Origin of the sequence: Kitasatospora sp. NPDC057595 (assembly GCF_042800875.1) — a bacterium.
GTDB lineage: Bacteria > Actinomycetota > Actinomycetes > Streptomycetales > Streptomycetaceae > Kitasatospora.
Genome location: NZ_JBHVGL010000019.1, coordinates 88005 through 145675 on the forward strand (window position 1 = coordinate 88005; position 57671 = coordinate 145675).

General features: G+C 72.6%; 45 protein-coding genes (1 of these 45 only partly in view). 19 read left to right on the forward strand and 26 right to left on the reverse strand.

The window, feature by feature from the left end; all coding sequences use genetic code 11:
* Both ACFU9E_RS26130 and mce read right to left on the reverse strand, forming a co-directional pair.
* Nucleotides 1-2555: hypothetical protein (locus tag ACFU9E_RS26130; protein WP_380715385.1), on the reverse strand; the 2555-nt coding region annotated here is incomplete at its 3' end.
* Nucleotides 2556-3106: 551 nt separating this feature from the next.
* Nucleotides 3107-3541 (reverse strand): methylmalonyl-CoA epimerase, encoded by a 435-nt coding sequence (mce, locus tag ACFU9E_RS26135; protein WP_355371384.1) that lies wholly within the window; start codon nt 3539-3541, stop codon nt 3107-3109.
* A 256-nt stretch (nt 3542-3797) separates the two neighbouring features.
* Here mce and ACFU9E_RS26140 point away from each other — a divergent pair, with 256 nt between their 5' ends.
* Together ACFU9E_RS26140 and meaB are read left to right on the forward strand one after the other, a co-directional pair.
* The gene (locus ACFU9E_RS26140; protein ID WP_380688879.1) at nt 3798-4991 is read left to right on the forward strand and encodes an acetyl-CoA C-acetyltransferase; all 1194 of its coding nucleotides are present in this window, start codon (nt 3798-3800) and stop codon (nt 4989-4991) included.
* Between the two features lie 81 nt (nt 4992-5072).
* Nucleotides 5073-6029 carry a methylmalonyl Co-A mutase-associated GTPase MeaB gene (gene meaB, locus ACFU9E_RS26145; protein ID WP_380715387.1) on the forward strand — a complete coding sequence of 319 codons (957 nt, stop codon included), beginning with the start codon at nt 5073-5075 and terminating at the stop codon, nt 6027-6029.
* Nucleotides 6030-6109: 80 nt separating this feature from the next.
* Here meaB and ACFU9E_RS26150 read toward each other — a convergent pair whose 3' ends face one another.
* From ACFU9E_RS26150 to ACFU9E_RS26165, 4 genes are all read right to left on the reverse strand, one after another.
* On the reverse strand, nt 6110-6634 hold the full coding sequence (locus ACFU9E_RS26150; protein ID WP_380689434.1) for a MarR family winged helix-turn-helix transcriptional regulator: 525 nt from the start codon (nt 6632-6634) through the stop codon (nt 6110-6112).
* A gap of 121 nt (nt 6635-6755) precedes the next feature.
* The gene (locus ACFU9E_RS26155; protein ID WP_380689443.1) at nt 6756-7562 is read right to left on the reverse strand and encodes an AIM24 family protein; all 807 of its coding nucleotides are present in this window, start codon (nt 7560-7562) and stop codon (nt 6756-6758) included.
* 275 nt (nt 7563-7837) lie between these two features.
* Complete coding sequence (locus ACFU9E_RS26160) at nt 7838-8488, reverse strand: AIM24 family protein (RefSeq protein ID WP_380689437.1); 651 nt, start codon at nt 8486-8488, stop codon at nt 7838-7840.
* On the reverse strand, nt 8488-9126 hold the full coding sequence (locus tag ACFU9E_RS26165; RefSeq protein WP_355372792.1) for an AIM24 family protein: 639 nt from the start codon (nt 9124-9126) through the stop codon (nt 8488-8490). Before ACFU9E_RS26165 ends, ACFU9E_RS26160 begins: the two co-directional genes overlap by 1 nt.
* A gap of 141 nt (nt 9127-9267) precedes the next feature.
* Here ACFU9E_RS26165 and ACFU9E_RS26170 point away from each other — a divergent pair, with 141 nt between their 5' ends.
* Nucleotides 9268-9642, forward strand: a complete 375-nt coding sequence (locus tag ACFU9E_RS26170) for a DUF3817 domain-containing protein (RefSeq protein ID WP_380689440.1) — start codon at nt 9268-9270, stop codon at nt 9640-9642.
* A gap of 94 nt (nt 9643-9736) precedes the next feature.
* On the opposite strand, the gene ACFU9E_RS26175 is transcribed toward ACFU9E_RS26170, so the two are convergent.
* Both ACFU9E_RS26175 and ACFU9E_RS26180 read right to left on the reverse strand, forming a co-directional pair.
* The gene (locus ACFU9E_RS26175; protein WP_380687308.1) at nt 9737-11338 is read right to left on the reverse strand and encodes a M4 family metallopeptidase; all 1602 of its coding nucleotides are present in this window, start codon (nt 11336-11338) and stop codon (nt 9737-9739) included.
* Between the two features lie 407 nt (nt 11339-11745).
* On the reverse strand, nt 11746-13383 hold the full coding sequence (locus ACFU9E_RS26180; RefSeq protein ID WP_380687310.1) for a M4 family metallopeptidase: 1638 nt from the start codon (nt 13381-13383) through the stop codon (nt 11746-11748).
* Nucleotides 13384-13873: 490 nt separating this feature from the next.
* Here ACFU9E_RS26180 and ACFU9E_RS26185 point away from each other — a divergent pair, with 490 nt between their 5' ends.
* The 3 genes from ACFU9E_RS26185 to ACFU9E_RS26195 all read left to right on the forward strand — a co-directional run bounded on the left by ACFU9E_RS26185 (nt 13874) and on the right by ACFU9E_RS26195 (nt 16717).
* The gene (locus ACFU9E_RS26185) at nt 13874-14413 is read left to right on the forward strand and encodes a MarR family winged helix-turn-helix transcriptional regulator (protein WP_380687312.1); all 540 of its coding nucleotides are present in this window, start codon (nt 13874-13876) and stop codon (nt 14411-14413) included.
* Nucleotides 14414-14462: 49 nt separating this feature from the next.
* Nucleotides 14463-14831 (forward strand): DUF3817 domain-containing protein, encoded by a 369-nt coding sequence (locus ACFU9E_RS26190; protein ID WP_355372778.1) that lies wholly within the window; start codon nt 14463-14465, stop codon nt 14829-14831.
* 200 nt (nt 14832-15031) lie between these two features.
* The gene (locus ACFU9E_RS26195) at nt 15032-16717 is read left to right on the forward strand and encodes a methylmalonyl-CoA mutase (RefSeq protein WP_380687314.1); all 1686 of its coding nucleotides are present in this window, start codon (nt 15032-15034) and stop codon (nt 16715-16717) included.
* A 75-nt stretch (nt 16718-16792) separates the two neighbouring features.
* On the opposite strand, the gene ACFU9E_RS26200 is transcribed toward ACFU9E_RS26195, so the two are convergent.
* Complete coding sequence (locus ACFU9E_RS26200; protein WP_380689584.1) at nt 16793-17446, reverse strand: TetR/AcrR family transcriptional regulator; 654 nt, start codon at nt 17444-17446, stop codon at nt 16793-16795.
* Nucleotides 17447-17811: 365 nt separating this feature from the next.
* Here ACFU9E_RS26200 and ACFU9E_RS26205 point away from each other — a divergent pair, with 365 nt between their 5' ends.
* The 4 genes from ACFU9E_RS26205 (at nt 17812) to ACFU9E_RS26220 (ending at nt 22174) form a co-directional block, all read left to right on the forward strand.
* Complete coding sequence (locus tag ACFU9E_RS26205; protein WP_380689582.1) at nt 17812-18810, forward strand: tetratricopeptide repeat protein; 999 nt, start codon at nt 17812-17814, stop codon at nt 18808-18810.
* 602 nt (nt 18811-19412) lie between these two features.
* Nucleotides 19413-20075: a DUF6230 family protein gene (locus tag ACFU9E_RS26210; protein WP_380689580.1), complete on the forward strand. Its 663-nt coding sequence runs from the start codon at nt 19413-19415 to the stop codon at nt 20073-20075.
* Between the two features lie 129 nt (nt 20076-20204).
* Nucleotides 20205-20771: a DUF6114 domain-containing protein gene (locus ACFU9E_RS26215; protein ID WP_380683438.1), complete on the forward strand. Its 567-nt coding sequence runs from the start codon at nt 20205-20207 to the stop codon at nt 20769-20771.
* Complete coding sequence (locus ACFU9E_RS26220) at nt 20768-22174, forward strand: hypothetical protein (RefSeq protein ID WP_380683439.1); 1407 nt, start codon at nt 20768-20770, stop codon at nt 22172-22174. The genes ACFU9E_RS26215 and ACFU9E_RS26220 overlap by 4 nt, the downstream gene beginning before the upstream one ends.
* 73 nt (nt 22175-22247) lie before the next feature.
* Here ACFU9E_RS26220 and pyk read toward each other — a convergent pair whose 3' ends face one another.
* The 8 genes from pyk to ACFU9E_RS26260 all read right to left on the reverse strand — a co-directional run bounded on the left by pyk (nt 22248) and on the right by ACFU9E_RS26260 (nt 35863).
* Nucleotides 22248-23675, reverse strand: coding sequence for a pyruvate kinase (gene pyk / locus ACFU9E_RS26225; protein ID WP_380683440.1), 1428 nt, complete (start codon nt 23673-23675; stop codon nt 22248-22250).
* A gap of 93 nt (nt 23676-23768) precedes the next feature.
* A complete protein-coding gene (locus ACFU9E_RS26230) occupies nt 23769-25001 on the reverse strand; it encodes an acetate kinase (RefSeq protein WP_380683441.1) in 1233 nt (410 codons plus the stop codon).
* The gene (gene pta / locus ACFU9E_RS26235; protein WP_380683442.1) at nt 24998-27145 is read right to left on the reverse strand and encodes a phosphate acetyltransferase; all 2148 of its coding nucleotides are present in this window, start codon (nt 27143-27145) and stop codon (nt 24998-25000) included. The genes ACFU9E_RS26230 and pta overlap by 4 nt, the downstream gene beginning before the upstream one ends.
* Nucleotides 27146-27270: 125 nt before the next feature.
* On the reverse strand, nt 27271-27945 hold the full coding sequence (locus ACFU9E_RS26240) for a hypothetical protein (protein ID WP_380683443.1): 675 nt from the start codon (nt 27943-27945) through the stop codon (nt 27271-27273).
* A gap of 49 nt (nt 27946-27994) precedes the next feature.
* On the reverse strand, nt 27995-30412 hold the full coding sequence (glgB, locus tag ACFU9E_RS26245) for a 1,4-alpha-glucan branching protein GlgB (RefSeq protein ID WP_380683444.1): 2418 nt from the start codon (nt 30410-30412) through the stop codon (nt 27995-27997).
* 42 nt (nt 30413-30454) lie between these two features.
* Complete coding sequence (locus ACFU9E_RS26250; protein ID WP_380683445.1) at nt 30455-31945, reverse strand: phosphotransferase; 1491 nt, start codon at nt 31943-31945, stop codon at nt 30455-30457.
* Nucleotides 31946-32186: 241 nt separating this feature from the next.
* Complete coding sequence (gene treS, locus ACFU9E_RS26255) at nt 32187-33911, reverse strand: maltose alpha-D-glucosyltransferase (protein WP_380683446.1); 1725 nt, start codon at nt 33909-33911, stop codon at nt 32187-32189.
* Nucleotides 33908-35863, reverse strand: a complete 1956-nt coding sequence (locus tag ACFU9E_RS26260; RefSeq protein WP_380683448.1) for an alpha-1,4-glucan--maltose-1-phosphate maltosyltransferase — start codon at nt 35861-35863, stop codon at nt 33908-33910. Before ACFU9E_RS26260 ends, treS begins: the two co-directional genes overlap by 4 nt.
* A gap of 1044 nt (nt 35864-36907) precedes the next feature.
* On the opposite strand from ACFU9E_RS26260, the gene glgP reads away from it, so the two are divergent.
* Entirely contained in the window at nt 36908-39571 is a 2664-nt protein-coding gene (gene glgP, locus ACFU9E_RS26265; protein ID WP_380715391.1) for an alpha-glucan family phosphorylase, read from the forward strand.
* 48 nt (nt 39572-39619) lie between these two features.
* Here glgP and ACFU9E_RS26270 read toward each other — a convergent pair whose 3' ends face one another.
* The 4 genes from ACFU9E_RS26270 to glgX all read right to left on the reverse strand — a co-directional run bounded on the left by ACFU9E_RS26270 (nt 39620) and on the right by glgX (nt 46524).
* On the reverse strand, nt 39620-40372 hold the full coding sequence (locus ACFU9E_RS26270) for a class I SAM-dependent methyltransferase (protein ID WP_380683938.1): 753 nt from the start codon (nt 40370-40372) through the stop codon (nt 39620-39622).
* Nucleotides 40373-40480: 108 nt separating this feature from the next.
* Nucleotides 40481-42346, reverse strand: coding sequence for an ABC transporter ATP-binding protein (locus ACFU9E_RS26275; RefSeq protein ID WP_380683937.1), 1866 nt, complete (start codon nt 42344-42346; stop codon nt 40481-40483).
* Nucleotides 42343-44235 carry an ABC transporter ATP-binding protein gene (locus ACFU9E_RS26280; protein WP_380683936.1) on the reverse strand — a complete coding sequence of 631 codons (1893 nt, stop codon included), beginning with the start codon at nt 44233-44235 and terminating at the stop codon, nt 42343-42345. The genes ACFU9E_RS26275 and ACFU9E_RS26280 overlap by 4 nt, the downstream gene beginning before the upstream one ends.
* An 84-nt stretch (nt 44236-44319) precedes the next feature.
* On the reverse strand, nt 44320-46524 hold the full coding sequence (gene glgX / locus ACFU9E_RS26285; protein WP_380683935.1) for a glycogen debranching protein GlgX: 2205 nt from the start codon (nt 46522-46524) through the stop codon (nt 44320-44322).
* Between the two features lie 265 nt (nt 46525-46789).
* Here glgX and ACFU9E_RS26290 point away from each other — a divergent pair, with 265 nt between their 5' ends.
* The 4 genes from ACFU9E_RS26290 (at nt 46790) to ACFU9E_RS26305 (ending at nt 51607) form a co-directional block, all read left to right on the forward strand.
* A complete protein-coding gene (locus ACFU9E_RS26290) occupies nt 46790-48034 on the forward strand; it encodes an Ig-like domain-containing protein (RefSeq protein ID WP_380683934.1) in 1245 nt (414 codons plus the stop codon).
* Between the two features lie 245 nt (nt 48035-48279).
* Nucleotides 48280-49479 carry an Ig-like domain-containing protein gene (locus ACFU9E_RS26295; protein ID WP_380683939.1) on the forward strand — a complete coding sequence of 400 codons (1200 nt, stop codon included), beginning with the start codon at nt 48280-48282 and terminating at the stop codon, nt 49477-49479.
* A gap of 175 nt (nt 49480-49654) precedes the next feature.
* Nucleotides 49655-50914: an Ig-like domain-containing protein gene (locus ACFU9E_RS26300; protein WP_380683933.1), complete on the forward strand. Its 1260-nt coding sequence runs from the start codon at nt 49655-49657 to the stop codon at nt 50912-50914.
* A 192-nt stretch (nt 50915-51106) separates the two neighbouring features.
* Nucleotides 51107-51607 (forward strand): ATP-binding protein, encoded by a 501-nt coding sequence (locus ACFU9E_RS26305; RefSeq protein WP_380683932.1) that lies wholly within the window; start codon nt 51107-51109, stop codon nt 51605-51607.
* A 349-nt stretch (nt 51608-51956) separates the two neighbouring features.
* Here the strand turns inward: ACFU9E_RS26305 and ACFU9E_RS26310 are convergent, their stop codons facing one another.
* The gene (locus ACFU9E_RS26310) at nt 51957-52343 is read right to left on the reverse strand and encodes a hypothetical protein (protein ID WP_380683931.1); all 387 of its coding nucleotides are present in this window, start codon (nt 52341-52343) and stop codon (nt 51957-51959) included.
* Between the two features lie 91 nt (nt 52344-52434).
* Here ACFU9E_RS26310 and ACFU9E_RS26315 point away from each other — a divergent pair, with 91 nt between their 5' ends.
* Both ACFU9E_RS26315 and ACFU9E_RS26320 read left to right on the forward strand, forming a co-directional pair.
* Nucleotides 52435-52710: an ArsR/SmtB family transcription factor gene (locus tag ACFU9E_RS26315; protein WP_380683930.1), complete on the forward strand. Its 276-nt coding sequence runs from the start codon at nt 52435-52437 to the stop codon at nt 52708-52710.
* A 75-nt stretch (nt 52711-52785) separates the two neighbouring features.
* A complete protein-coding gene (locus ACFU9E_RS26320; protein ID WP_380683929.1) occupies nt 52786-53247 on the forward strand; it encodes a VOC family protein in 462 nt (153 codons plus the stop codon).
* A gap of 28 nt (nt 53248-53275) precedes the next feature.
* Here ACFU9E_RS26320 and ACFU9E_RS26325 read toward each other — a convergent pair whose 3' ends face one another.
* Complete coding sequence (locus tag ACFU9E_RS26325; protein ID WP_380683928.1) at nt 53276-53854, reverse strand: CAP family protein; 579 nt, start codon at nt 53852-53854, stop codon at nt 53276-53278.
* Nucleotides 53855-54039: 185 nt separating this feature from the next.
* Between ACFU9E_RS26325 and ACFU9E_RS26330 the strand changes: the two genes are divergently transcribed.
* Both ACFU9E_RS26330 and ACFU9E_RS26335 read left to right on the forward strand, forming a co-directional pair.
* On the forward strand, nt 54040-54291 hold the full coding sequence (locus tag ACFU9E_RS26330; RefSeq protein WP_380683927.1) for a type II toxin-antitoxin system Phd/YefM family antitoxin: 252 nt from the start codon (nt 54040-54042) through the stop codon (nt 54289-54291).
* A complete protein-coding gene (locus tag ACFU9E_RS26335) occupies nt 54276-54677 on the forward strand; it encodes a PIN domain-containing protein (protein ID WP_380683926.1) in 402 nt (133 codons plus the stop codon). The genes ACFU9E_RS26330 and ACFU9E_RS26335 overlap by 16 nt, the downstream gene beginning before the upstream one ends.
* Before the next feature lie 61 nt (nt 54678-54738).
* On the opposite strand, the gene ACFU9E_RS26340 is transcribed toward ACFU9E_RS26335, so the two are convergent.
* The 3 genes from ACFU9E_RS26340 to gcvH form a co-directional block, all read right to left on the reverse strand.
* Nucleotides 54739-56106: an L-serine ammonia-lyase gene (locus tag ACFU9E_RS26340; RefSeq protein ID WP_380685246.1), complete on the reverse strand. Its 1368-nt coding sequence runs from the start codon at nt 56104-56106 to the stop codon at nt 54739-54741.
* A 198-nt stretch (nt 56107-56304) separates the two neighbouring features.
* Nucleotides 56305-57573 (reverse strand): serine hydroxymethyltransferase, encoded by a 1269-nt coding sequence (glyA, locus tag ACFU9E_RS26345; protein ID WP_380685243.1) that lies wholly within the window; start codon nt 57571-57573, stop codon nt 56305-56307.
* An 83-nt stretch (nt 57574-57656) separates the two neighbouring features.
* Nucleotides 57657-57671, reverse strand: partial view of a glycine cleavage system protein GcvH gene (gene gcvH / locus ACFU9E_RS26350; RefSeq protein WP_380685241.1) — the final stretch only. Its footprint extends 369 nt past the window's final position; 15 of the gene's 384 nt are visible here — the last part of the coding sequence; the start codon falls outside the window, past its right edge; it ends in the stop codon at nt 57657-57659.

Genomic DNA, 57671 nt, shown 5'->3' on the forward strand with positions numbered 1-57671 from the left:
GTGGCGGCGGTTTCGGCGTCGGTGCGGACGCGTTCGGCGTGGGCCTCGGCGGCTTCGCGGACGGCGGTGGCCTCGGCGGCGGTGCGCTCGGTCAGCTCGGCCGCGGCGGTTTCGGCTTCGGCGCGGCGCTGTTCGGCGGCGGTTTCGGCGGCTTCGAGGGCGCGCTCGGCCTCGGCCTTCAGGCGCGCGGTTTCGGCGGTGGTGCGTTCGGTGAGTTCGGTGGCGGCGGTTTCGGCGTCGGTGCGGACGCGTTCGGCGTGGGCCTCGGCGGCTTCGCGGACGGCGGTGGCCTCGGCGGCGGTGCGCTCGGTCAGTTCCGCCGCGGCGGTTTCGGCCTGCTCGCGCGCGGCCGTGGCGGCGGACAGCTGCTCGGCGGTCTCCTCGCGCTCCCGGAGCAGCCCGGCGGAGGCCTCCGCGCGCTCGCGCCGGCTCTCCTCGCGCAGCGCCTCGGCGGCGGCCTCGGACTCGGCCCGGGCCCGGGCGGCCTCGGTGTCGGCGTCGGTGCGCACCCGCTCGGCGTCGGCCACCGCGGCGTCGCGCACGGCGTTCGCCTCGGCCTGCGCGTCGGCCCGCACCGCTTCGGCGGCGGCCGTCGCCTCGGCGCGCACCCGCTGGTCGAACTCGGTTGCCCCGCGGCGCAGTTCGGCGGTCTCGCGCTCGGCGGCGGACCGGTTCTCGGCGGCCGCGGCCTTGGCGGCGGTGAGCGCGTCCCGGCCCTGCTGCTCGGCCGTGGCGGTGGTCTTCGCGGCCTCGGCGCGGGCCCGCTCCAGGGTCTGCTCGGCCCGGCCCTGGGTCTCGGCGGCCTGCTCCTTGGCCTGCTCGCGCAGCCGCTCGATCTCGGCAGCGGCGCCCGCGCGCAGGTCGTCCGCGTCGGCCTTGGCCTTGGTGAGCAGCTCCTCGGCGCTCTTCGCCGACTCCTCGATCTGCAGCACCGCCTGCCGGCGGGCCTCGCCGCGCACCCGGTCGGCCTCGGCGGCGGCCTGCGAGCGCAGCTCCTCCGCCTCGGCGCGCAGCCGGGCGGCCTCGTCCTGCATCTCCTGGATCCGCTCACGCACGGCGGCGGCGTCGTCCAGGGCGGCGTTCTGGGCGGCCTCGACGGCGGCCTGCGCCTGCTCGCGCAGCCGCTCCGCCTCGGCGGCGGCCTCGGCGCGGATCCGCTCGGCCTCGGCGGTGGCGCCGGTGCGGGCGGCCTCGGCGTCGCGGCCGGCCCGGTCGAGCATCTCCTCGGCGGACTTCGCGGCCTTGGCCAGCTGGGCGGCGGCCTCCGTGGCCCCGGCCGCCCGGCCGGCCTCCTCGGCCTCGCCGCGCAGCTGCTGGGCGGCGGCCTCGGCCTGCGCCCGCAGCTCGGCGACGTCCCGGTCGGCCTGAGCGCGCAGCTCGGCGATCGCGGCCTCGGCCTCGGCGCGTAGCTGTCCGGCCACCGACTCGGCGGTGGCGCGCAGCCGCTCGCTCTCCTCGGCGGCGGCGGCCTTGGCGGCGTCCGCCTCGGCCTGCTGGGTGGCGGCCTCGGCGCGGATCGCGTCGGCCTCCTTGGTGGCCTGGGCGACCATCCGGGCCACCTCGGCGCGGGCGGTCTGCGAGCGCTGCTCGTTGGCGGCCTCGCCGTCGGCGACCTTCCGCTCGGCGGCGGCCTCGGCGTCGGCCTGCAGCTGTTCGGCGGCGGCCTCCGCCTGCGAGCGCAGCTCGGCGGCCTCCTGCCGGGCCCGCTCGGCCTCGGCGACGGCCTCGGCGCGCAGCCGTGCTATCTCCGCCTGGGCGTGACCGAGCTCCTGCTGGGCGCGGGCCTGCTCGGCGGCCGCGGCCTCCTTGAGCCGGCCGATCTCGGCGCGGGCGGCGGCCAGCTGCTGCTCGGCGGCGGCATGCGCGGCGGCGAGCTGCTGCTGGGCCTCGCCACGGGCGGCGTCCACGTCCGCGGCGGCCTGGGCGCCGGCCTGCTGGGCCTGCTCGGAGGCGGCCCGCAGCAGGCGCTCGGCGTCGCTCTGGGCGCGCTGGAGGGCGGCCGAGGCGGCGGCCTGGGCCTCGCCGCGGGCGGCGTCGACGTCGGCGGCGGTCTGGGCGCGGGCGTGGTCGGAGAGCGCGGCGGCCTCGGCGCGGGCGGCGGCCATCATCCGCTCGGACTCGGCGCGGGCCTCCTGGAGCAGGCGCTGGGCCTCCTGCTCGGTGCCGGCCCGGGTCTGCTCGGCCCAGCTGACGTTCTCGTTGACGTGCTGTTCGGCGCTGCGCCGCAGCTCGGCGAGCTCCTCCTCCAGCTGGCGGCGGCGGGCGGCCAGCTCGGCCTCCAGCCGGGCGGTGCGCTCGGCGGCCTCGGCCATGATCCGCTGGGTGGCGGCCTGGGAGTCGCGCAGCTGGCGCTCGGCGTCGGCACGCAGCTGCTGGGCCTGCATCTCGGCGGTGCGGAGCATCTGCTCGGCCTGGCCGGACACGGCGTCGAAGGCACGCGGCTGGGCGAGCATGCGGCGGGACTCGTGCAGCTTGGCCCGGAGCACCTCCACCTGGTAGGCGAGGTCCTCGGCATGCTCGACTGACTTGTCCCGCTCCTTCCGAGTCCGATCCATCTCGGCCTCGAACTGGGAGAGGTGATCGTCAACCTCGTAGCGGTCGTAGCCCCGCACTCCGCGGTCCCATCCATCTCCTGGTCGCGTCCTCGACCCGGCCGGTCCGTGCTCCCGTTGTCCGGGCACCGGTCCGACTGGTCCTTGCATCCGCGGCGGTCCGGACGCCCCTGCCTTGCCGGGGACGCCCGCCGCGGTCGTCGGAGTCCGGGGCGGGAGCGCGGTCGATCCGCGTTCCCCCGTCCGGGTGGACTCCTGGGCGAACTCTTGCCTTGTGGAGAATGGTGACAGATCCGTCTTGCGACTGTTCAGCCGTGCCCGCGTAATGGACTCCCCTGCGACGGGCCTCCCACCGGGGCGGACGGGCCTGTCTTCGGCCGTGCTCGTCGTCCCCGTCCCCCGGAGTCTTCGCGCACCTGGGCATTGTAGTGGGAGCGTCTTGCGGGGGAATGGTCGCGTGGGGGTTTTCCGGGTTGCCCGGTGAGGTTACTGACGGGTCATGAGGGTGGCGGGGCGGCGGACGGCCGGGTGCCGCCCCGCGACGGCGGCGGCCCTCAGTGCGCGTCGGGCCCGGCGGCGGTGACCAGCTCGGTCAGCACCCCGCCGCAGTCCTTGGGGTGCAGGAAGGTGATCCGCGAGCCCATCGAGCCGGTGCGCGGCTGGTCGTAGAGGACCCGCACGCCCTTGGCCCGGATCTCCTCGGAGTCGGTGTCGACGTCGGCGGTGCCGAAGGCGATGTGGTGGACGCCCTCGCCGTTCTTCGCCAGCCACTTGCCGACCGGGGAGTCCTCGCGGATCGGCTCCAGCAGCTGGAGGTACGACGCGCCGCCGTCTCCGGTGTCGTTGATCTTGAGCATGGCCTCCCGGACGCCCTGCTCCTCGTTGACCTCGCTGTGGAACACCTCGAAGCCGTAGGTGGCGCGGTAGAACTCGACGGTCTTGTCGAGATCGCGGCAGGCGATGCCGATGTGGTCGATGCGGGTGAGCACGGGGGCCTCCGGTCCGGGACGGGTGCGACGGGACGGCAACAGTGCAGCGCATGCCGGACGGCGGCGCCAGCGATCGGGGTGCGAGTCTGCTCACACGGGCCGGGCGGCAGGGTTCACCCGGATCGACGCGGCACGGTGTTGACTGGATGGTGCCAGTGCGCTCGATCACATCTTGGGTCCGGTGACGGGCGGGTACCAGGTCAGTACATTGAGCGGAATCCTCCACCTGGCCACGACGTGCGAAGGGGCTCGTCCCATGACCAACACCACCTCAGTGATCGTCGCCGGGGCGCGCACCCCGATGGGCCGGCTGCTCGGCTCCCTCAAGGGCTTCTCCGGTGCCGAGCTCGGCGGCTTCGCGATCAAGGCGGCGCTGGAGCGGGCCGGCGTCACCGGCGACCAGGTCCAGTACGTGATCATGGGCCAGGTCCTGCAGGCCGGCGCCGGCCAGATCCCCGCCCGCCAGGCCGCCGTCAAGGCCGGGATCCCGATGAACGTCCCGGCGCTCACCATCAACAAGGTCTGTCTCTCCGGCCTGGACGCCATCGCGCTGGCCGACCAGCTGATCCGGGCCGGCGAGTTCGACATCGTGGTGGCCGGCGGCCAGGAGTCCATGACCAACGCCCCGCACCTGCTGCCGAAGTCCCGCGAGGGCTACAAGTACGGCGCGATCGAGCTGCTCGACGCGATGGCGCACGACGGCCTGACCGACGCCTACGAGAACATCCCGATGGGCGAGTCCACCGAGAAGCACAACACCCGCCTCGGTATCCCGCGCGAGGTCCAGGACGAGATCGGCGCCGCCTCGCACCAGCGGGCCGCCAAGGCCCAGGCCGACGGTGTCTTCGAGGCCGAGATCGTCCCGGTGGAGATCCCGCAGCGCAAGGGCGAGCCGGTCCTGTTCAGCCAGGACGAGGGCATCCGCGCCGACACCACCACGGAGGGCCTGGCCAAGCTGCGCCCGGCCTTCACCAAGGACGGCACCATCACCGCCGGCACCTCCTCGCCGATCTCGGACGGCGCCGCCGCGGTGGTCGTGATGAGCAAGGCCAAGGCCGAGGAGCTGGGCCTCAGCTGGATCGCCGAGATCGGCGCGCACGGCAACGTCGCCGGCCCGGACAACTCGCTGCAGTCGCAGCCGTCCAACGCGATCAAGCACGCGGTCGCCAAGGAGGGCATCACGGTCGAGGACCTCGACCTGATCGAGATCAACGAGGCCTTCGCCGCCGTCGCCTTCCAGTCCACCAAGGACCTCGGCGTCTCGTCGGAGATCGTCAACGTCAACGGCGGCGCGATCGCGCTCGGCCACCCGATCGGCATGTCCGGCGCCCGCGTGGTGCTGCACCTGGCGCTGGAGCTGCAGCGCCGCGGCGGCGGCGTCGGCGCGGCCGCGCTGTGCGGCGGCGGCGGCCAGGGCGACGCGCTGATCGTCCGGGTGCCCAAGGCCTGACCGGAGTACCGACCGATTCACGACGGGGCTGCGGACCACCACAAGTGGTCCGCGGCCCTTCGGCGCAAGGAGCAGCTACCGATGATCGATGTGCCGACCCTGGTCGAGCAGGCCCGGCAGGGCCGTCCGCGGGCGGTCGCCCGCCTGATCTCGCTGGTCGAGAACGCCGCGCCCGAGCTGCGCGAGGTGATGGCCGCGCTGGCGCCGTACACCGGGCACGCCTACACGGTGGGCCTGACCGGCTCGCCGGGCGTGGGCAAGTCCACCTCCACCTCGGCGCTGGTCTCCGCCTACCGGCGGCTGGGCAAGCGGGTCGGCGTGCTGGCGGTCGACCCGTCCTCGCCGTTCTCCGGCGGCGCGCTGCTCGGCGACCGGGTCCGGATGCAGGACCACGCCACCGACCCGGAGGTGTTCATCCGCTCAATGGCCACCCGCGGCCACCTCGGCGGACTCTCCTGGGCGGCCCCGCAGGCGCTGCGGGTGCTGGACGCCGCCGGCTGCGACGTCATCCTGGTGGAGACGGTCGGCGTCGGCCAGTCCGAGGTGGAGATCGCCGCGCAGGCCGACACCACGGTGGTGCTGCTCGCCCCCGGCATGGGCGACGGCATCCAGGCCGCCAAGGCGGGGATCCTGGAGATCGGCGACGTGTTCGTGGTCAACAAGGCCGACCGGGACGGCGCCGACGCCACCGCCCGGGAACTCAACCACATGCTGGGCCTGGGCGAGGCCCGGGACGCGGGGGACTGGCGCCCGCCGATCGTGAAGACGGTCGCGGCCCGCGGCGAGGGCGTCGACGAGGTGGTCGAGGCGCTGGAGAAGCACCGCGCCTGGCTGGACGAGCACGGCGAGCTGGCCGCGCGCCGCCGCCGCCGGGCCGCAGACGAGATCGAGGCGATCGCGCTGGCCGCGCTGCGCGCCCGGATCGGCGACCTGCACGGCGACCGGCAGCTGGCCGGTCTGGCGGAGCGGGTGGTGACCGGCGAGCTGGACCCGTACGGCGCGGCCGACCGGCTGGTGGCGGGCCTGACGGCGTCCTGACGCCCGCCCCGGCCCGGCCCCGCGCGCGGACCGGCGGCCGGCGGCCCCGCGGACGGGCTGCCGGCCGCCGGTCCGTCCGCTCAGCCGCGGCCGCGCAGGCCCCGCAGGTGCTCGGCGACGGGCGCCAGCGCCTCGTACATCGCGTCGAGCTGCTCGGCGGAGAAACGGTCGATGAAGTGCGCCCGGACGCTGCGCACATGGCACGGCGCGACCCGCTGCATGGTCTCCCAGCCCTGCTCGGTGAGGTGGGCGTAGAGGCCGCGGCGGTCGCCGGGACACTCCTGGCGCAGCACCAGGCCGGCGTTCTCCATGCGGGTGATCTGGTGCGAGAGCCGGCTCTTCGACTGGAGGGTTGCGGTGGCCAGGTCGGTCATCCGCATCCGCCGCTCGGGGGCCTCGGAGAGCACCACCAGGATCTCGTAGTCGTTGATCGCGAGGTTGTGCGGCTGGAGTTCACGGCTGAGCTGGTAGTCCAGCAGCTTGGCGACCTCCAGGTGGGCGCGCCACAACCGCTGCTCCCGGGCGGTGAGCCACGGGGTCTCCTCCTCGGGCCCCTCGGCCGGTGGGGCTGAGATGTCGGCGGGGTCGATCGTGTGCGTCTCCATGGACCCCACGATACCGCATTTAGTTCAATGTTGTACGACTTTCCCGGCATTCCCGCCGGGCGGCCGACGCGATCCGGCCACGGCGCGCGCGGGGTGCCTGCCGCGCGCCGTGGCCGTGCGGTCAGAGCCCGAAGCGCCGTCCGAGGTTGCCCAGGTTACCGAGTCCGGGCACGTTCATGTTGGGCAACTGACTGTTGCCCGAGCCGTGCTGGCCCGGCACCCCGCCCATCGGCACCCCGGCCTCGGCGTGCACCTCGCCGACCGAGCGCTCGGCCATCAGTACCTCGCTCGACTGGAGCAGCACCTGGCCGGCGCCGATGAACTCGAACTGGTGCTCCTCGCCGGAGGCCCCGCCCAGCCCGGTGAGCCGGCGCAGGCCGCCGATCAGCCCGTGCATGTAGTCGTGGTCGTAGTGGTGGCACGGCGCCGGGCAGTCCGCCCAGCCGACCAGCGCCTGCGGGTCCACCCGGATCGGCGGCTCGACGAAGTGCACCGGCCCGTTCGAGGCGGCGACGAACTTGCCGGTGCCGATCAGGGTCAGGAACCCGGGGATGATCGACTGCTTGAGCTTCAGGGTGGGCTCGTAGGCCAGCAGGTTCCCCGAGCGGACCGTCAGGTTCCCGTCCTCCAGGTCGTAGGAGTTCAGGTCGAAGGCCCGGTCGGCCAGCAGCAGCTTGCCGCGGCCCTCGGCGACCACCCAGTCCGCCGCGTGCATGGGGGAGTTGAAGTGCCCGAGCAGCCGGTCGGCCGCGCCGGAGCCGACGCCCTTGAAGGAGATGTCGCCGTAGTAGGCGATCATCTTGCCCTTCTGGAGGAAGTACGCGCCGTTGAGGTCGACCGAGAAGGCGTACGGGTTGACGTTGTCGTTGGACGGCAGGCTGTGCGCGTCGTGCACCACCGGGCCGGAGCCGTTCTGCGCCGTGGGCAGCGGGGCCTGCGCGCCGCCGTACTGCTCCTGGGCGTACTGCTGCGGCGGCTGGGCGGGCGGCGGGGGCGGCGGGTAGCCGCCCTGCTGGGGGTAGCCGTGCTGGGGGTAGCCCTGCTGGGGGTACGGCTGGCCGGGCGGCGGGGGGTAGGGCTGCCCCTGCGGCGGATACGGCTGGTTCTGTGGCGGGTAGCCGGGCGGCGGTGCGGCGGGGTAGCCGGGCTGGGTCGGCTGGCCGTACGGGTCCTGGCCGTACGGGGGCTGCGGAGGGTAGGACATCAGAGCTTCTCCTCGCTCGCCTGCACGTACACCGTGCCGTTCCCGGACAGCTCCAGCTGGAACGCCTCGCCGGAGCCGCGGCCGATCATGTCGCGCCACCCGAGCGCGGTGGACAGCTTGTTCTGGACCTGGCCGCGGTGCGCGACATAGGCCTGCGGGTCGACGTGCACCGGCTGGTGCGGGGTGATCGGCAGCTCGAAGACGCCGCCGTGCGCCATCACCGCGACCGAGCCCTTGCCGTCGAGCTTGGTGGTGAACAGGCCCTGGCCGGTCACCTGGCCGCGGACCATGCCCATCACGCCGCCCTGCGAGCCCATGAACATGGTGGACTGCTGCAGCGAGCCCTCGAAGGCCAGCAGCCGGTCCGCCTCGACGTACAGGGTGTCGCCGGTCAGGTCGATCACGTGCACGTGGTGGCCGCCGTGGCCGAACATGACGCTGCCCTGGCCCTCGACGGTCATCAGCGGGGTGTCCTCGTTGGCCACCCGGCGGCCGATCATCGACATCACGCCGCCCTGGCCGCCGGTGATGTTCGGCGTGAACCTCACCTCGCCGGTGTACGCGAGCATCGCGCCGCGCTGGCTGAACAGCCGCTGGCCCGGGACGACCCGGGCCTCGATCATCTTGCTGTTGATCTTCGTGAACGCCATCAGACGTCGCCCCCGATGGTCAGCTTCTCGGAGGGCTGCACGTAGACCAGCCCCTCGCCGGTGAACTCCACCTGGACGGCCTCGCCGCCGCCCTCGCCGATGAAGGTGCTCCAGCCGGCGCCGGACTTGATGGAGCGGTTGAGGTTTCCGGTGTGGGCGACGTACGCCCCCGGGTCGACCCGAAGCGGTGTGCCCTGGGAGACCCGCAGGATGATCGCCGGCCCCTTGGAGGTGACGGCGGCCCAGCCGTGGCCCTCGACCTTGGTGGTGAACAGGCCGTTGCCGGCGGACAGGCCGTTCAGACCGGTGAAGGTGGTGCCGGTCTTCAGGGTGCCCTCGGTGCAGAGCAGGTTGTCGGACTCGACGTACAGCGTCTCGCCGTTCAGCCGCACGAGGTTGATCTCGGTGGCCTGGTCGGCGAAGTAGCAGGTGCCCTGTCCCTTCACCTCCATGACCGTCATCTGCTCACCGGTGAGCCGACGGGTCACCATGCCGCGCAGGCCGTCACCGCCCCCGCTGAGCTTCTTGAAGTTCATCTGGCCGGTGTACGCGACCATCGAGCCGTTCTTGGCCTTCACGGAATCGCCGGTCATGTCGACGGCGAGCGTCTTTGACCCCTGGAGTCGAAACTGTGCCACGGCCGCAATCTAGCGGTCGGCGGGCGCGGCGGGGGAGGGGGCGGCGGTGTTCTGGTACGCGTCTGCGACAAAGCGGCCGGTCGGACTCCGGTACCACCCCCGCCGATTGGTTCGGACAGGTGATCGGTGATAATGGACCGGATGCTTGTGAGCCGGTTCACAAGCGATCTCCAGAGTCCCCCGCGTATCGAGGTACCCATCGTGAACAGCAGCGCCGTCCACCGCCTGCGCCTGGTCTCCGGCCCCGAAGGGGTCTCCTTCCTGCTCCTGCTGCTCTGCTCGGTGCTCAAGCGCACCACCGACTTCAACGCCGTCCCGGTGATGGGCATGATCCACGGGATCCTGTTCATCCTGTACGTCGTCTTCTGGATCATGGCCTGGCAGACGCAGAAGTGGGACGTCAAGCGCGGCGCCCTGCTGTTCATCCTCTCGGTGCTGCCCGGCGGCGGCTTCGTGGCCGAGCGGATGCTCGCCAAGGAGGAGCGCGGCAAGGTCGCGGTGCCGGCCGCGGCCTGACTCCTCCCCGCGACGCGCCGGCAGGCTGCCGGGGCCCCCTCTCCCAGTGGGCCCCGGCAGCCTGCCGTCTTTTCCGGGGGTGGTCCGTGCGCCGCTAGTTGACGTTCACCGCGCTCCACGCCGCAGCCACCGCGTTGACCTCCGGGGCGCCGTAGAGGTCCCTGGCGGCGTTCAGGGTGGCTGCGCGGGCCGCCTTGTAGTTGGTGCTGGAGGTGAAGTAGACGGTCAGCGCGCGGTACCAGATGGCGGCGGCCTTGGCACGGCCGATGCCGGCGACGGTGGAGCCGTTGGAGGTCGGGCTGTTGTAGCTGACGCCGTTGATCACCTTGGCGCCGCTGCCCTCGGACAGCAGGTAGAAGAAGTGGTTGGCCACGCCCGAGGAGTAGTGGACGTCCAGGCCGCCGATCCCGGCGTACCAGGCGTCGGGGGACGTGCCGTCCCGGGAGGGCTTGTCCTGGTAGCGCAGCGGCGTGCCGTTGCCGAAGATGTCGACCTTCTCGCCGATCAGGTAGTCCGGCACGTCCCCCGGCAGGTTGGCGTACCACTCGACCAGGGTGCCGAAGATGTCCGAGGTGGCCTCGTTGAGGCCGCCGGACTCGTTGAGGTACGTGAGGTTGGCGGTGGCCGAGGTGACGCCGTGGCTCATCTCGTGGCCGGCCACGTCGAGGGAGGTCAGCGGGTGGGTGTTGCTCTGGCCGTCGCCGTAGGTCATGCAGAAGCAGGAGTCGTCCCAGAACGCGTTGACGTAGGCGTTGCCGTAGTGCACCCGGTTGCTGGCGCCGACGCCGTTGTTCTTGATGCCGTTGCGGCCGAAGGTGTTCTTGTAGAAGTCCCAGGTCGCGCCGGTGCCGAACTGCGCGTCGACCGCGGCGGACTGGGTGTCGGAGGGGGTGCCGTTGCCCCAGACGTTGTCCGCGTCGGTGTACAGCGCGTTGCCGTTCTTGGCGTTGCCGGTCCACTGGTTGCCGCGGGACGGGTCCTTGAGCTGGTAGGTGGCGCCGCTCTGGGTGGTGTTGAGGGTGACGGTGCCGACGTGCACGCCCTTGCCGGTGCCGTTGACGGTCTGCACCTCCTCGTGGGTGGAGAGGACCTGGCCGGTGGCGGCGTCGGTGACCAGCTGCTGGCGGCTCGGGGTGCCGTCGGCTCGCTCGCCGTGGACCGCCGTCCGGTAGGCCAGCCGCGGGCTGCCGTCGCCGGCCCAGACCACCAGGGCCGGGGTGCCGGCACCGTCGACCCGGGTGACCGGGGAGGCGTCCTTGTCGGTCGGGGCGATGCCGACGGTGGCCCGGACCGAGTCGACGGCCTGGGTGGAGGCGGTGCCGGCGGAGATCGCCGGGGTCAGGCTCGCCAGTGCGAGGCGGCCGTCGAAGGCCCGGTCCACCGAGGCGATCGTGCCGTTGGCCTTCTGGTGGACGACCAGGTCGCCGCCGAGCACCGGCAGGCCGGCGTAGGTGCGGTCGTAGCGCAGGTGGCGCGTGCCGTTGGCGTCGACCACCACGTCCTTGACGACCAGCTTCTCCTGGCCGCCGAGGGTGAGCGCCCTGGCCACCGGGGCGGCCTGCTGCCCGGCCAGCGCGATGAGCGAGTCGCGCTGCTGGACGGGGGCGGCGTGGGCGGGGGCGGCGGCGACCTGGATGGCGCCGGCCAGCAGGACGGAGGCGGAGAGTACGGCGCCGGCTGTCAGCTTTCGCTTCACGTACGGGTTCCTTCCACGAAACCGCGGGTGCGCGGTCACGCCACGTACCGGGGCGCCGGGGTCGGCGCCAGGGGGCGGTAGGGCGCGGACGTGCTGGTCCCGTGCGGCCTGACGCACCGTCGATGGGTGGGGGCGACGGGCGTCCGGACGGGGCTTTGGTCAGAAGCATGACAATAAAGGGCATGGAAGGACAGGTCGCCGCCGGGGATTGGCCAGGTTTCGCCAAGACCCGCACGGATGGGTTCGGGTACGACAGTTGACCGGTTCGTCCCGGTCGGTCCGCTGGCGGGTTCCCGCCAGCGGCGCGTCTTGCCGCCCCCGTCCGGCGTTGCTACGCGGGCGAAGGGAACGGAGACGTCCGGGGCCTCCCCTCCCAGCGGGGCCCCGGACGTCTGCCTCGGCGGGCGTCAGTTGACGTTGACCCCGCTCCACGCGGCCGCCACCGCGTTGTACTCGGTGCTGCCGGCGCCGTAGAGGTCGGCCGCCGCGCTCAGGCTGCCGGTGCGGGCCGCCTTGTAGTTGGTGGTGGAGGTGAAGTAGACGGTCAGCGCGCGGTACCAGATCGCCGCCGCCTTGTCCCGGCCGATGCCGGTGACGGTGGAGCCGTTGGACGTCGGGCTGTCGTAGGCGACCCCGTTGACGGTCTTGGCGCCGCTGCCCTCGGACAGCAGGTAGAAGAAGTGGTTGGCCACGCCCGAGGAGTAGTGGACGTCCAGGCCGCCCACCGAGGAGGACCAGGAGTCGGCCGAGGCGCCGTCCTTGGAGGGCTTGTCCATGTAGCGCAGCGGGGTGCCGTCGCCGTTGATGTCGATCTCCTCGCCGATCAGGTAGTCCGGCTTGTCGGCGGGGAGGTTGGCGTACCACTCGACCATGGTGCCGAAGATGTCCGAGGTGGCCTCGTTGAGGCCGCCGGACTCGCCCGAGTAGTTCAGGCCGGCGGTGGCCGAGGTGACGCCGTGGGTCATCTCGTGGCCCGCGACGTCCAGCGCGGTCAGCGGGTTGGTGTTGTTGGTGCCGTCGCCGTACGTCATGCAGAAGCAGGAGTCGTTCCAGAACGCGTTGACGTAGTTCCGGCCGTAGTGGACCCGGCTGGTGGCGCCGACGCCGTTGTTCTTGATGCCGTTGCGGCCGAAGGTGTTCTTGTAGAAGTCCCAGGTGGCCGCCGCGCCGAACTGGGCGTCCACCGCGGCCGACTGGCGGTTGGCGGCGGTGCCGTCGCCCCACACGTTGTCGGTGTCGGTGAGGAGGGTGCCGGAACCGGAGGTCTTGCCCTTGAGGTCGCTGGTGGACTGGCCACCGCGCGAGGCGTCCTTGAGCGAGTAGGTCGAGCCGCTCTGGGTGGTGGTCAGCGGGACGGTGCCGACGAAGACGCCGGTGCCGGTGCCGGTGGCGGTCTGCACCTGCTCGTGGCTGGAGAGGACCTGGCCGGTGGCGGCGTCGGTGACCAGCAACTGACTGCTGGGGGTGCCGTCGGCGCGGACACCCTCGACGGTGGTCCGGTAGGCCAGCCGCGGGTTGCCGTCGGCGGCCCAGACGACCAGCTGGGCGGCGCCGGCCCGGTGCACCCGGGTGACCGGGGACTCGTCCTTGTCGGCGGCGATGCCGACGGTGGACTGCACCGCGCCGGTGGCCTGGTCGGCGGCCCGGTCGGCGGGGATCCCCGGGGTCAGGCTGGGCACCGCGATCTGCGCGGTGACGGCCTTGTCGACCGCCTTGACGGCGCCGTCGGCGGCCTGGTGCACGACCAGGTCGCCGCCGAGCACCGGCAGGCCGGCGTAGGTGCGCTCGAAGCGGAGGTGGCGGGTGCCGTTGGCGTCCACCACGGCGTCCTTGGCGACCAGCTTCTCCTGGCCGCCCAGCCCGAGGGCCTTGGTCAGCGGATCGGCCTGACCGTTCGCCAGCGCGATCAGGTCGGCGCGCTGCTGCGCGGCCTGCGCCTGGACCGAGGGCGTGGGGGTGGCCTGGGCGGTCGTGCTCACCTGGATGACGCCGGTGACGAGGGCGGTGGCGGAGAGTACGGCGCCGGCTGCGAGCTTTCGCTTCACGTACAGGTCCTTCCGGGAAACCGCGTGTGCGCGGTCGCGCCGCGCTCCGGGGTGCCGGGCTTGGCACCTGAGGGGCGGAACGGGCGCTGACGTGCTGCTCCGTGCGGTCCACGGTGGTCACCGGTGAGTGGGGCGGTGGCCACCGAACGGGGCTGGCGGAAAGCATGACAATCCAACAAGTGAAATGACAGGTCTCGTTCATGGATTGGCCAGGTCTCGCCAACGCGACGGAAGGTGAACGGCGTGACGAACGGGACGAATCGCCCCGCCGTTCGGCGGGTTACCGCCCGAACCGACGCCTGGTGGCGGGGCGGACGCCGCCGCGGGGGCCAACCGGCCCGCCGTCGGGGATGGTTGGTGCCCGTTCATACCCCCGCAACGTGCTGGTACGTACCTGACAGGTCGACTGGCGGGTTCCCGCCACGTGTCGCGCTTGTCCACCATCAGGACGCCTGGTAGCCCGCCCCGCGCCCGCCGGTACGGTAAGGAGGTGGCCAAGCCCCTCGCACTCGACTTCGACCCGATCGCCCGCGCCGACGAGCTGTGGACCCGCCGCTGGGGGACCGTCCCCGCGATGGCGGCGATCACCTCGGTCATGCGGGCGCACCAGATCCTGCTCTCCCGCGTGGACGCGGTGCTCAAGCCGTACGGGCTGACCTTCGCCCGCTACGAGGCGCTCGTGCTGCTCACCTTCAGCCGGACCGGCGAGCTGTCGCTCTCCAAGATCGGCGAGCGTCTGATGGTGCACCCGACCAGCGTCACCAACACCGTCGACCGCCTGGAGCGGGCCGGCCTGGTCGCCCGCCACCCCAACCCGCTGGACGGCCGCGGGGTGCTCGCCGCGATCACCGGCCGGGGCCGCGAGGTCGTCGAGGGCGCCACCCGGGAGCTCATGGCGATGGAGTTCGGCCTGGAGGAGTACGACGCCGACCAGTGCCGGGAGGTCTTCGAGCTGCTCCGCCCGCTGCGGGTGGCGGCGGGCGACTTCGCCGAGCCGTCCGGCGAGGGGGCTGCGCGGCCGGGGGCGTGAGGGCGGCTACCCTCGTGTGAGCGGTGCGCGGATCCGGACGTACCCCCCGATGCTGCCGAGCGAGGCGATGAAGACGATGAAGGCGACCCCCCTGCTGGGCTGGTACCGCGCCCTGGCCATTGCGACCGGTGTGGCACTGCTGGTGTTCTGCGGCTTCATGGTCGCGAAGTACGGCTTCCACGCGGCCGAGGACGTGACCACCTACGTCGCGATGCTGCACGGCTACCTCTACATCGGGTACTTCGTGGTGACCTTCCTGCTCGGCCAGAAGCTCAAGTGGCCGCTGGGCCGGATGGTCTTCACCCTGGCCGCCGGCTGCATCCCGTTCGCCTCCTTCGTCGCCGAGCGCAAGGTGGTCGCCGAGGCCGCCGCCAAGCTGCCCGCCGGTGACGCCGCCCGCCAGCCCGCCGGCGTCTGAGCGGAGCTCCCGGGGCACATCACGAGGGCGCCCTTCCCCGTCCGGGGGAGGGCGCCCTTTCGTATGCCCGCGCATATGTGCGCGCGGTCGGAGGCGGATGTCCGTCGACAAGTACTAGGACGTCCGAGTAAATTGGTAGGACGTCCTAACAGCTGTGCCGCCCGCTGGCGTGGCGGCCGTACGGAGCGGAGTTCGGGGTCATGGACGCCGAGGAGATCGAGCGCGGGCGGCAGCGCTGGCAGCAGCGGTACGACAGCGCCCGCAAGCGGGACGCGGACTTCACCACCCTCTCCGGGGACGAGGTCGAGCCGGTCTACGGCCCGGCCCCCGGACAGGCCCACGAGGGCTTCGAGCGGATCGGCTGGCCCGGCGAGTACCCCTACACCCGGGGCCTGCACCCGACCGGCTACCGCGGCCGGACCTGGACCATCCGCCAGTTCGCCGGCTTCGGCAACGCCGAGCAGACCAACGAGCGCTACCGGATGATCCTGGAGGCGGGCGGCGGCGGCCTCTCGGTCGCCTTCGACATGCCCACCCTGATGGGCTACGACTCGGACGACGCACGCTCGCTCGGCGAGGTGGGCCACTGCGGCGTCGCGATCGACTCGGCCGCCGACATGGAGGTGCTGTTCCGCGGCATCCCGCTCGGCGAGGTCACCACCTCGATGACGATCAGCGGCCCGGCCGTGCCGATCTTCTGCATGTACCTGGTCGCCGCCGAGCGGCAGGGTGTCGACCCGGCGGTGCTCAACGGCACCCTCCAGACCGACATCTTCAAGGAGTACATCGCCCAGAAGGAGTGGCTCTTCGCCCCCGAGCCGCACCTGCGCCTGATCGGCGACCTCATGGAGTACTGCGCCAACGGGATCCCGGCGTACAAGCCGCTCTCGGTCTCCGGCTACCACATCCGCGAGGCCGGGGCGACGGCCGCGCAGGAGCTGGCGTACACCCTGGCCGACGGCTTCGCCTACGTCGAGCTGGGCCTGTCCCGCGGCCTGGACGTGGACGTCTTCGCACCCGGCCTGTCCTTCTTCTTCGACGCGCACCTCGACTTCTTCGAGGAGATCGCCAAGTTCCGCGCCGCCCGCCGGATCTGGGCCCGCTGGATGCGCGAGCGGTTCGGCGCGAAGACCGAGAAGGCCCAGTGGCTGCGGTTCCACACCCAGACCGCCGGTGTCTCGCTCACCGCCCAGCAGCCGTACAACAACGTGGTCCGCACCGCCGTCGAGGCGCTCTCGGCGGTGCTCGGCGGCACCAACTCGCTGCACACCAACGCCCTGGACGAGACCCTGGCGCTGCCCTCCGAGCAGGCCGCCGAGATCGCCCTGCGCACCCAGCAGGTGCTGATGGAGGAGACCGGCGTCACCAACGTGGCCGACCCGCTGGGCGGCTCCTGGTACGTCGAGGCGCTGACCGACCGGATCGAGCAGCAGGCCGAGGAGATCTTCCGCAAGATCCTGGACAAGGGCCGCGAGGACCACGCGATCGGCCCGATCACCTCCGGCATCCTGCGCGGGATCGAGGACGGCTGGTTCACCGGCGAGATCGCCGAGGCCGCCTTCCAGTACCAGCAGGGCGTGGAGAAGGGCGAGAAGCGGGTCGTCGGCGTCAACTGCCACCCGCGCAGCGTCACCCCCGAGCTGGAGATCCTGCGGGTCAGCCACGAGGTGGAGCGCGAGCAGGTCCGGGGTCTCGGCGCGCGCAAGGCGGGCCGGGACGAGGCCGCGGTCCGGGCCGGGCTGGACGCGATGCTGGCCGCCGCGCGGTCCGGCGCGTCGATGATCCCGCCGATGCTGGACGCGGTGCGCGCCGAGGCGACCCTGGGCGAGATCTGCAACGCGCTGCGCGAGGAGTGGGGGATCTACCGGGAGGCCGCCCGGTTCTGAGCCGGTCCGCACGGGCGTGAAGGCCGCCCGGCGCCCCTTCGCGGGGTGCCGGGCGGCCTTCGTCGCGCCCCGGCCTCAGCCGGACCGCGGGATCGGGAAGGGGCCGAGCAGCAGACCGGTGAAGCGCCGGGTCCACTCGGGGGTGATCGGCTCGCCGCTGACCAGCACCCGGTGCTCGACGGTCCCGGCGATGGTGTCGAAGATGATGTCGACCTCCTCGCGGGTGGTCGCCTCGTCGCAGTCCGGCGCCAGCTCGCCGCGGGCCTGGGCGGCCGCGCGGCCCTGCCGGACCAGCCGCTTCTGGGGGTCGACGATCGACTCCCGGATCCGCCGGCGCAGCTGCCGGTCGCGGGTGCCCTCGGCGAACAGGGCGAGCAGCGCCGCCTGGCTCTCCGGGCGGGCCAGTAGGTCCGCGAACTGGGCCACCACGGCCTCGATGTCGGCCTGCAGGCTGCCCAGGTCGGGCATCACCAGCTCGTCGAAGAGACTGGCGACGGCATCCACCACCAGCTCGTTCTTGGACGGCCAGCGGCGGTACAGGGTGGTCTTGGCGACCCCGGCGCGGGTCGCGACATGGCCCATGGTGAGCCCGCCCCAGCCGAGTTCGGCCAGCGCCTCGCGGGTGGCGTCCAGGATGGCGCGGTCGGCGGCGGCGCTGCGCGGGCGGCCCTTGGCCCGGGTGGTGGCGGTCTCCGGGGTCTCCGGGACGAATGGCTGGGGGGCCGGCACCGGGCCTCCTCTGCGATTTACCGGTAAGTAACTTGGGTGGGGCAGGTAACGGTAGCGACTTCTTCGTGTCCAGGTCAGCCGGGCTGTGCGGGAAAGTGGCCCAGCTCACGTCCGGCAGGGCTCGGCAGGGGTTGCGGCGGGTGCCCCGGCTCCAGTTACGCTACGACTCGTAGCGAAAGCGACGACCAGGCGCTGTGTCCCCGTGGGACGGGAGCGGCGCGGGCGCGGATGGGGATCCGCGCCGAACGGTTCAGGCTATCGGGCAGTGGCTCCGCCACCCCGGGAATCGGCACCGCGCAGCCCGCGCGGGGCGTTTTCCGGGAGGTTGGTGCCCACCAGCGGCGCGGGCGGGGGAGGATGGTGCCATGCAGCCACGGAATTCTCGTCTCAACAGTGCCGCCCTGCGTGGTGCGGTCGACCTCGCCGCGGTGAAGGCAGCCGGCGAGGCTGCCCAGAAGGCCGAGCAGGCCAGGGCCGAGCGGGCCCGCCAGGCGGCCGCCGGAGATGCGGCCGGGGGCGACCCGGCCGGGGTCGGGTACCCGCTCGTCGTCGACGTCACCGAGGACACCTTCGAGGTGGAGGTCGTCCAGCGGTCCACCGAGGTGCCGGTGGTCGTCGACTTCTGGGCCGAGTGGTGCGGGCCCTGCAAGCAGCTCAGCCCGATCCTGGAGCGCCTGGCCGAGGAGTACGCCGGCCGGATCGTGCTCGCCAAGATCGACGTCGACGCCAACCAGCTGATCGCCCAGCAGTTCGGCATCCAGGGCATCCCGGCCGTGATGGCCGTGGTGGCCGGCCAGCTGGTCCCGCTGTTCCAGGGCGCCGAGAACGAGGCCAACGTCCGCAAGGTGCTGGACCAGCTGATCCTGGTCGCCGAGCAGCGCTTCGGCATCGTCGGCACCGGTGGCGGCGCGCCCGTCGAGGGCGCGGAGGCCGCCGCCCCGCGCCGCCCGGAGGACCCGGCGCTGTCCGCGGCCCACGACGCGCTCGACCAGGGGGACCTGGGCGGCGCGATCCAGGCCTACCGGAACGTGCTGGCCGACCAGCCGGGCAACGCCGAGGCCAAGGTCGGCCTGGCCCAGGCCGAACTGCTGCAGCGGATCGAGGGACTGGACCTGCAGGCCGTCCGGACCGCCGCCGCGGCGGACCCCAAGGACATCGAGGCCCAGCTGCGGGCGGCCGACCTGGACCTGGTCGGCGGGCACGTCGAGGACGCCTTCGGCCGGCTGGTGTCGACGGTCGGCAGGACCTTCGGCGAGGACCGGGACGCGGCCCGGCTGCGGCTGCTGGAGCTGTTCGAGGTGATCGGCCCGGAGGACCCGAGGGTCACCGCGGCGCGCCAGGCGCTGGCCCGGGTGCTGTTCTGACGGGGTGTCGGGTGACACGCCGGATGACCTGCGGTGCCGCCTGGTGATTTGGCGACAATACGGTCATCGTCTCTGAGGTTTACCAAATCTTGACAACACCCATGGACGGTCACGACATGTGATCGTCCATGGGTGTTTCGCTGCCGTTTCCTAGGGGTTTCGCCCTCACGAATCCTCCATTTCGTCACGCTGCGTGTCCAGGGTGCCGATTTCATGATCATTCGTGCGCGTGTGGGATTACCCGTCAGTAATGCAACCTCTTGTGCTTCGCCGGGGATTCGAGCAGCATCGGCACGCCCGGTCCCCACACTTCGACCCCCGCCGGCAGCCGGTCGGCGGACCCGGAGGAGGGGATCCCCACCGGGCGGCCGGCGGTCCTGCCGCCGGCGCGAGGGCAGGGGGGTATCCGCTCCCACGGCGGTTCCTGTCCTTCGTACGGCCGCGCTGCCCGCGCGGTCGCCGGTTGTCGCTCGGGGGGACCGCCCGTGTCGCCACGGCGCTCTCCGCTACCGAGGACGTAGCTCTCTCCCATCCCAGGCCCCCATCGGTGCGGCATCCGCCACCGGGGAGCCGGAGATGTACGTCCCAGAAGGAGGACTCGCATGTCCAAGACCTACGGCAAGACCCGCTGGAAGCGCTTCGCCCTGGTGATGGTGCCGAGCCTCGCGGCCACCGCCGCGGTCGGCGTCGGACTGGCGAACAGCGCGCTCGCCGCCTCGTTCAGCATCTCGGGCCAGCAGTTCAAGGTCTCCGCGAAGGAGCTGCACGGCACCAACTTCGCGCAGTTCGGCTCGATCGACGTCCAGACCGACAAGACGACCCACCCGGTCGCGGTCTCGGCCTTCGACACCGCCCGGATCAAGGGGATGTGCCAGTCGCTGGTCACCGACCCGAACGTGATCCCGCTGCCCTTCAAGCTCCCGAAGGTCACCCTCCGCCTGGAGGCCGGTGACAGCGAGGACGAAGCGCGTCAGGTCCAGGCCGGGAACCTGCTGATCGACCTCGACTCCCTGGAGGCCGACGCCGAGTTCGGCCACATCAACATCGGCCAGGACGCCTCCACCCTCACCGGCGAGGCCACCAAGAACTGGAAGTCCGCGCTCGGCTCCGGCCTGCCCAGCGGCAAGACCGGGTTCGCCCAGGCCGCGGAGACCGCCGACCTGTACGGCGTGAAGCAGACCGCGTGGGCCACCTCGGCGGGCACCTTCAAGCTCAAGGGCCTGAAGCTCAACCTCTACACCGACGGCGACCACGAGTGCTTCTGAGCCGGTTCCTCGGCTGACCGGCTGACCGCCTGACGGCGGGTCGGGGGCGGGGGACGGCGGCCGCACGGGCCGCCGTCCCCGGGCTCCCCCTTTCCGTTTCACCTCGTCACACCATCGAGGAGCTGCTCCGTGTCCAGCACCCTTGCCGAGCCGCGGCCCGCCGAACGCGAGAACCCCCTGAGGTGGGTCCGTCGGGCGTTCCGTGACTTCCGCCGTTCCCGGCCGTTCTACGGCGGGCTGCTGGCCGTCCTCGCCGGCGTCCCGATCATGTACTTCCCGTACGCCAACCTGTCGTTGAACGGCATGACGCTCGCCATGGCCACCACGGCCGGCGCGGGCTCGCTGATCATCGGGGTGCTGCTGGTCGTGCTCGGGCTGACCGCCTGGTTCCAGCCGGTCGTCCGGGTGTTCGCGGGCATCGCCACCACCCTGCTCACTCTGGTCTCGATCCCGGTCTCCAACCTGGGCGGCTTCGGGATGTCGATCCTGCCGGGTCTGATCGGCGGCGGTCTGATGATCGCCTGGGCGCCGTTCCAGGCCACCGACCAGGCCGGGGCCGAGGCCGCGGTCGCCGCCGCGCCCGACGGGGGGACGGCCACCGCCACCGCGGCCGAGGAGCCCGGCGAGGCGCCCCCGGCCGCCGCCGGGGGCACCGTCCCGGCGCAGCAGGCCGCGGCGCCCGAGGAGGCCCGGTGAGCGAGCCGCGCGAGGAGCTCCCGCAGGCCCCGGCGCAGCGCTCGCCGCGGCACGCGGCGCCCCGCACACCGGTCCGGGCACGGCTGCGCGGCCGGGCGCTGGCGATGGCCGCGGTGCCGACCGCGCTGCTGATGGCCGCCGCCTACACGCCGAACCCGGCGATCGCCGAGTCCACCGCCGGCAAGCCGTGCGCCACCGCCCCGGACAGCGTGCCGCAGCCGCCCGCGGTGGCCGAGACGCCGGTGCCCAGGGGCGAGCTGCCGCCGCCGATCCCCGGCCCGTCCGTGCCGCTGCCCGAGGCCCCGGCCACCGGGACGCCCGCGCCGACGGGTGCCCCGACCGCCGCCCCGACGGCCGTGCCCGAGCCGACGGCCGGCGCGACGGCGACCGCGACCCCGACCGCCGGGGCGAGCGCGACCCCCGACGGCGGCGTCGTCCGGGCCGGCCTCATCGACGATCTCGTCGGCGGCGTCACCCGCCTGGTCACCCCGGGCGGCTCGCCGAGCCCCACCGCCACCGCGAGCCCGTCCGCCGGGGTGCGTGCCGCAGCCCCGGCCGCCCCCGCGCCGGCCACCGAGCCCCCCGCCGCCGGCACCCCGGCCACCGAGCCGACGGCCGTGCCGACCGGCGGTGCGGCGCCCACGCCCTCCGCCACCCCGGGAACGCCCACGCCGACCGCACCGGCCGCGTCGACGACGCCGACCGCTCCGGCCGCGTCGACGACGCCCTCCGCCACCGCGTCCAGCAGGGCGAAGCCGTCCGCCGGCGCCACCGCCTCCGGCTCCGCGGCCTCCGCCGCGAAGCCGACCGCGTCCGGCAGCCCCTCGGCCACCCCGTCCAAGGACCCGAACTGCCTGGTCGACACCAAGGCGCTCGCCCCGAACGGCAAGCCGGCCGACAACCCGATCCTGGTCCCGGACCAGAACTGGACCCTGCAGACCACCCGGCTCGCCCTGAACCACGCCGTGCTGCTCGGCGTGGTCGACGTCCGGACCCCCACCGGCACCAAGCGGGTGCTGAAGTTCGAGGTGGAGAGCGTCGACATCGAGAACCTGCACATGTCGACGCTGCAGGGCAACGGCAAGACCTTCCACGTGAAGGGCGCGCCCGGCTCGGTCTCGACCATGCGCAAGGGCCCGGTCGTCATGTACGTGGAACGGCTCTCCGGCCACCTGTCCAAGGTGCTCGGCCTGCCGGTCCCGATCGACCTGGGCGAGCTCACCCTCACCCCCGACGGCCCGCTGCCGCAGTGGCTGTACGACCTGATCGGCCAGCTCCAGCTGCCGTTGTGGATCGAGCTGACCGGGGTGACCGCGATCCAGTCGGGTCAGTTCGGCGGCACCCTGAAGATCCCCGGCATGCGGCTGTCCAACGACGACCAGCCCTACCCCGGGAACGCCTGAGCCCGCCCCCCGACGCCCGTGGGGCGGCCCCTCCCTCCGGAGGGACCGCCCCACGGGCGTGTTCCGCGCTGCCTCAGGCCTTGCGGGTGCCCAGGTGGTGCACCTGGACCATGTTGGTGTTGCCGGGGATGCCGGGCGGGGAGCCGGCGGTGACGATCACGGTGTCGCCCTCGCCCAGCTCGCCGATCCGCAGCAGCTCGCGGTCGACCTGCGCGACCATCTCGTCGGTGGTCTCCACCTGCTCGGTCACGTGCGCCTCGACGCCCCAGCTCAGCGAGAGCTGGTTGCGGGTGGCGTGGTCCGGGGTGAAGGCGATCACCGGGATCGGCGAGCGGTAGCGGGAGAGCCTGCGCGCGGTGTCACCGGACTTGGTGAACGCGACCAGCGCCTTGCCGTTCAGGAAGTCGCCCAGCTCGCACGCGGCGCGGGCGATGGAACCGCCCTGGGTGCGCGGCTTGCGGCCCGGGTTGAGCGGCTGGAGGCCCTGGGAGACCAGCTCCTCCTCGGCCTTCTCGCAGATCCGGCTCATGGTGCGGACGGTCTCGACCGGGTACTTGCCGACGCTGGACTCGGCAGACAGCATGACCGCGTCGGTGCCGTCCAGGATGGCGTTGGCGACGTCGGAGACCTCGGCGCGGGTCGGACGCGAGGCGTGGATCATCGACTCCATCATCTGGGTGGCGACGATGACCGGCTTGGCGTTGCGGCGGGCCAGGGTGATCAGCTGCTTCTGGACCAGCGGCACCCGCTCCAGCGGGTACTCGACGGCCAGGTCGCCGCGGGCCACCATGATCGCGTCGAAGGCGAGGACGATCTCCTCCATCGCCTCGACGGCCTGCGGCTTCTCGATCTTGGCGATGACCGGCACCCGGATGCCGACCTCGTCCATGACCGCGTGGACGTCCTTGATGTCCGCGGCGTTGCGGACGAAGGACAGGGCGACCATGTCGACGCCCAGACGCAGGGCGAAGCGCAGGTCCTCCTTGTCCTTCTCGGACAGGGCGGGCACGTTGACGGCCGCGCCGGGGAGGTTGATTCCCTTGTTGTTCGAGAGCACGCCGCCCTCGACGACCACGGTCTTCACCCGCGGGCCGTCGACGCTGACGACCTCCAGGGCGATGACGCCGTCGTTGATCAGGACCGGGTCACCGGGCTTGACGTCGCCCGGCAGGCCCTTGTAGGTGGTTCCGCAGATGTGCTGGTCACCGGGGACGTCCTCGGTGGTGATGGTGAACTCGTCGCCGTTGTCGACGGTCACCGGGCCGTTGGCGAAGGTCGCCAGACGGATCTTGGGACCCTGGAGGTCGGCCAGAACGCCGATGGTCCGGCCGGTGTCCTCGGAGACCTGGCGGACCTTGCGGTACCGCTCCTCGTGCTCCGCGTGGGAGCCGTGGCTCATGTTCAGTCGGGCGACGTTCATGCCCGCTTCGACGATGGCCTTGAGCTGTTCGTAGGAGTCCGTCGCGGGACCCAGGGTGCAGACAATTTTCGCTCGGCGCATATCGATCAGTCTATCCGTTCGTGTTATTGGTGCATTCGGCCCGAATGGAGAGGAAACGACGCCCGGGAGTCCGCGGAGCGAGACGACGGGGGGTCAGTTTTCGGACGACCGGTGCACCAGGGCGAAGGCCTGCCGGGCGATCTCCAGCTCCTCGTCGGTGGGGACGACGGCGACGGCCACCCGTGCGCTGCCGCCGGAGGGCAGCAGCGCCGGGGAGATGATCCTCGGCTCGCGCGAGCGTACCGAGTTGAGCTCCGGGTCGACGGCGATGCCGAGCTCCTCCAGCCCGGCCGTGGCGGCCGCCCGCACCGGGGCCGCGTTCTCCCCGACACCGGCGGTGAAGGCGATCGCGTCCACCCGGCCGAGCACCGCGTAGTACCCGCCGATGTACTTGCGCAGCCGGTGGATGTACGCGTCGAAGGCCAGCTTCGCGTCGGCGTCGCCCTCGTCGGCGCGGCGCATGATCTCGCGCATGTCGTTGTCGCCGCACAGGCCCAGCAGGCCGCTGCGGCGGTTGAGCAGGTTGTCGATGCCGTCGATCGACAGCCCGCCCACCCGGTGCAGGTGGAAGACCACGCCCGCGTCGATGTCACCCGAACGAGTGCCCATCACCAGGCCCTCCAGCGGGGTCAGGCCCATCGAGGTGTCCACGCAGCGCCCGCCGCTCACCGCCGACGCGGAGGCGCCGTTGCCCAGGTGCAGCACGATCACGTTGACCTCGGCCGGGTCCTTGCCGAGCAGCCGCGCGGTGGCCCGCGAGACGTACTGGTGCGAGGTGCCGTGGAAGCCGTAGCGGCGGACCCGGTGCTCGTCGGCCACCGCCTTGTCGATCGCGTACCGGGCGGCGTGCTCGGGCATCGAGGCGTGGAAGGCGGTGTCGAAGACGGCCACCTGCGGCAGGTCCGGCCGCAGCGCGCGGGCCACCTCGATGCCGGTGATGTTGGCCGGATTGTGCAGCGGCGCCACCGGGATCAGCCGGCGGATCTCCTTGAGCACATCGTCGGTGACCACGGTCGGCTCGGTGAAGCGCAGGCCGCCGTGCACCACCCGGTGGCCGATCGCGGCCAGCTCGGGGGAGTCCAGCCCGAGGCCGTCGGCGGACAGCTCCTCGGAGACCGCCTTGAGCGCCGCGCCGTGGTCGGGGAAGGCCTGGACGGTCTCCCGCTCCGCGCCGCCGCGCGGGGTGTGCACCAGCCGGCCGCCGGCCTCGCCGATCCGCTCGACCAGCCCGGAGGCCAGCCGGTCGCCGTCCAGCATGTCGATCAGCTGGTACTTCACCGACGAGGAGCCGGCGTTCAGCACCAGGACCCGAGTGCCGCCACTCATGCCGTGCCCCCTTCACCGCGCGGCTGGGACCCGCGCTCCTGCGACTGGATGGCGGTGATCGCCACCGTGTTGACGATGTCCTGCACCAGCGCGCCGCGCGACAGGTCGTTGACCGGCTTGCGCAGCCCCTGGAGCACCGGCCCGACGGCAACCGCCCCGGCCGAGCGCTGGACCGCCTTGTAGGTGTTGTTGCCGGTGTTGAGGTCCGGGAAGATCAGCACGGTCGCCCGGCCGGCCACCGGCGAGCCCGGCAGCTTGGTCGCCGCGACGTGCGCGTCCACCGCGGCGTCGTACTGGATCGGCCCCTCGACCAGGATGTCCGGGCGCAGCTCGCGCACCAGCTCGGTGGCCTTGCGGACCTTGTCGACGTCGGCGCCGGAGCCGGAGGTGCCGGTCGAGTAGGAGAGCATCGCGACCCGCGGCTCGACGCCGAACTTGGCGGCGGTGGCGGCCGACTGGATGGCGATGTCGGCCAGCTGCTGGGCGTCCGGGTCGGGGTTGACCGCGCAGTCGCCGTACACCAGCACCTTGTCCGCCAGGCACATGAAGAAGACGCTGGAGACGATGGACGCGCCCGGCGAGGTCTTGATCACCTCGAAGGCGGGCCGGATGGTGGCGGCGGTGGAGTGCACCGCGCCGGAGACCATGCCGTCGGCGATGCCCTCCTGGACCATCAGGGTGCCGAAGTAGGAGACGTCGGTGACCACGTCCAGGGCCAGCTCGACGGTCATGCCCTTGTGCGCGCGCAGCTTCGCGTACAGCTCGGCGAACTGGCGGCGCAGCGGGCTGGTGGCCGGGTCGACGATCCGCACCTGGGCGCGGTCGGCGGCCGGGATCTCGGCCGGCAGGTCGATGCCCAGCGAGGCAGCCTTGCGGCGGACGGCGTCGGCGTCGCCGAGCAGGGTGAGGTCGCAGATGTTGCGGCGCAGCAGGATCTCGGCGGCGCGCAGCACCCGCTCCTCGGTGCCCTCCGGCAGCACGACGTGCCGGCGGGTCGCCCTGGCCTGCTCCAGCAGCTCGTGCTCGAACATCATCGGGGTCACCCGCTCGGACCGGCCGACCTCGATCAGCTTGGTCAACTCGTCGGTGTCCACGTGCAGTTCGAACAGGCCGAGGGCGATCTCGGCCTTCCGCGGGCTGGCCGTCGAGAGCTTGCCCTCCAGGTGGGTCAGCGCGGCGGCGGTGAGCCAGCTGCCCTCCGGGACGACCGCGACCGGGGTTCCGGGGGCGAGCCGGGCGGCCAGCGCCATCACGTTCGGGCCGGGGCGCAGGCCGAGGGTGAGCAGCACACCCGCGATCGGCGGGGCGCCGGCGGCGTGCGCGGCCAGCGCGCCGATCACCAGGTCGGCGCGGTCGCCGGGGGCCACCACCAGCGCGCCCTCGGTCAGCGCGTCCAGGAAGGTCGGCAGCATGGCGCCGCCGAAGACGAAGCCGCGGACGTCCCGGGCCAGGCCGGCCGCGTCGCCGAGCAGCACCTCGGCGCCGGTGGCGTCGACCAGCTGGGCGACGGTCGGCGCGGCCAGCCCCGGCTCCTCGGGGATGACGTAGGCGGGGATCGGCAGCTTCTCGGTGAGCTTGCGCTGGACCGGCTGCTCGGCGGCCGGGGCGACCCGGTTGGCGATCATCGCCAGGGTCTCGCAGCCGAGGTCGGTGTAGGCGCGGTGGGCGTTGCGGACCTCGGCGATCACCGTGTCGGCGTCCTCGCCGTGCCCGCCGATCACCGGCAGCACGGCGGCGCCGAACTCGTTGGCCAGCCGGGCGTTGAAGGCCAGCTCGTCGGGGATGTTGGTGTCCGCGAAGTCGGTGCCCAGCACCAGGACCGCCTGGCAGCGCCGCTCCAGCGCGTGGAAGCGGTCGACCAGGACCGAGACCAGCTCGTCCTGGCCGTGCGCGGCCTGCAGCGCGGCGGCCTCCTCGTAGGTGAGGCCGTAGAGCTCGGCGGCCGGCAGGTCCAGCCGGTACCGGGCGCGCAGCAGCTCGACCACGTGGTCCGAGCCGGCCTCGCCCGGTGCATGGGCGTGCACCAGGGGGCGGAACACCCCGACCCGGTCCACCCGGCGGGTGAGCAGCTCCATGACACCGAGTTCCACCGCCTGGCGGCCGTCCCCGCGGTCGATCCCGGTCACGTACACGCTGCGCGCCACGTGGCTCTCTCCGTCCCGTCGTCTCAGGAAGTGGTCATATCGACCATACCTTCGCACCGTGAACGCCCGTCCGCGAGCAGAACGGGACGGCTCGCGGCAAGGGGCCGAAGGTCACCGGACACGCCCTACGGCGTGCGGTCGGGGCCGACCAGCCGGACGGTCACGCCGTCCGGCTGCTCGATGAGGAACAGCTGAGTGATCCGCTTGTCCAGCAGCCAGCCGTGCCGGTGGACCAGGCAGCCGCCCGGGCCCGGGGTCCAGCCGTCGGCGGCCAGCCGGACGCGCAGCCGGCGGGCGGCCTCGGCGCCGGGCAGGCCGTCGGCGCTCACGATCGCGAGGTCGCGGCGGCAGGCGTGCAGTCCGCAGCTGCGGTCGGGGCCGCTGTCCTGCCGGACGGAGAGGCCGGGCGGCAGCGACAGCTCGGAGCGCTCCGGGGAGAAGGGTTCGTGGACGGCGAGCTGGTAGAGCAGGCCGAGGACGAGGCCGACCAGGGAGTGGGCGGCGATCACGATGGTGGCCCCGGCGGCGGGCTGTCCGGACCCCCGGGTGGGCCGGGGTCCGCACAGCCGCCGTTCGGCCAGCGTGCCGAGCAGGACCACCAGCCCGGCGGCGAGCGGGTAGCCGGACTGGGACTCGGCGATCGCCCGGCTGTGGAACCACCCCCGCTCCAGGCCGACCGGGACCACCGCGAGGGCGGCCAGGACGGCGGCGACCGCCACCCCGACCGCCCGGGTGCGGGCCAGTGCGGCCCAACAGGCCAGTGGCAGCAGAACGTAGCCCCAGCCCAGCACCAATCCCACAGAAGGCCCCCCGCCCGCTGTCGACGTCTCAGCCGGGGAGCCTAGAACGTCATGCCGGGCGGAGCCAGATGGTCGCGAGCGGCGGCAGGACCAGCTCGGCGCTGCGCGGCTGCCCGTTCCACGCGGACGCATCCGCCTTCACCGGAAGGGAGTTGGCGGTTCCGCTGCCACCGTACTCGGTGGCGTCGGTGTTGAGGACCTCTTCCCACAACTGGTCGCGCCCGGCCAGCTCCGGCAGGCCCACCCGGTGGGCGTGCCGCACGACCGGGGAGAAGTTGCAGACGGCGACCAGCGGGGTTCCGTCGGCGGCGTGGCGGACGAAGGAGAGCAGGTTGTCCTCGGCGGCGCCGCCGTCGAGCCAGCGGAAGCCGGCCGGGGTGGTGTCCTGCTCCCACAGCGCCGGGGTGTCGAGGTAGCACCGGTTGAGGTCGCCGACCAGCCGGCGAACGCCCCGGTGCTCCTCGTGGGCCGGCCACTGGTCGTCGAGCACCCACCACTGCGGGCCCTGCTCGTGGTGCCACTCCGCGCCCTGGGCGAACTCCTGCCCCATGAAGAGCAGTTGCTTGCCCGGGTGGGCCCACATGAAGCCGAGGTAGGCGCGGTGGTTGGCGCGCTGCTGCCACCAGTCGCCGGGCATCTTGGCGACCAGCGCCTGCTTGCCGTGCACCACCTCGTCGTGCGAGATCGGCAGGATGTAGTTCTCCGAGTAGGCGTACACCATCGAGAAGGTGATCTCGTTGTGGTGGAACCTGCGGTGCACCGGGTCCTTGCTCATGTAGACCAGGGAGTCGTGCATCCAGCCCATGTTCCACTTGAGGCCGAAGCCGAGGCCGCCCTGGTCGGTGGGCCGGGTGACGCCGTCCCAGGCGGTGGACTCCTCGGCGACGGTGATCACGCCGGGGCAGCGCCGGTAGACGGTGGCGTTCATCTCCTGCAGGAAGACGGCCGCGTCGAGGTTCTCCCGCCCGCCGAACCGGTTGGGGGTCCAGGCGCCGCTGTCGCGCGAGTAGTCGAGGTAGAGCATGGAGGCGACGGCGTCCACCCGCAGGCCGTCGACGTGGAACTCCTCGCACCAGTAGACCGCGTTGGCGACCAGGAAGTTGCGCACCTCGACCCGGCCGTAGTCGAACTCCAGGGTGCCCCAGTCCGGGTGCTCGGCGCGCTGCGGGTCGGCCGGCTCGTACAGCGGCTCGCCGTCGAAGCGGGCGAGCGCGAAGTCGTCCTTGGGGAAGTGCGCGGGCACCCAGTCGACGATGACGCCGATGCCGTGCTGGTGCAGGGTGTCCACCAGGAAGCGGAAGTCGTCGGGGCTGCCGAGCCGGGCGGTGGGGGCGTAGTAGCCGGACACCTGGTAGCCCCAGGAGCCGCCGAACGGGTGCTCCATGACCGGCATGAACTCCACGTGGGTGAAGTTCAACTCCTTCAAGTACATCGGGAGTTCGGCGGCGATGGCGCGGTAGGTGGTGAGGTCGGGGCGCCAGGACGGCAGGTGCAGCTCGTACACCGACATCGGGGCGCGGTGGTGCGCCGTGCGCGCCCGGCGGGCCATCCACTCGCCGTCCTGCCAGCGGTGGGTGGACGCGGTGACGACCGAGGCGGTGCCGGGCGGGACCTGCGCGGCGCGGGCGAGCGGGTCGGCCTTGTCCAGGACCCAGCCCTGCCGGGTGTGGATCTCGTACTTGTACTGGGTGCCCTCGCCGAGGCCGGGGACGAACAGCTCCCAGACGCCGGAGGAGCCGAGCGAGCGCATCGGGTGACCGGTGCCGTCCCAGTGGTTGAAGTCGCCGATCAGCCGGACGCCGACGGCGTTCGGCGCCCAGACCGCGAACGCGGTGCCGGGCACGCCGGCCACGGTGCGCGGGTGCGAGCCGAGGGCCCGCCAGAGCTGCTCGTGCCGGCCCTCGGAGATGAGGTGCAGATCGAGTTCGCCGAGGGTGGGCGGGGTGCGGTAGCCGTCGTGCTGGCGGATCGGCTCACCGCCGGGGTAGCTCACCAGCAGCCGGTAGTCGGGCGCCTGCGGGGCGGCGAGCAGGCCGGTGAACAGTCCGCCCTGCTGGTGGGTGAGTTCGACGGGGCCCTGGCCGGTCTCCACCACGACCCGCTCGGCGAACGGGCGGAGCACCCGGATCGCGGTGCCGCCGTGCACGGGGTGGGCGCCGAGCAGGGCGTGCGGGTCGTGGTGCTGGCCGCCGACCAGCCGGTCCACCTCGCCGGGCGGCAGCGGCGCCTCGGGCAGCCGCAGCGCTCCGGCGGGCGCCGGCTCCGGGGCGGGGGCCGGTCCCGGGACGGGCGCCGGTTCGGCGGCGGGCAGCGGCTCGGCGGGCAGTGGCTCGGAGCGCAGGGGTTCGGCGGGGACCGGCTCGGCCCGCCGGACGGTCGCGGGCTCACGCTTCGGGGAGTCCGTGCCGGCCAGGAAGGTGGCCGGCACGGAGCGGGTGGTGCGGCCTGGCGGGTCGAGCGGCGTCACGGCGGGGACCTCTCTTGGAGCGGGGCGGAGGAACGAGGGACGTCAGACGGTGAGCGCCAGCCGGTTGATCGCGGCCAGCGGGATCGGCAGCCAGCTCGGCCGGTGCCGGGCCTCGTACACCACCTCGTACACCGCCTTGTCGATCTCCAGGGCGCGCATCAGCTCCGGCGAGGCGGCCGGGTCGGTGCCGCCGCCCGCGGTGTAGCCGGCGCAGAAGGCGGTGCGGTTGCGCTGCGCCCAGGCGGCGGCCAGGTGCGCCAGCTCCGGGTCGGGCGGTCCGCCGGCCAGCAGGTGGGCGGCGGCGTAGTCGAAGGAGCGGAGCATCGCGGCGACGTCCCGCAGCGCGGTCTGCGGCTCGCGCCGTTCGGCGACCGACTTGGCCGGCTCGCCCTCGAAGTCCAGCAGCACCCAGCCGTGCGGGGTGCGCATCGCCTGGCCGAGGTGCAGGTCGCCGTGGATCCGCTGGACCGGCAGGCCGTCCGGGTGGGCGTCGGCCAGCTGCTGGAAGGCCGAGCGCAGCGCGCCCCGGTAGCGCATCAGCCCCGGGACGGCGGCGACCGCGCTGTCCAGCCGGTCGGCCATCGCGGTGGCCAGCTGCCGGGTCTGGGTGCGGTCCAGCCGGGCGACCGGCATCGAGCGGGCGAGCACCCGGTGCACCTCGGCGGTGGCCCGGCCGAGCCGGTGCGCCTCGATCGCGAAGTTGCCCGGCGACGGGTCGCCCTTCAGCCGGCCGACCTGGTCGAGGGCGAGCTCCCAGCCGTCCTCGGCCTCGGGGAGGTAGCGCTGGAGCAGCCCGAGGGTGGCCGGCTCGGCGCGCTCCAGGCGGCTCTCGAACCAGGCGGCGACCCGGGGGATGCGGGTCGAGCCGGCCCGGGAGAGCGCGAGCGACAGTTCGAGGTCGGGGTTGGTGCCGGGGTGGACGCGGCGGAACAGCTTGAGGATGTACGAGGTGCCGTAGATGACCGAGCTGTTGGACTGCTCGGCGGTGGAGGCGCGGCCGGGCAGGTTGGTGGGGAGTCCGGAGCCGGGGGTGCGGCGGAAGGACAGCGAGCCGAACCGGTCGCCGGTGGCCAGGTGCTCGAGCAGCCGCCCGGTGAGCTCGGGGTCGTGCACCGCGTCGTAGAGCGCCGCGCCGTCGTACGGGCCCTGGGTGAGCCGGCCGAGGACCGCGGCGGGCTCGATGCCGGCCGGGCCCTGCGAGCGGATGCCGAGCAGCAGTTGGTAGAGGTCGCCGTGCGGCGCGCCGGCGGTGGCGGCGTGTTCGACCCGGAGGAGCAGGTGCAGCAGGGCGGGGTCGCCGACCTGGAGGGGGGTGCCGACCAGGGGGACCAGGCCGGTGATCGGCCGGCCCTTCCCGGCGTACCAGCGCTGGGTGGGGAGCCACTCGGCGATCAGCGGCAGCGCCGCCTGGACGAGTTCGCTGACCCCCAGGGCGGTCCTCCGGACCCCGGTGCCCCGCGGGGCGGCCGCCGTGGCGGGCCCGGCGGGGGCGTCACGGTGCAGGGGGGCTTGCGAACGGGAGGTTTCGGACATGACTCCCTTTCCCCGGAGGAGCTGGGCGGATCGCCCGACGGGTCTGGCCGGGTCCGTCAGTCTTCCGGATTGCGGCGGCGCGGCGGCGGCGGCACGCGAGCGGTTGGCCCGGGTGTCACGCCTTCGTGTGGGTGGCCGTTGGGCTGTTCTCCGTACGCGGTGGTGCAGAGACGACCGGGGGCGCGGGGTGCGAACTCGCGCCCCCGGAGGCTTCGGTGGGGCCTGCGGCGGTGCCGGATCGTTACTTCGATCGCCCGGTTCCGCTCAGCCTGGGGGGCCGGCGGAGCTGGAACCAGTAGAAGCCGTGGCCGGCGAGGGTGAGCAGGTACGGCCACTCGCCGATCGAGGGGAAGCGCACCCCGCCGATCAGCTCGACGGGATACCGTCCGCCGTACCGCCTCAGGTCCAGTTCGGTCGGCTGCGCGAACCGGGAGAAGTTGTTCACGCACATGACCAGGTCCCCCTCGTGCTCGCGCACGAAGGCCAGCACCGCGGGGTTGCTGGAGGGCAGTTCGGTGTAGCTGCCGAGGCCGAACGCCGGGTTGAGCTTGCGGATCTCGATCATGCGACGCGTCCAGTGCAGCAGCGAACTCGAACTGCTCTGCTGCGCCTCGACGTTGGTCACCTGATAGCCGTACACCGGATCCATGATGGGCGGCAGACTGAGCCTGCCCGGGTCGGCGTGGGAGAAACCCGCGTTGCGGTCCGGGGTCCACTGCATCGGGGTCCGGACGCCGTCCCGGTCGCCCAGCCAGATGTTGTCCCCCATGCCGATCTCGTCGCCGTAGTAGAGCACCGGGGAGCCCGGCAGCGAGAGCAGCAGGGCGGTGAAGAGCTCGATCTGGTTGCGGTCGTTCTCCAGCAGCGGGGCGAGCCGCCGGCGGATGCCCACGTTGGCGCGCATCCGTGGGTCCTTGGCGTACTCGGCGTACATGTAGTCGCGCTCCTCGTCGGTGACCATCTCCAGGGTCAGCTCGTCGTGGTTGCGCAGGAAGATCCCCCACTGGCAGCCGTGCGGGATGTTGGGCGTCTTGGCGAGGATCTCCGAGACGGGGTAGCGGGACTCCCGGCGGACCGCCATGAAGATCCGCGGCATCACCGGGAAGTGGAACGCCATGTGGCACTCGTCGCCGCCGGAGGCGAAGTCGCCGAAGTAGTCGACGACGTCCTCCGGCCACTGGTTGGCCTCGGCGAGCAGCACGGTGTCCGGGTAGTTGGCGTCGATCTCCTTGCGGACCCGCTGGAGGAACTCGTGCGTCTCCGGCAGGTTCTCGCAGTTGGTGCCCTCCCGGGCGAACAGGTACGGCACCGCGTCCAGCCGGAACCCGTCGATGCCGAGGTCCAGCCAGAACCGCAGGCCCGCGATCATCTCGTCCTGGACCCGCGGGTTGTCGTAGTTGAGGTCCGGCTGGTGGGAGAAGAACCGGTGCCAGAAGTACTGCTTGCGCACCGGGTCGTACGTCCAGTTGGAGGTCTCGGTGTCGACGAAGATGATCCGGGCGTCGGGGTACTGCTTGTCGTCGTCGGCCCACATGTAGAAGTCGCCGTACGGGCCGTCCGGGTCCTCCCGCGAGGCCTGGAACCACGGGTGCTGGTCGCTGGTGTGGTTCATCACGAAGTCGATGACCACCCGCATGCCGCGGGCGTGCGCCGCGTCCACGAACTCCATGAAGTCGGCGAGGTCGCCGAACTCCGGCAGCACCGACTTGTAGTCGGACACGTCGTACCCGCCGTCCCGCAGCGGCGAGGCGAAGAACGGCGGCAGCCAGAGGCAGTCGACGCCGAGCCACTGCAGGTAGTCGAGCTTGGACGTGAGCCCCTTGAGGTCCCCGACCCCGTCGCCGTTGCTGTCCTGGAAGGACCGCACCAGCACCTCGTAGAAGACCGCACGCTTGAACCACTCCGGGTCCAGGTTCTTCTTCGAGGTCTCGGGGAAGGTGTCGGGGACGGGCTCGTTCACTGTCACGCTGGGTTCCTCCGAACCGTGAGGAGGTGGGCCGGCTCGGCTGAGGGGTCGAGCCGGACGTAGTTGTGCCGGCCCCACGTGTAGGCGGCACCGGTGAGCTCGTCGTGGACCGCGAAGGGCCCGTCCCCGTCCAGGGTGACGGTGGCCTCCTGGGCGTGGTGGGGATCCAGGTTGACCACGGTGATGAGGTGGTCGGTGAGGCCGTCGGGTGTCAGGGCGGTCTTGGAGTAGGCGAGCACCTGGTCGTTGTCGGTGGGGTGGAAGCGCAGCGAACGCAGCTGCTGGAGGGCCGGGTGACGGCGGCGCAGCCGGTTCAGGACGGTGAGCAGCGGGGCGAGGGTGTCGGTGCGGCTCCAGTCCCGGGGGCGCAGTTCGTACTTCTCCGAGTGCAGGTACTCCTCGGATCCGGGGTGGGCCGGCTCGTTCTCGTGGAGCTCGAAGCCGGCGTACACGCCGTAGCTGGGGGAGAGGGTGGCGGCCAGCACGGCGCGGATCGCGAAGGCGGCCGGGCCGCCGTGCTGGAGGAAGGCGTGCAGGATGTCCGGGGTGTTGGCGAAGAGGTTGGGCCGCATGTGGGCGGCCGCCTCGCCGGTCAGCTCGGTGAGGTACTCGGTGAGTTCCGCCTTGCTGTTGCGCCAAGTGAAGTACGTGTACGACTGGTGGAATCCGATCTTCCCCAGGGTGTGCATCATCGCGGGGCGGGTGAAGGCCTCGGCGAGGAAGAGGACGTCCGGGTCGGTGCGGGCGATGTCGGCGAGCACCCGCTCCCAGAAGACCACCGGTTTGGTGTGCGGGTTGTCGACCCGGAAGATCCGGACGCCGTGCGCCATCCAGAACCGGAGGATCCGGACGGTCTCCTTGACGATTCCGTCCATGTCCTGGTCGAAGTTGATCGGATAAATATCCTGGTATTTTTTCGGCGGATTTTCGGCGTAGGCGATGGTGCCGTCCGCGCGGTGGCTGAACCATTCCGGGTGCTTGTTCACCCACGGGTGGTCGGGCGAGCACTGGAGCGCGAAGTCCAGCGCCACCTCCAGGTGCAGCGCGGTGGCCTCCGCGACGAAGTGGTCGAAGTCCTCGATGGTGCCGAGATCCGGGTGGACGGCGTCGTGGCCCCCCTCCGGCGAGCCGATCGCCCAGGGCGAGCCGACGTCGTGCGGACCGGCCGTCAGGGTGTTGTCCGGCCCCTTGCGGAAGGCTCGCCCGATCGGGTGGACCGGCGGCAGGTAGACCACGTCGAAGCCCATCGCGGCGACCGCCGGCAGCCGCTCGGCCGCCGTCCGCAGGGTGCCCGAGCGGGGCGGTTCCACCCCGGACGGGTCCACCACCGCGCCCTCCGAACGGGGGAAGAACTCGTACCAGGAGCCGAACAGCGCCCGCTCCCGGTCCACCTGGAGCGGCGCCGGCCGGGAGGCGCTCACCAGTTCGCGCAGCGGGAAGCGGCCGAGCAGCTCCTGCACCTCCGGGGCGAGCGCGGCGGCCAGCCGGGACAGCGGCGGCAGGCCCGGGTCGCGCAGCGACTCGGCGGCGGCCAGCACCACCGCCCGGCCCTCCTTCTTCGGCACCCCGGCGGCGGCGCGCTCCAGCAGCTGGGCGCCCTCCTCCAGGACGAGCGCGGTGTCGATCCCGGCCGGCAGCTTGACCGAGGCGGTCCTGCGCCAGGTGGCCACCGGGTCGGACCACGCCTCCACCAGGTACGACCAGCGGCCGGGGGCGGTCGGGGTGACGTACGCGCCCCAGCGGTCGGTGCCCTCGGCCAGCTCGCGCATCGGCGTCCACGGGCCGCCGCGCCCGCGCGGGTCGCGCAGCACGACGTTGGCGTTGACCGCGTCGTGGCCCTCGCGGAACACGGTCGCGCAGACCAGGAAGGTCTCGCCCACCACGGCCTTGGCCGGGCGGCGGCCGGCGTCTACGAGGGGGCTGACGTCCAGGACGGGGATGCGGCCGATCACGGTGTCGCTCTCTGTCGTCTTGCGGGCGGCTGGCTTGCGGGCGGCGGCGGGCGTCGCGCGGGCGCGTCCGGCGGCGGGACGCGCGGCGGCGGCCCGGGCCGGTCCGGCGCCCTCGGCCCGGGGGGCGGAGGGGTCGGCGGTGCTCGCGCTGCGACGGGTGGTGGTGCGCTTGCGCGGGGCCTCGGCACGGCCGGGCCCTGGTGCGGCCCGGCTCTCGTCGGCCCCGGGTTGCCGGGCCGGTTCGTCGGGTCGCTCCGTACGGATAGCCCCGGCACCCCGGGGCCCCGGCATCGCCGCGTCTGTCCGAGTGTCAGAATCCATCCGTCCGGCGGATTCCGCGACCGCTGCGTCGAGGGTGTCGGCCACCGGTGTGGACTGGTCCCGCGTATCGCCGTGCATGCCAAACTCCTGCCCGAGATCGGCGGCAGCTCCCGCGGGCCGGCGCGGCCAGGGGAGTACCGGGAGGACTGCTGGGTGGGGAGGACGTGCGACCGGAAGCCTGCCCGCGCCGCCGTTCCGGGCAACCTGCCCCGCTCCCGCTCGGCCCGTGGCGGAGAGCCCGAGAGCCCGCGCGCGTTCCGGCGCACGCCTCTCGGGGCGCGCCTCCGGGTGCCCCAGCCCACCCGTGAACGATCAGGGCGGGACCGAGGACACGCGGCGGTCCGCGATGGGCGCCGAATGGACCAATCAGGATGAGGAACGGTCAACGCGAAAAGGATTCGGACGTGCTGCTTCGCGGGGGAACGCCACCCGTCTCCGCACACCCCGCAGCATCAACGACCGTGCTTCATCCTCGCACCGGTGACCCCGATTCCGCAGCGGTACGCCAGGAGTTTCAACGACGATCGGGCGCGGGTCCGCCGGTGGAAATGGATCTGTTCCACGGTGTTCACGTATTGGTGGCGCGGCGCCGCGGAAAGTGCGCCTCGCGCGCCCCCCGTGCAGACCAATGCGCCGAATGCGATCTCATCAATAGGCCGAACGGATGCCGAATAGCCCAACTGACGCACCATCATGCCACCCGTCGAGGCTACGCTTCACGCCGTGAAGGCAATCCGCAGATTCACCGTCCGCACCGTCCTGCCCGAACAACTCCAGCCGTTGCACGAGCTGGCCCTCAACCTGCGCTGGTCCTGGCACCCCGAGACCCGGGACCTCTTCCGGTCCGTGGACCCGGACGTCTGGGCCGCGACGGGCGAGGACCCGGTGCGGCTGCTCGGGGAGGTCCCCGCCGCCCGGCTCGCCGCGCTCGCCGCCGACCGCCGCTTCCTGCGCAGGCTCGGCGACCTCGCCGACGACCTGCGGGAGTACCTGGCCGGCCCGCGCTGGTACCAGAGCGCCGGGCAACAGGGCGCCGCCCCGCTGCCCGCCGCCATCGCCTACTTCTCGCCCGAGTACGGGATCGCTGCCGCACTGCCCCAGTACTCCGGGGGCCTCGGCATCCTGGCCGGCGACCACCTCAAGGCCGCCAGCGACCTCGGCGTCCCGGTCATCGGCGTCGGGCTCTTCTACCGGCACGGCTACTTCCGGCAGTCCCTCGACCGGGACGGCTGGCAGCAGGAGCGCTACCCCCTGCTGGATCCGGACGAGCTGGCCGTCGCCCTGCTCCGCGAGGGCGACGGCACCCCCAGCCGGGTCGACCTCGCCCTGCCCGGCGGCCGCACCCTCGCCGCGCACATCTGGAAGGCCCAGGTCGGGCGGGTCCCGCTGCTGCTGCTCGACTCCGGCATCGAGGCCAACTCGCCGGCCGAGCGCGACGTCACCGACCGCCTCTACGGCGGCGGCAGCGAGCACCGGCTGCTCCAGGAGATGCTGCTCGGCATCGGCGGCGTCCGGGCGGTGCGCGCCTACCAGCGGCTCACCGGCCACCCCGCCCCCGAGGTCTTCCACACCAACGAGGGCCACGCCGGCTTCCTCGGCGTCGAACGGATCCGCGAACTGGTCGCGGACACCGGCCTCGACTTCGCCGCCGCCCTGGAGGCGGTCCGGGCCGGCACCCTGTTCACCACCCACACGCCCGTCCCGGCCGGCATCGACCGTTTCGACCGCGAGCTGGTCGCCCGGCACTTCGGCGGTGACACCGCGCTGCCCGGCGTCCCGGTCGAGCAGGTGCTCGCGCTCGGCGCCGAGACCTGGCGCGGCGGCGACCCCAAGCTGTTCAACATGGCCGCCATGGGCCTGCGGCTCGCCCAGCGCGCCAACGGCGTCTCCACCCTGCACGGCGAGGTCAGCCGCTCGATGTTCAACGGTCTCTGGCCGGGCTTCGACGCCGCCGAGATCCCGATCACCTCCGTCACCAACGGCGTGCACGCCGCCACCTGGATCGACCCGGCGGTCGTCCGGCTCGGCGCCGCCGAGATCGGTGCCGAGCGCGCCGAGGAGGCCATGACCACCGGCGAGACCCAGCGCTGGACGGGCCTGGAGAGGATCGGCAACACCGAGGTCTGGGAGCTGCGCCGCACCCTGCGCGCCCAGCTGGTCGACGAGGTCCGCCGACGGCTGCGCGCCTCCTGGCGCCAGCGCGGGGCCGGCGAGGCCGAACTCGGCTGGGTCTCCTCGGTGCTCGACCCGGATGTGCTCACCATCGGCTTCGCCCGCCGGGTGCCCTCCTACAAGCGGCTCACCCTGATGCTCCGCGACCCGCAGCGGCTGCGCGCCCTGCTGCTGCACCCCACCCGGCCGGTGCAGATCGTGGTCGCCGGCAAGGCCCACCCGGCCGACGACGGCGGCAAGCGGCTGATCCAGCAGATGGTCGCCTTCGCCGACGACCCGGCCGTCCGGCACCGGATCGTCTTCCTGCCGGACTACGACATGGCGATGGCCCAGCACCTCTACCCGGGCTGCGACGTCTGGCTGAACAACCCGCTGCGCCCGCTGGAGGCCTGCGGCACCTCCGGGATGAAGGCTGCCCTCAACGGCTGCCTGAACCTGTCGGTGCTGGACGGCTGGTGGGACGAGTGGTTCGACGGCCAGAACGGCTGGGCGATCCCCACCGCCGACACCGGTGAGGGCGTGCTCGACCCGGACAGCCGGGAGGCCGAGCGGCGCGACGACATCGAGGCCGCCGCGCTCTACGACCTGATCGAGGAGCAGGTGACCGCCCGGTTCTACGACCGGGGCTCGGACGGCCTGCCGCACCGGTGGATCGCGATGGTCCGGCACACCCTGGTCACCCTCGGGCCCAAGGTGCTGGCCGGCCGGATGGTCCGCGAGTACGTCGAACGGCTCTACGCCCCGGCCGCCCGGGCCCAGCGCGAGCTGGCCGGGACCGGGGCGTTCCGGGCCGCGCACGAGCTGGCCGAATGGAAGGCGAAGGTGCGCGAGGCCTGGCCGGCCGTCCGGGTGGAGCACGTCGAGGCGGACTGTCCGGACGAGGCGCAGGAGCTGGGCAGCGCGCTGGCCCTGCGGGTGCAGGTGGCGCTCGGCCCGCTGGAGCCGGCCGACGTCGAGGTGCAGGTGGTCTCCGGCCGGGTCGACGAGTCGGACCGGATCTCCGACGCCGCGCTGCTCGCCCTCAAGCCGGTCGGCGGGCCCGACCTCGACGGGCGGACCAGGTACGAGGGTTCCCTGGAGCTCGGCCGCACCGGGCCGTTCGGCTACACCGTGCGGGTGCTGCCCGCCCATCCCCGGCTGGCCTCGCCCGCCGAGCCCGGCCTGGTGGCGCTGCCGCCGGAGACGGCGGGGATGGACGCCGGACTATTGCGCTGAACGCGGGCGGGAGGGGCACCGGTGGCACCGGTGCCCCTCCCGTTTCCCTCAGCGGACGGCGGCCACCAGGGCGTCGGTGACCGAGCGCCAGGCCACCCCGGCCTCGGCGAAGCCGGCCTCCCGCAGCCGTTCGAGGTGCCAGCCGGCCGGGTGCGACTCGCCGTCGGCGTGCGAGCCGTACAGCCGGTGGCGGGCGGCCACCTGCTCGGCGAGCAGCGGGTCGGCCGCGGCGGCGAGCCACCAGCCCTCCCAGTCCAGGACGCCCGCGTCCTTCTCGCGCTCCTGCCGTCCGTGCCGCAGGGCCCGTTCGGCGGTGTTGAGCAGCGGGACCTCCGGGTCGGGCATGTGGTCGGCGTTGAGGAACACCCCACCGGGGCGGACCAGGCCGGCCAGGTCGCCGAACAGCCGGACCAGGGCGGTCCCGGGCAGCCAGTGCAGCGCGGTGGCGGTCACCACCGCGTCGAACGGGCCGGGCGGGAGGGCGTCGGCCCACCGCGGGTCCTTGAGGTCGGCGGTGACCAGGGTGAACCGCTCGTCCTCGCCGAGGACGCCGCGGGCGATGGTCATCAGCGCCGGGTCCTGGTCCACGCCGACGCTGGTGGCGCCGGGCAGCCGGGCGAACAGGCGCTCGGTGATGCTGCCGGTGCCGCAGGCGAGGTCGAGCACGCGCGGGGCGGGCCCGGTCACCGCCTCGACGACGTCGAGCATCACCCGGAACCGCTCCTCGCGGTCGGGCAGGTACCACTCCTGCTGGCGGTCCCAGCTGCGCTGCCACTGTTCCCAGTGGTGACGGTCGACCATGGTCGCTCCCCTTCGTGGGCCGGGATCGATGAGTCCTGGGAACGACCCTAGGCCCTTTCGGTAATGGACGAAAGGGCCTAGGGGTTATTACGACCGGTGGTGTCGGCGTCAGACCAGACTGCTGCGCCAGGCCTGGTGCAGCTGGGCGAAGCGTCCGGCGCCGTTGATCAGCTCGCGCGGGGAGCCGTCCTCGACGATCCGGCCCTGGTCCATCACCAGGACCCGGTCCGCGATCTCCACGGTGGAGAGGCGGTGGGCGATGATCACGGCCGTCCGGCCGGCCAGCACGGTGCGCATCGCCTGCTGCACCGCCCGCTCGCCGGGCACGTCCAGCGAGCTGGTGGCCTCGTCCAGGATCAGCACCGCCGGGTCGGCGAGCAGCGCGCGGGCGAAGGCGACCAGCTGCCGCTGGCCGGCCGAGATCCGCCCGCCGCGCTTGCGCACGTCGGTGTCGTAGCCGTCCGGCAGTTCGGCGATGAAGTCGTGCGCGCCGATCGCCCGGGCGGCCGCCTCGATCTCGGCGCGCTCGGCGCCCGCCCGGCCGATGGCGATGTTCTCGGCGACCGTGCCGGAGAACAGGAAGGACTCCTGGGTCACCATCACCACCCCGCGCCGCAGCTCCGGGCCGGTCAGGTCGCGCAGGTCCACCCCGTCCAGGGTGATCCGGCCCTCGGTCGGGTCGTAGAACCGGGCGAGCAGCTTGGCCACCGTCGACTTGCCGGCCCCGGTCGCGCCGACCACGGCGACGGTCTGCCCGGCCGGCAGCAGCAGGTCGAACGTCGGCAGCACCTCCTTGCCGGCCCGGTAGGCGAACCGGGTCTTCTCGAAGTGCACCTCCCGGCCCTTGACGGTCGAGGCCGGCAGCTCCCTGGGCTCCGCCGGATCGGCCACGGTGGGCTCGTGGGCGAGCAGGCCGGCGATCTTCTCCAGCGCGGCGGCCGCCGACTGGTAGCTGTTCAGGAACATCGCCAGCTGGTCGATCGGCTCGAACAGCCGGTGCAGGTAGAGCACGAAGGCGGTCAGCACCCCCAGCTCGACCGAGCCGTCGGTGACCAGGTAGGCACCGAGCACCACCACGGCGGTGGTCCAGAGGTTGGCCGTGGTCCGCGACAGGCCCCCGTAGCGGGCGACCTCCAGCAGGCCGTCCGCGGTGGCGGCGGCCGACTGCCGGTTCACCGCGCCGAACGCGATGTCGTTGGCCCGCTCGCGGCGGAACGCCTTCACCGGGCGGATGCCGTTCATGGTCTCGGTGAAGCGGACGATCAGCGAGGCCGCCGCGGTGCGCGAGCGCCGGTAGACCGGCTGCGAGCGGTGCCGGAACGACTGGGTGATCAGCCACAGCGGCAGGAAGGCGACCAGCGCGGCCAGGCCGAGCTTCCAGTCCAGCACCAGCAGGATCACCGAGATGGAGCAGACCGACAGGGTGACCGTCAGCAGCTCCTGGAGTCCTTCGGACAGCAGTTCGCGCAGCGCCTCCACGTCGCTGGTGGCGCGCGAGATGATCCGGCCCGAGGTGTACCGCTCGTGGAAGTCCAGGCTGAGCCGCTGGGCGTGCCGGAAGATCCGGCCGCGCAGGTCCAACAGGACGTCCTGGTTGACCCGGGCGCTGATCCTGATGAAGGACCACTGGAGCAGCGTGCCGAGCAGCGCGCAGCCCAGGTAGGCGACGACCACCGCGATCAGCGGGCCGGCGTTGTCGTCGCGCAGCGCCGGGATGCCGCGGTCCAGCGCGAGGGCGACCATCAGCGGCCCGGCCTGCAGGGCGGCCTGCTGGAGCAGGATCACCGTCATCGCGGTGGCGATCCGGCGCCGGTGCGGGCCGAGCAGCGAGCGCAGCAGGGCGCTGGGCGCGCCGGGCGGGACGGGGATGTCCTCCTCGTCGTCCGGCGGGGCCGCCGGCTCGTCCTCGGGCAGGTCGGCGTGCGGGTGGACGTCCTTCGTCCGGGTGTCGACGGGCTCGCAGGTGGTGGTCATCGGGCGGTGCTCCCCTCGGGGGCGAGGGTGGCCTCGCCCGACATGAGTGCGCGGTAACGCGCCGAGCTCTGCAGCAGTTCCTGATGGGTGCCGACCGCCTCGATCCGGCCGTCGGCGAGGACGGCGACCCGGTCGGCGAGCATCACGGTGCTCGGACGGTGGGCGACCACCAGCGCGGTGGTGGAGGCGAGGACCTCGCGCAGGGCGCGCTCGACCAGCGCCTCGGTGTGCACGTCCAGTGCGGAGAGCGGGTCGTCGAGCATCAGGAACGACGGGTCGCCGACCACCGCGCGGGCCAGCGCGAGCCGCTGGCGCTGGCCGCCGGACAGGCCCAGGCCCTGCTCGCCGACCTCGGTGTCGACGCCCTCGGGCAAGTGGTCGACGAACCCGGCCTGGGCGGTGGCGAGGGCGGCGCGCAGCCGGTCCTCGCCCGCGCCGGGTGCGCCCATCAGCACGTTCTCGCGGATGGTGGCGGAGAACAGGGTGGGGTCCTCGAAGGCGACCGCGACCAGTTCGCGCAGCCGCGAGCGGTCCAGCTCGCGGATGTCCCGGCCGTCCAGGGTGATGGTGCCGGCGGTGGCCTCGTAGAGGCGGGGGAGGAGGGCGGTCAGCGTGGTCTTGCCGCTGCCGGTGGCGCCGACCAGGGCCATCGTCTCGCCGCTGCGGATGTGCAGGTCGATTCCGCGGAGCAGGTCGGGGGTGTCCGCGGGGGCGTCGGGGTAGCGGAAGCGGACGCCGGTGAGCCGGATGCCGTCGGGGGTGGTGACGGTCTTCACGGCCGTGGTCGTGGTCGAGGGTACGGCGGAGGGTGTGGTCGAGGGTGTGGTCGTGCGAACGGTTTCGGCCGGTTCGGCGTCGGGCGCGTCCAGCACCTCGAAGAAGCGGTCGGCCGCGGTGGCGGCCTCGTTGGAGTAGGCGATCAGCCAGCCGAGCGACTCGATCGGCCAGCGGATGGTCAGCGCGGTGGAGAGGAAGGCGACGAGCGCGCCGGCGCTCATCTCGTCGTGCGCGACCAGGTAGGCACCGACCGCGAGGGAGCAGCCGAGGGCCAGCTCGGGCAGACCGATGACGATCGACCAGAGGTTGGCGAGCATGCCCGCCTTCTCCAGCTCGGTCCGGCGGAGCACGGCGGACTGCTCGTGGAACCGCTCCGACATCGAGCGATGGCGGCCGAAGGCCTTGAGGATCCGGATGCCGAGGACGGACTCCTCGACGAGGGTGGCGAGGTCGCCGTTCCGGTCCTGCGTCATGCGGGTGGCGCGGGAGTAGCGGGACTCGAACCGGCGGGTGAGCAGGAACAGCGGGAGGGTCGGAGCGAGGGTGATGAGGGCGAGCCGCCAGTCCTGGGTGAACATCAGCGCGATGCCGGCCAGGAAGGTCAGCGAGTTGACGACGAGGAAGATCAGGGGGAACGCCAGGTAAGTCCGCACGACGTACAGGTCGGACATCGCGCGGGAGAGTAACTGGCCGGAGCCCCAACGGTCGTGGAAGGAGACCGGCAGGCGTTGCAGCTTGCCGAACAGCTCGCCGCGCATTGTCGATTCGACGCCGGCCAGCGGCCGGGCCAGGACGACCCGACGGGCGTGGAAGAAGACGGCCTCGGAGAGGCCGAGCAGGAGCAGGAGGGCCGCGTAGGGCCAGAGGGTTTCGAGGTCGTGCTCGGCGATCGGACCGTCGACGATCCATCCGAGTACGATCGGTATGACGAGGGTGCTGAGGGAGGCGAGCATCGCGGCGGCCACCGAGACGACCAGGCGCGTGCGGACGGGACGGACGTAGGGCCACAGCCGAAGGAGCGATCGCACTGTCGAACGGCCCGGCGCGGGAGGCGCGGTGCCGGGCACTGCGACGGAATCGGTGGCTGTGTCAAGGACTGGGTTCTTGGCCATCGTGGCGAGAATAGGCCGGATACCCTCTATCGCTCAGTCAGGTATCGAACGCACCGTCGATTACCGGCCAAGTGCACGGCCGGATCAGGGCGTCACCCGGAAAAGGTGCAGGGAGCGGCCGGTGAGCAGCACCGTGTCCTTCGGAAGGTGTAGACCGGTGGGGGTGGCGTAGACCTCCGCGGCGGTGTCGACGACGCTCTCGTAGCGGGTGCCGTCGGCCGTCCAGGGGGCGCCCGGCAGGACGAAGGGAAGTGGGCGCGCACCGGCGTTGAGGAGCAGAAGGAAGCTGTCGTCGAGCAGCGGACGGCCGCACGCGTCGCGTGCGGAGATCGCGGTTCCCGACAGGAGCATGCCGAGCGCCGCGGACGGCGCAAACCAGTCGGTCTCGGTCATGTCCCGGCCAAGCGGGGTGAACCAGAGCAGATCGGGCCGTCCGCCCGCGGTGGTGGCCCGGCCGGAGAAGAACGCCCGCTGCCGGAGCACGGGGTGGCGGCGGCGGAGCCGCACCAGAGCGGCGGTGAAGTCGCGCAGGGCGCGCCAGGCCGGGTCGTCGAGCAGCGACCAGTCCAGCCAACTGACTTCGTTGTCCTGGCAGTAGGCGTTGTTGTTGCCGCGCTGGGTGCGGCCGAACTCGTCCCCGGCGGTGAGCATCGGGACGCCGGCGGAGAGCAGCAGGGTGGCGAGGAGGTTGCGCAGCTGGCGGTGGCGCAGGGCGGTGACATCGGGGTCGGCGCTGTCGCCCTCGGCGCCGTGGTTCCACGAGCGGTTGTCGTCGGTGCCGTCCCGGTTGGCCTCGCCGTTGGCCTCGTTGTGCTTGCGGTCGTAGGAGACCAGGTCGCGCAGGGTGAAGCCGTCGTGCGCGGTCACGTAGTTGACGGAGGCGTACGGGCGCCGCCCGGCGTGCTGGTAGAGGTCGGAGGAGCCGGAGAGGCGGTAGCCGAGCTCCCGGACGTCGGGGCGGGCGCCGCGCCAGAAGTCGCGCACGGTGTCGCGGTAGCGGTCGTTCCACTCGGCCCAGGGCGGGGGGAAGCCGCCCACCCGGTAGCCGCCGGGGCCGACGTCCCAGGGTTCGGCGATCAGCTTCACCCGGCTCAGCAGGGGGTCCTGGGCGATGGCGGAGAGCAGCGGGTGGTCCGTGGTGACGTCGTCGTCGCCGCGGGCGAGGGCGGCGGCAAGGTCGAAGCGGAAGCCGTCCACGCCCATCTCGTGCACCCAGTACCGCAGCGAGTCCGTGATCAGCCGGATCACCTGGGGGCGGCGGGTGTCCAGGGTGTTGCCGCAGCCGGTGTAGTCGGCGTAGCCGCGCGGGCGGTTGGGCGGCAGGCGGTAGTGGCCGGCGTTGTCGATGCCGCGCAGGAAGAGCGAGGGGCCCAGCTCGGCGCCTTCGGCGGTGTGGTTGTAGACGACGTCGAGGATCACCTCGATGCCGGCGGCGTGCAGCGCGCGGACCATCCGCTTGAACTCGCCGACCTGGCCGCCGCGCGAGCCGGAGGCGGAGTAGCCGGCGTGCGGGGCGAAGTAGCCGACGGTGTTGTAGCCCCAGTAGTTGACGAGGCCGCGGGCCTGGAGGTGGTCCTCGCTGACGTGGTGGTGGACCGGGAGCAGTTCGACCGCGGTGACGCCGAGACCGGTGAGGTGGGCGAGGGCGGCGGGGTGGGCCAGGCCGGCGTAGGTGCCGCGCAGTGCGGGGGGGACGTCGGGATGGCGCAGGGTGAAGCCGCGCACGTGCAGCTCGTAGAGGACGGTCTCGGCCCAGGGGGTCTTGGGACGGTGGTCGTCGGACCAGTCGTCGTCGTCCCGGACGACGACGGATCTGGGCACGTACGGGGCCGAGTCGCGGTTGTCCCGGACGGTGTCGGCGACGTCCGCCTCGGGCCAGCCGCGGACGGCGGCGCAGGCGGCACCGTGGGAGGTGTAGCCGCCGTCGACGGCGCGGGCGTAGGGGTCGAGCAGCAGCTTGGCCGGGTTCCAGCGGGCGCCGGTCCACGGGTCCCAGCGGCCGTGCACGCGGTAGCCGTAGCGGGTGCCGGGGAGGACACCGGGGACGAAGCCGTGCCAGGTCCGGGCGTCCTGCTCGGTGAGGCGCAGCCGGGTCTCGCGGCCGTCCTCGTCGAAGAGGCAGAGGTCGACGGCCTCGGCGCCGGCGGCCCAGAGCGCGAAGTTGGTGCCGGGGCGGCCGTCCGGGCCGGGGTGGAAGCGGGCGCCCAGCGGCTGCCGGCTGCCCGGCCACGGCACCGCGCCGCCGGGCTGTGTGCGTACGGCGGTGGCCGGCTCCTGCCCTGACGCCATGGCGGTGCCCTCCCTGGCGGGGTGTCCCGGACCCCGTGCGGTCTCTCATTCCCTGTTCGCACCGGACGGAAGCGGCTGAACGCCGTCTTACCGGCAGATGGCGCCCCGGCGCGCACCCCGGAAGCCGGCCGGTCCGGCTTTCCGCTCCGGGGGAGGCGGTCCGCGGGCCGGTCCGCCCGGAGCGGCCGCGGGACGGGTCCGGCGTGTCCTGGTGGGACCGGTCTCGTTGTGGGGGATGGCGGACGGCGAGGGCGGGAGGCCCCGGATGTGGGTACGGCGGCTGGCGGCGCTGGGCTGCTGCCTGGCGGTGCTGGCCGGGTGCTCCGGCGGTGGCGGTGCGCCGGAGGAGCCCGGCGCCGACGCCGTGGGGGCCGGTCCGGCCGGTCCTCCGCCGCCCTCGCGGGCGTCGATCACCGTGCTGCCCGCCGACGACACCCAGAACCTGCCGGCCGAGGGCCCGGTCCGGGTGACGGTCACCCAGGGCCGGCTGGTCTCCGTCCGGCTCGCCGACACCCGGGGCGCCGAGGTCCCCGGCACGCTCGCCGCGGACGGCACCGGCTGGGCCCCGAACGGTCCGCTGCCACTGGCCACCGCCTTCACCCTGGACGCCGTCGCCGAGGACGACCGGGGCCAGCGCGCGGTCCAGCACACCGACTTCTCCACGACCGCCCGCGCCCACACCTTCGTCGCCTTCTTCACCCCCGAAGACGGTTCCACGGTCGGCGTCGGCATGCCGGTCTCGCTGCGGTTCAGCCGCCCGGTCACCGACCGGGCCGCGGTGGAGCGCGCTGTCGCGGTGACCGCCGACCCGCCGGTGGAGGTGGCCGCGCACTGGTTCGGCGGTCAGCGGCTGGACTTCCGGCCCCGGGAGTACTGGGCGCCGGGCACCAGGGTCACGGTCGCGCTGCGGCTGGGGGGCGTGCGGGGCGCGCCGGGCGAGTTCGGCACCCAGAACAAGGAGGTCCGGTTCACCGTCGGCCGCGCCCAGGTGTCCACCGTCGACCTGGACGCCCACACCCTGACCGTCCGGGCGGGCCAGGGCGGCCGGCCGGTGCGCACGCTCAAGGTGTCCGGCGGGGACGCCAGGCACACGACGTACCGGGGCGTGCTCGTGGTCTCCGAGAAGTACCGGGTGACCCGGATGAACTCGCAGACGGTCGGGATGGGCGACGAGTACGACATCAAGGACGTGCCGCACGCGATGCGGCTGACCGGCTCGGGCACCTTCGTGCACGGCAACTACTGGGCGAACCCGGCGGTGTTCGGCAGCGACAACACCAGCCACGGCTGCATCGGGCTGGCCGACGTCAAGGGCGGGGCGAGTGCCGAGACCCCGGCGGGCTGGCTGTTCGAGCACACGATCCCGGGGGACGTGTTCGAGGTGAGGGCCGCGACGGGCGAGGTGGTGCCGCCGAACAACGGTCTGAACGGGTGGAACCTGCCCTGGGCGCAGTGGGTGGCCGGGAGCGCCCTCGTCAACGCCGGCGCCGCGACCGCCGGCTACGGATGATCTTCACCGGTGTTCACCGGTGGCCTCCCCGGGATTCACTCGTTCGGCCCAGCTATCCTGACTTGCCGCGCCGAAGACCGGCGCGAAAGATCGCCGGTCCGGTGCAACCCGTCCGGGCGAACAGGGCGTCCACAAGGATGTACACCGGGAGGGGAGAAACCGTGAAGCAGGTTAGGGCGGCCGACGCCGCGATACGCACCACCGTCACCCGCCGCCGCGTCCGTCGGAGCGCGGTGGCGTTGGCGATGGGCGGGGTGCTGCTGCTCACCGCGGCCTGCAACAGCGGCAACGACGACAAGAGCAACGCCGGCGGCGAGACCGCCGCCACGGCCGGTGCCACCGGCGGGGACGCCGGTACCGGCAACCCGGCGCCGGGCCAGTCCTCGGCCGCGCCGAAGACCTCGGCCGCCGTGGTGACCGTCGAGCCCAAGGACGGGTCCCAGGACGTCGCCCCGGACGGGGCGCTCAAGGTCTCGGTGGCCAACGGCAAGCTCACCACGGTCGAGGTGACCGACAAGGAGGGCAAGCCGGTCGAGGGCGCCCTCGCCGCGGACGGCAGCGGCTGGAAGCCCAACGCCGCGCTGGCCGTCGGCATGGCGTACAAGGTGAACGCCCAGGCCACCGACGCCGACGGCCTGGTCGCCGCGTCGACCACCTCGTTCACCACGCTGACGCCCGCGAAGAAGGTCTCCACCAACGACAACATCGCCGACAACGCCACCTACGGCGTCGGCATGATCGTCTCGGTGGTCTTCAACAAGGACATCAAGAACAAGGACGCGGTCCTCCAGGGCATCAGCTTCGAGACCAACAACGGCACGACGGTCAAGGGCCACTGGTTCGGCGCCCGCCGCCTGGACTTCCGCCCCGAGAAGTACTGGGCGCCGGGCACCAAGGTGACCATCAAGTACCGGCTGAAGAACGTCGAGGTCGCCCCGGGCGTCTACGGCGACATCGACAAGGACGAGCCGTTCACCATCGGCCGCTCGCAGGTCTCCGTCGCCGACTCGGCCACCCACCAGATGACCGTGACCAGGGACGGCGCGAGCCACACCGTGCCGGTGACCCTCGGCGACGAGAAGAACCCGTCCTGGAACGGCACCATGGTGATCTCCAGCAAGGAGAAGGTCACCCGGATGAACTCGCAGACCGTCGGTCTCGGCGGCGAGTACGACATCCCGGACGTGCCGCACGCGATGCGGCTGACCACCTCCGGCACCTTCGTGCACGGCAACTACTGGGCCAGCCCCTTCGGCAAGACCAACGCCAGCCACGGCTGCATCTCGATGCAGGACGAGAAGGGCGGCAGCGACGGTTCGGTGGCGGGCAAGTTCTTCAACGACTCGATCATCGGAGACGTGGTCGTCATCAAGAACTCCAAGGAGAAGACCGTCGCCCCCGACAACGGCCTGAGCGGCTGGAACATCGGCTGGGCCAACTGGTAGCCCCTGCCCGCCGGAAGGCACGTCCGTCCCGTACGGCGACGAGCGGCCCGATCCTCACTCGTGAGGGTCGGGCCGCTCGCATTCTCCGGGCGGGTCGTGCCCCGGACGGCGCAACCTCGTCCGGGGGACAGCGCGTGTAACTGTCGGACATCGGACACGAGGGAGGGAGACGACGGTGAAGTCGATACCGACGGTGGGAGCGATACGCAGGGCGGTGGCCGCGGGGCTGGTCGGGGGAGCGCTGGTGCTGACCAGCGCCTGCGGCGGCGCGAGCGGGGACGGGGGCGGCGGGAACGCGGGGGCGGCCAAGGCGGAGCTGGGCGGGGCCGCGGGGGTCCCGTCGGCGTCGCCCACGGGCGCGCCCGCCACCAGCGCGGCCCCCAAGGTGTCGCAGGCCGTGGTGGACATCGAGCCGAGGGCCGGCGCGGTGGACGTCGCCCCGGACGGCGCGCTCAAGGTCGCGGTCTCCGGCGGCAGGCTGACCACCGTCAAGGTGAGCGACAAGGCGGGCGCCGAGGTGGCCGGCACCATCGCCGCCGACGGGTCGAGCTGGACCCCGTCCGCTCCGCTGGCGGTCGGCACCGCCTACCGGGTGAGCGCGCTGGCGGCGGACGCCGGCGGCCTGGTCGCCTCGGCGGACAGCAGCTTCACCACGCTCACGCCCGAGCGCGAGGCGAAGGCGAGCGACAACATCGAGGACGACGCCACCTACGGCGTCGGGATGATCGTCTCGGTCGCCTTCGACAAGGACGTGAAGAACAAGGACGCGGTGGCGCGCGGCATCACCTTCAGGACCAGCGACGGCACCGCGGTGAAGGGCCACTGGTTCGGCGACCGCCGGCTGGACTTCCGTCCCGAGAAGTACTGGAACCCGGGCACCAAGGTCACCGTCCAGTACCGGCTGAAGAGCGTGGAGATCGCCCCGGGCGTCTACGGGGGAGTCGACCGGGACGAGCCCTTCACTATCGGGCGATCCCAGATTTCGACGGTTGACGCCAAGACGCACCGGATGACGGTCGTCCAGGGCGGTCAGAGCTCGGTCGTCGAGATCACCTCCGGCTCGACGGAGCACCCGACCTGGAACGGCACCATGGTCGTCATGTCCAAGGAGGGCGTGGTGCGGATGCAGTCCAGCACCCTGCCCGGGATGACCGGCGATCCCTACGACCTCCAGGTCCCGCACTCCATGCGGCTCACCGACTCGGGCACCTACGTGCACGGCAACTACTGGAGCAACGCCTTCGGCGAGGACAACGTCAGCCATGGCTGCGTGGGCCTCAAGGACGTCAACGGCGGCGGCTCGGGCACCTCGGCCGGCAAGTTCTACGACGGCTCGCTGGTCGGGGACGTCGTCACCGTGCAGAACTCCAGCCGCGGCCAGGTCGCGCCGGACAACGGTCTCAGCGGCTGGAACCTCGACTGGAGCGCCTGGTAGCCGCAGCGCCCGCCCAATCGCGACCCGCGTGACCCGGACCTGCCCGAACGCGGGTTCGGGTTGCACGCGGCATATGCCGAAACACCCGTGATCGTTTGCTCATTGTCCGTACGCGGCCGCTTGCGTTCCGCAATGATGGGGCGCATGGCGGGTTGGGGCGAAACAGATCAGTCATCACTTCCGGGATCCAGCTTGGTCGCTGACGCGTCGTGGGCACCGTTCCAGGACGCCCTCGCGGCCCTGGAGCGGCTCAGCTCCGACGAGCTGGAGCAGTTGTACGTCGGGAAGCTGTGCGACCGGGAGGCGCCGCACGAGGTGCGGCTGCCGTCCCGGCCGGCGACCGGCCCGTTGGCGCGGCGGCTGGTGCTCGCGGCCCTGGAGAACTGGGACCTGCACCAGCACCTGGAGGTCGGTGAGTTACTCACCAGCGAGCTCGTCGCCAATGCGCTGCGGCATGCCGCCGGTCGGACCATCGGACTGCACGTGGCGCGCAAGCCGGGCTGGGTCCGGGTGGAGGTGCGGGACTCCTCGCGGGCGCTGCCGTGCATGATCCTGGCGGAGCCGCTGCCGGCCAACGAGCGCGGGCGCGGGCTCCAGGTGGTCGACGACCTGGCGGACCGCTGGGGCGCGGACCTGCTGCCGCGCGGCAAGGGCGTCTGGTTCGAGCTGAAGGTCCGCGACCGGGCGGTCTGAGCCGCCCGGTCCGGGGAGGGCCCCGGGCGGTCCGGAAGGTTCCGGGAAAACACGCGGGGCCCCCGAATTCACCGTGGTCCGGTGGCTGGGGGCCCCTGCAGGTCATCGCGCCGGCCAAGGGGGTGCGTGCCGCGCGATGGGCGTCGGCCGTGCCAGGTCGGGCCAGCCGAAGTCATCGTCGCCCAGGGCGCGCGCCAGTCGCTGGCGTCCGCCGTCGGACAACTCGACTATCGCACGGATCTCAGCATGTGGGCAAACCAGGCGGCTTCGATTTCAAGGTTTGTAACTTAGTTCACCTTGGGAATTTGCATAGGTTCACGTCGGCGCCTGAGATTATTCATGATCGACACTATTTTCCCTGGGCGATGCCCAGGCTCGCCCGGGCCTCCTCGTGGTGCTCGACGTACTCGACGATCGCGCCGCCGGGGTGGCGGGCGGTGAGGTTGCGGCCGGTGGGGACGGTATTGGGGCCGTCGAGGATCTCGCCGCCGTGGGTGCCCAGGAGCGCGAGGATCTCGTCCAGGGACGTGACGATCGCGGTGGCGTGGGTGGCCCGGAAGGGGGCGAGGGCCTCCGGGGTGCCGGCGACGAGCAGGTGGGGGCCGACCGCCGCGAGTTCGAGGTCGAGGTAGGGGAAGCGCAACGAGGGCTGCTCGCCGGTGAGTTCGACGAAGGTGGGCAGGGCGGCGTCGAGCTCGTCGACGTAGACGCGGGTGAAGGTCCGGAGGACGGGCATCGCGGGCTCCTTGATCATTTCGATTTTCCCGAAACGACGAATCGAGCCGCATACTACGGGGCGTAGGAGGAGCGGCGGAAGGGAGTGCCCGATGGAGATGGCCACCGTTCTGCACGCCCTCGGCGATCCCGTCCGGCTGGAGCTGGTCCGCCGGATGGCCGCCGACGGCGAGTGCGCGTGCAGCCCCGAGGGCCTGGACGTGCCGCGCTCCACGCTCTCCAACCACTGGCGCATCCTGCGCGAGGCCGGCCTCACCGACACCCGCGCGAACGGCAAGGCCAGGATCATGTCCCTGCGGCGGGCGGAGACGGACGCGGCCTTCCCGGGCCTGCTCGCCGCCGTGCTCGGTCCGCGGCTCTTGACCTGAAGCCGACTTCAGCTCCTACGGTCCTCTTCAGACCGCCGGTGAACGGCCGGCGGCGCCCACCGAGGGGGATCCGTCATGACCGCCACCGACAGCGTCGTTCCCGACCGCTACCGCTACGCCGTCGTCCCGCACATCATGGTCGGCGACGCCGCCGCCGCGATCGACTTCTACGTGAAGGCCTTCGGGGCCCGCGAGGACTTCCGGCTCGACGCGCCCGGCGGCGGCATCCTGCACGCGGAGATCAGCATCGGGCAGTCCGTCCTGATGCTGGGTGACGCCGGCGATCGGGCCCCGTTCACCGCCCCGACCGCGCTCGGCGGCACCAGCGTCACCCTGCACGTCTTCGTCCCGGACGTCGACGCCCTCACCGAACGCGCCGGGGCCGCCGGCGCGGAGGTCCTCCAGCAGCCGACGGACATGTTCCACGGCGACCGCACCGCCGTCCTCAGGGATCCCTCGGGCCATGTGTGGGTCTTCCTGACCCACCTGGAGGACCCCTCGCCGGACGAGCTCCACCGCCGCCTGGCCGCCGGCTGACGGCCGCGGCGGCGGGCCGGCGCCGGGGTCAGCCGCGCGGCGGCGGCACGTTGTCGGCGTACTCGGGAGAGACGTTGCCCGGCGGGTTGTAGTCGCAGACGACGTAGGTCTCGTACCAGGTGTCGCCGCGGCCGTAGGCGCGGGCGCAGCCGAGGCGGGTGGAGGACTTCCAGACCACCTGGGTGAACAGGCCGGTGGCGGAGGAGTAGCCGGGGTTGCCGTAGTCGTAGTTCCCGGCCTGCGCGTACCAGGCGTCGACGGCCCGGCGGCAGCCGGCGCGGTCGGGGGTGCTGGAGGCGAACCAGGACTGGTTCTCGCCGTACGCGGGGTCGAGCCCGGCGTGGCCGCCGGAGAGGCGCTCGTACGTCGACAGCCGGGCGGCGCGGCTCTTCGCGTACTCCTGGACGGCGGGGTCCAGGGTCAGCGCCGGGACGCCGTGCCGGGCGCGGTACTCGTTGTGGGCGCGCAGGCAGTCGTCGGCGAAGGCCGCGTCGGTGGCGTCCGGCAGCGCGGCGCGGGCCGCGGCGGGGGTGGTGGCGGCCGCGCCGAGGACGGCGGCCAGCAGCAGGGTGGTGAGGGTGCGGACACCGGTTCGGGTGTGCTTCATCCGCGCTCCGGGGGCTCGTGGGGGTGGTGTTGCGGCCACGATGGCAGTCACCGCGGACCCCCGCCGCCTGGATGGGCGGTGGTTCACCCCTGCGAGCGAGCGCGTGACGTCCGGTGCGCTTCGGCGCGTGCGGGGAAGCGGTGAGAGCATCGACGCGGGACACCTGCCTCAGATAATCTGATTCCATGAGGCTGATGACCGCAACAGAGGCTTCCAGAAGCTTTGCCGCCGTTCTCGATTCGGCGGAGCACGGTGAGACGATCGTCGTGACCCGCGGCGGTCGGAGGATCGCCGTCATCGGGCCGGCCCCGTCCGGCAACGGGGCGGCCCTCAACGACGTGCTGCGGCGCTTCCGCCCGGACGACGACTTCGCCGCGGACGTCGAGTCCGCGCGTTCCCTGCTCGAAGACAAGGTGGCCGAGTGGCCCGTCGACTGATCCTCGACACCGGTGTACTGATCCAGGCGGAGCGGAGCGGCGGGGGGATCCTGTTCGATCCGGAGGACGATGTGGCCGTCGCCGCCGTCACGGCGGCCGAGCTCCATCTGGGCGTAGAACTGGCGAGCGACTCGCGCCGGCTCGGGCGGCAGGGCTTCGTGGACGCGGTGCTCGCGGTCGTTCCGGTGGAGGACTACACGCCCGACACGGCCCGGATCCACGCGCGGCTGATGGCACACGTCCGCCGACAGGGCCGTCCTCGCGGCGCCCACGACCTGATCATCGCGGCCACGGCACTGGCAACCGCTCGGACGGTGGTGACCACCGACGCCTCGGCGGCCTTCGCCGACCTGCCCGGTGTGCGGGCGATCGTGACGGCGGGCTGAGTCCGGAGACGGCGGCGCCCCCGCCGGGAGGGCGGGGGCGCCGTACCGGCCGGGTGCGGGATCAGCACTCGATGACGTTGACGGCGAGGCCGCCGCGCGAGGTCTCCTTGTACTTGATCTTCATGTCGGCGCCGGTCTCCTTCATGGTCTTGATCGCCTTGTCGAGGGAGACGTGGTGGCGGCCGTCGCCGCGCAGGGCCATCCGGGCGGCGGTGACGGCCTTGACCGACGCCATGCCGTTGCGCTCGATGCAGGGGATCTGGACCAGGCCGCCGACCGGGTCGCAGGTGAGGCCGAGGTTGTGCTCGATGCCGATCTCGGCGGCGTTCTCGACCTGCTCCGGGCTGCCGCCGAGGACCTCGGCGAGGCCGCCGGCGGCCATCGAGCAGGCCGAGCCGACCTCGCCCTGGCAGCCGACCTCGGCGCCGGAGATGGAGGCGTTCTCCTTGAAGAGCATGCCGATCGCGCCGGCGGCGAGCAGGAAGCGGACGATGCCGTCCTCGTCGGCGCCCGGGATGAAGTTCAGGTAGTAGTGCAGGACGGCGGGGATGATGCCGGCCGCGCCGTTGGTCGGGGCGGTGACCACCCGGCGGCCGGAGGCGTTCTCCTCGTTGACCGCCATCGCGTAGAGGGTCACCCACTCCATCGCGTTGGCCGGGCCGATGCCCTCGGCGCGCAGCGCGCGGGCGGCCGCGGCGGCGCGGCGGCGCACCTTGAGGCCGCCGGGGAGTATGCCCTCGCGGGACATGCCGGCCCGGACGCACTCCTGCATGACCCGCCAGATCTCCAGCAGTCCGGCGCGGATCTCCTCCTCGGTGCGCCAGGCCTTCTCGTTCTCCAGCATCAGACCGGAGATCGACAGGCCGGTCTCCCGGGTGAGCCGCAGCAGTTCCTCGCCGGTGCGGAAGGGGTACTTCAGCGCGGTGTCGTCGGGCTTGACCCGGTCCGCGCCGATCGCGTCCTCGTCGACGACGAAGCCGCCGCCGACCGAGTAGTAGGTCTTCTCCAGCACGGTGGAGCCGTCGGCCCGGAAGGCCCACAGCGTCATGCCGTTGGCGTGGTACGGCAGCGAGCGGCGCCGGTGCAGCACCAGCTGGGTGTCGGGGTCGAAGTCGATGGCGTGCACGCCGAGCAGGTGGATCCGCTTCTCCGCGGTGATCCGCTCGACGTCGCGGTCGGCCTGGTCGACGTCGACGGTGCGCGGGGAGGCGTTCTCCAGGCCCAGCAGCACCGCCTTCGGGGTGCCGTGGCCGTGGCCGGTGGCGCCCAGCGAGCCGTACAGCTCGGCGCGGACGGCCGTCACCTCGGTCAGCAGGCCCTCCGACTTCAGGCGGCGGGCGAACATCCGGGCTGCGCGCATCGGCCCGACGGTGTGGGAGCTGGAGGGGCCGATGCCGATGGAGAAGAGGTCGAAGACGCTGATGGCCACGGAGGGACGTCCTTGTCTGGTCTCGTGGGTGGTGCCGGCAGGGAGGGGAGGACGGCGGTGGCGGGAGGGTGGGTCGGGCGTGGGCGGGCGGCTGACACGGGTCGGGGCACCGCGCGCACTCTCCAGTGTGCGCGGTGCCCCGGAATCCCCGGTGTCCGGGCGGGGTGAGCCCGGTCACCGGCCGCCGAACGGCGGGACCTACAGGTTGGGGTAGAGCGGGTACTTCTCGGCCAGGGCGGTGACCCGGGCCTTGAGCGCGTCGGCGGTGCCCTCGTCGAAGGCCGGCTTCAGGGCCTCGGCGATGATGTCGGCGACCTCGCGGAAGTCCTCGGCCTGGAAGCCGCGGGTGGCGAGCGCCGGGGTGCCGATCCGCAGGCCGGAGGTGACCATCGGCGGGCGCGGGTCGTTCGGGATGGCGTTGCGGTTGACGGTGATGCCGACCTCGTGCAGACGGTCCTCGGCCTGCTGGCCATCGAGCTGGCTGTTGCGCAGGTCGACCAGGACGAGGTGGACGTCGGTGCCGCCGGACAGCACCGAGACGCCGGCCTCGGTGACGTCGGTCTGCAGCAGGCGCTCGGCGAGGATCCGGGCGCCGTCCAGGGTGCGCTGCTGGCGCTCCTTGAACTCCTCCGAGGCGGCGACCTTGAAGGCGACGGCCTTGCCGGCGATGACGTGCTCCAGCGGGCCGCCCTGCTGGCCGGGGAAGACCGCGGAGTTGATCTTCTTGGCGTGCTCGGCCTTGGAGAGGATGACGCCGCCGCGCGGGCCGCCCAGGGTCTTGTGGGTGGTGGTGGTGACCACGTCCGCGAACGGCACCGGGTTGGGGTGCAGGCCCGCGGCGACCAGGCCGGCGAAGTGCGCCATGTCGACCATCAGCAGCGCGCCGACCTCGTCGGCGATCCGGCGGAACTCGGCGAAGTCGAGCTGGCGCGGGTAGGCGGACCAGCCGGCGATGATCAGCTGCGGGCGGTGCTCCTTGGCGAGGCGCTCGACCTCGGCCATGTCGACCTGGCTGGTCTTGTCGTCCACGTGGTACGGCACCACGTTGTAGAGCTTGCCGGAGAAGTTGATCTTCATGCCGTGGGTCAGGTGGCCGCCGTGGGCCAGGTTCAGACCCAGGATGGTGTCGCCCGGCTTGATCAGCGCGAACATCGCGGCGGCGTTGGCCTGCGCGCCGGAGTGCGGCTGGACGTTGGCGTGCTCGGCGCCGAACAGCGCCTTGATGCGGTCGATCGCGATCTGCTCGACCACGTCGACGTGCTCGCAGCCGCCGTAGTAGCGGCGGCCGGGGTAGCCTTCGGCGTACTTGTTGGTCAGCACCGAGCCCTGGGCCTCCATGACCGCCACCGGGGCGAAGTTCTCGGAGGCGATCATCTCCAGGGTGGTCTGCTGGCGGTGCAGCTCGGCGTCGACCGCGGCGGCGATCTCCGGGTCGAGGGCGTGCAGGGACTGGTTCAGAACCGTCATGGTGGGGTCTTCCCGGGAGGAGGCGGGGCAGAGGGGGGCCGGCAGCGGGGCGGCCGCGGTGCGACGGCCGCCCCGGCGGTGGCTCAGGCCGAGGGGTT

What these genes read in the sequence shown, in the direction of transcription:
- ACFU9E_RS26140 (WP_380688879.1), top strand. Translation starts at nt 3,798, where the DNA reads ATGACCAACACCACCTCAGTGATCGTCGCCGGGGCGCGCACCCCGATG.
- meaB (WP_380715387.1), top strand. Translation starts at nt 5,073, where the DNA reads ATGATCGATGTGCCGACCCTGGTCGAGCAGGCCCGGCAGGGCCGTCCG.
- ACFU9E_RS26150 (WP_380689434.1), bottom strand. Translation starts at nt 6,634, where the DNA reads ATGGAGACGCACACGATCGACCCCGCCGACATCTCAGCCCCACCGGCC.
- ACFU9E_RS26160 (WP_380689437.1), bottom strand. Translation starts at nt 8,488, where the DNA reads ATGGCGTTCACGAAGATCAACAGCAAGATGATCGAGGCCCGGGTCGTC.
- ACFU9E_RS26170 (WP_380689440.1), top strand. Translation starts at nt 9,268, where the DNA reads ATGCTTGTGAGCCGGTTCACAAGCGATCTCCAGAGTCCCCCGCGTATC.
- ACFU9E_RS26190 (WP_355372778.1), top strand. Translation starts at nt 14,463, where the DNA reads ATGCTGCCGAGCGAGGCGATGAAGACGATGAAGGCGACCCCCCTGCTG.
- ACFU9E_RS26195 (WP_380687314.1), top strand. Translation starts at nt 15,032, where the DNA reads ATGGACGCCGAGGAGATCGAGCGCGGGCGGCAGCGCTGGCAGCAGCGG.
- ACFU9E_RS26205 (WP_380689582.1), top strand. Translation starts at nt 17,812, where the DNA reads ATGCAGCCACGGAATTCTCGTCTCAACAGTGCCGCCCTGCGTGGTGCG.
- ACFU9E_RS26210 (WP_380689580.1), top strand. Translation starts at nt 19,413, where the DNA reads ATGTCCAAGACCTACGGCAAGACCCGCTGGAAGCGCTTCGCCCTGGTG.
- pyk (WP_380683440.1), bottom strand. Translation starts at nt 23,675, where the DNA reads ATGCGCCGAGCGAAAATTGTCTGCACCCTGGGTCCCGCGACGGACTCC.
- ACFU9E_RS26230 (WP_380683441.1), bottom strand. Translation starts at nt 25,001, where the DNA reads ATGAGTGGCGGCACTCGGGTCCTGGTGCTGAACGCCGGCTCCTCGTCG.
- ACFU9E_RS26250 (WP_380683445.1), bottom strand. Translation starts at nt 31,945, where the DNA reads ATGTCCGAAACCTCCCGTTCGCAAGCCCCCCTGCACCGTGACGCCCCC.
- ACFU9E_RS26270 (WP_380683938.1), bottom strand. Translation starts at nt 40,372, where the DNA reads ATGGTCGACCGTCACCACTGGGAACAGTGGCAGCGCAGCTGGGACCGC.
- ACFU9E_RS26275 (WP_380683937.1), bottom strand. Translation starts at nt 42,346, where the DNA reads ATGACCACCACCTGCGAGCCCGTCGACACCCGGACGAAGGACGTCCAC.
- ACFU9E_RS26280 (WP_380683936.1), bottom strand. Translation starts at nt 44,235, where the DNA reads ATGGCCAAGAACCCAGTCCTTGACACAGCCACCGATTCCGTCGCAGTG.
- glgX (WP_380683935.1), bottom strand. Translation starts at nt 46,524, where the DNA reads ATGGCGTCAGGGCAGGAGCCGGCCACCGCCGTACGCACACAGCCCGGC.
- ACFU9E_RS26290 (WP_380683934.1), top strand. Translation starts at nt 46,790, where the DNA reads ATGTGGGTACGGCGGCTGGCGGCGCTGGGCTGCTGCCTGGCGGTGCTG.
- ACFU9E_RS26295 (WP_380683939.1), top strand. Translation starts at nt 48,280, where the DNA reads ATGGGCGGGGTGCTGCTGCTCACCGCGGCCTGCAACAGCGGCAACGAC.
- ACFU9E_RS26310 (WP_380683931.1), bottom strand. Translation starts at nt 52,343, where the DNA reads ATGCCCGTCCTCCGGACCTTCACCCGCGTCTACGTCGACGAGCTCGAC.
- ACFU9E_RS26315 (WP_380683930.1), top strand. Translation starts at nt 52,435, where the DNA reads ATGGAGATGGCCACCGTTCTGCACGCCCTCGGCGATCCCGTCCGGCTG.
- ACFU9E_RS26320 (WP_380683929.1), top strand. Translation starts at nt 52,786, where the DNA reads ATGACCGCCACCGACAGCGTCGTTCCCGACCGCTACCGCTACGCCGTC.
- ACFU9E_RS26325 (WP_380683928.1), bottom strand. Translation starts at nt 53,854, where the DNA reads ATGAAGCACACCCGAACCGGTGTCCGCACCCTCACCACCCTGCTGCTG.
- ACFU9E_RS26330 (WP_380683927.1), top strand. Translation starts at nt 54,040, where the DNA reads ATGAGGCTGATGACCGCAACAGAGGCTTCCAGAAGCTTTGCCGCCGTT.
- glyA (WP_380685243.1), bottom strand. Translation starts at nt 57,573, where the DNA reads ATGACGGTTCTGAACCAGTCCCTGCACGCCCTCGACCCGGAGATCGCC.